At 64.3% G+C, this 55,607-nt stretch carries 54 protein-coding genes; 26 read left to right on the top strand and 28 right to left on the bottom strand.

The features are described from left to right. Window positions 1-42: 42 nt before the first annotated feature. Window positions 43-681, top strand: a complete 639-nt coding sequence (locus BKY27_RS07110) for a ribonuclease T2 family protein (protein ID WP_084667888.1) — start codon at window positions 43-45, stop codon at window positions 679-681. A 240-nt stretch (window positions 682-921) separates the two neighbouring features. Here the strand turns inward: BKY27_RS07110 and BKY27_RS07105 are convergent, their stop codons facing one another. The 8 genes from BKY27_RS07105 to BKY27_RS07070 form a co-directional block, all read right to left on the bottom strand. Then, a complete protein-coding gene (locus BKY27_RS07105) occupies window positions 922-1,380 on the bottom strand; it encodes a molybdenum cofactor biosynthesis protein MoaE (RefSeq protein WP_071673765.1) in 459 nt (152 codons plus the stop codon). Window position 1,381: 1 nt separating this feature from the next. Then, window positions 1,382-1,630 (bottom strand): molybdopterin converting factor subunit 1, encoded by a 249-nt coding sequence (moaD, locus tag BKY27_RS07100; RefSeq protein WP_071673764.1) that lies wholly within the window; start codon window positions 1,628-1,630, stop codon window positions 1,382-1,384. Then, a complete protein-coding gene (gene pgsA, locus BKY27_RS07095; protein ID WP_071673763.1) occupies window positions 1,623-2,294 on the bottom strand; it encodes a CDP-diacylglycerol--glycerol-3-phosphate 3-phosphatidyltransferase in 672 nt (223 codons plus the stop codon). The genes moaD and pgsA overlap by 8 nt, the downstream gene beginning before the upstream one ends. Window positions 2,295-2,371: 77 nt before the next feature. Further along, window positions 2,372-4,240: an excinuclease ABC subunit UvrC gene (gene uvrC, locus BKY27_RS07090; RefSeq protein ID WP_071673762.1), complete on the bottom strand. Its 1,869-nt coding sequence runs from the start codon at window positions 4,238-4,240 to the stop codon at window positions 2,372-2,374. Window positions 4,241-4,551: 311 nt separating this feature from the next. After that, the gene (locus BKY27_RS07085) at window positions 4,552-5,328 is read right to left on the bottom strand and encodes an SDR family oxidoreductase (RefSeq protein WP_071673761.1); all 777 of its coding nucleotides are present in this window, start codon (window positions 5,326-5,328) and stop codon (window positions 4,552-4,554) included. A 17-nt stretch (window positions 5,329-5,345) separates the two neighbouring features. After that, window positions 5,346-6,305: a calcium/sodium antiporter gene (locus BKY27_RS07080; RefSeq protein WP_071673935.1), complete on the bottom strand. Its 960-nt coding sequence runs from the start codon at window positions 6,303-6,305 to the stop codon at window positions 5,346-5,348. A 3-nt stretch (window positions 6,306-6,308) separates the two neighbouring features. Continuing rightward, window positions 6,309-6,524, bottom strand: coding sequence for a hypothetical protein (locus tag BKY27_RS07075; RefSeq protein WP_071673760.1), 216 nt, complete (start codon window positions 6,522-6,524; stop codon window positions 6,309-6,311). Between the two features lies 1 nt (window position 6,525). After that, window positions 6,526-7,326 (bottom strand): S49 family peptidase, encoded by an 801-nt coding sequence (locus BKY27_RS07070; RefSeq protein ID WP_071673759.1) that lies wholly within the window; start codon window positions 7,324-7,326, stop codon window positions 6,526-6,528. 191 nt (window positions 7,327-7,517) lie between these two features. Here BKY27_RS07070 and BKY27_RS07065 point away from each other — a divergent pair, with 191 nt between their 5' ends. Then, window positions 7,518-8,150 (top strand): NYN domain-containing protein, encoded by a 633-nt coding sequence (locus tag BKY27_RS07065; protein ID WP_071673758.1) that lies wholly within the window; start codon window positions 7,518-7,520, stop codon window positions 8,148-8,150. Window positions 8,151-8,199: 49 nt separating this feature from the next. Here BKY27_RS07065 and BKY27_RS07060 read toward each other — a convergent pair whose 3' ends face one another. Next, window positions 8,200-10,137, bottom strand: a complete 1,938-nt coding sequence (locus BKY27_RS07060) for a lytic transglycosylase domain-containing protein (protein ID WP_071673757.1) — start codon at window positions 10,135-10,137, stop codon at window positions 8,200-8,202. A gap of 144 nt (window positions 10,138-10,281) precedes the next feature. Between BKY27_RS07060 and dapA the strand changes: the two genes are divergently transcribed. The 9 genes from dapA (at window position 10,282) to BKY27_RS07015 (ending at window position 16,726) form a co-directional block, all read left to right on the top strand. Further along, a complete protein-coding gene (gene dapA / locus BKY27_RS07055; protein ID WP_071673756.1) occupies window positions 10,282-11,154 on the top strand; it encodes a 4-hydroxy-tetrahydrodipicolinate synthase in 873 nt (290 codons plus the stop codon). A gap of 1 nt (window position 11,155) precedes the next feature. Further along, window positions 11,156-11,644, top strand: a complete 489-nt coding sequence (locus tag BKY27_RS07050; protein ID WP_071673755.1) for an SAM-dependent methyltransferase — start codon at window positions 11,156-11,158, stop codon at window positions 11,642-11,644. Window positions 11,645-11,663: 19 nt separating this feature from the next. Beyond that, entirely contained in the window at window positions 11,664-12,143 is a 480-nt protein-coding gene (gene smpB / locus BKY27_RS07045) for an SsrA-binding protein SmpB (RefSeq protein ID WP_071673754.1), read from the top strand. 78 nt (window positions 12,144-12,221) lie between these two features. Further along, on the top strand, window positions 12,222-13,073 hold the full coding sequence (sseA, locus tag BKY27_RS07040; RefSeq protein ID WP_071673753.1) for a 3-mercaptopyruvate sulfurtransferase: 852 nt from the start codon (window positions 12,222-12,224) through the stop codon (window positions 13,071-13,073). Beyond that, window positions 13,070-13,630 (top strand): GNAT family N-acetyltransferase, encoded by a 561-nt coding sequence (locus BKY27_RS07035; protein ID WP_071673752.1) that lies wholly within the window; start codon window positions 13,070-13,072, stop codon window positions 13,628-13,630. Before sseA ends, BKY27_RS07035 begins: the two co-directional genes overlap by 4 nt. A 12-nt stretch (window positions 13,631-13,642) precedes the next feature. Further along, window positions 13,643-14,827 (top strand): amino acid aminotransferase, encoded by a 1,185-nt coding sequence (locus BKY27_RS07030; RefSeq protein ID WP_071673751.1) that lies wholly within the window; start codon window positions 13,643-13,645, stop codon window positions 14,825-14,827. A gap of 107 nt (window positions 14,828-14,934) precedes the next feature. Further along, window positions 14,935-15,570, top strand: a complete 636-nt coding sequence (locus tag BKY27_RS07025) for a queuosine precursor transporter (protein WP_071673750.1) — start codon at window positions 14,935-14,937, stop codon at window positions 15,568-15,570. A 304-nt stretch (window positions 15,571-15,874) separates the two neighbouring features. Beyond that, window positions 15,875-16,291, top strand: a complete 417-nt coding sequence (arfB, locus tag BKY27_RS07020; RefSeq protein WP_071673749.1) for an alternative ribosome rescue aminoacyl-tRNA hydrolase ArfB — start codon at window positions 15,875-15,877, stop codon at window positions 16,289-16,291. 57 nt (window positions 16,292-16,348) lie between these two features. Beyond that, window positions 16,349-16,726, top strand: coding sequence for a hypothetical protein (locus BKY27_RS07015; protein ID WP_071673748.1), 378 nt, complete (start codon window positions 16,349-16,351; stop codon window positions 16,724-16,726). 12 nt (window positions 16,727-16,738) lie between these two features. On the opposite strand, the gene BKY27_RS07010 is transcribed toward BKY27_RS07015, so the two are convergent. After that, the gene (locus tag BKY27_RS07010; protein ID WP_071673747.1) at window positions 16,739-17,830 is read right to left on the bottom strand and encodes an IS630 family transposase; all 1,092 of its coding nucleotides are present in this window, start codon (window positions 17,828-17,830) and stop codon (window positions 16,739-16,741) included. 72 nt (window positions 17,831-17,902) lie between these two features. Here BKY27_RS07010 and BKY27_RS07005 point away from each other — a divergent pair, with 72 nt between their 5' ends. Both BKY27_RS07005 and BKY27_RS07000 read left to right on the top strand, forming a co-directional pair. Next, the gene (locus tag BKY27_RS07005) at window positions 17,903-18,514 is read left to right on the top strand and encodes an ImmA/IrrE family metallo-endopeptidase (RefSeq protein WP_233491790.1); all 612 of its coding nucleotides are present in this window, start codon (window positions 17,903-17,905) and stop codon (window positions 18,512-18,514) included. Window positions 18,515-18,517: 3 nt separating this feature from the next. Beyond that, a complete protein-coding gene (locus BKY27_RS07000) occupies window positions 18,518-19,585 on the top strand; it encodes a beta family protein (RefSeq protein ID WP_084667886.1) in 1,068 nt (355 codons plus the stop codon). Here BKY27_RS07000 and pncB read toward each other — a convergent pair. Further along, the gene (pncB, locus tag BKY27_RS06995; RefSeq protein ID WP_071673744.1) at window positions 19,582-20,874 is read right to left on the bottom strand and encodes a nicotinate phosphoribosyltransferase; all 1,293 of its coding nucleotides are present in this window, start codon (window positions 20,872-20,874) and stop codon (window positions 19,582-19,584) included. The genes BKY27_RS07000 and pncB overlap by 4 nt on opposite strands. 114 nt (window positions 20,875-20,988) lie before the next feature. Between pncB and BKY27_RS06990 the strand changes: the two genes are divergently transcribed. After that, window positions 20,989-22,098 carry a THUMP domain-containing class I SAM-dependent RNA methyltransferase gene (locus BKY27_RS06990; RefSeq protein WP_071673743.1) on the top strand — a complete coding sequence of 370 codons (1,110 nt, stop codon included), beginning with the start codon at window positions 20,989-20,991 and terminating at the stop codon, window positions 22,096-22,098. A gap of 124 nt (window positions 22,099-22,222) precedes the next feature. Beyond that, window positions 22,223-22,369: a DUF2256 domain-containing protein gene (locus BKY27_RS06985; RefSeq protein WP_071673742.1), complete on the top strand. Its 147-nt coding sequence runs from the start codon at window positions 22,223-22,225 to the stop codon at window positions 22,367-22,369. 18 nt (window positions 22,370-22,387) lie between these two features. Here the strand turns inward: BKY27_RS06985 and BKY27_RS06980 are convergent, their stop codons facing one another. From BKY27_RS06980 to BKY27_RS06950, 7 genes are all read right to left on the bottom strand, one after another. Then, window positions 22,388-23,350 carry an FAD:protein FMN transferase gene (locus tag BKY27_RS06980; protein WP_071673741.1) on the bottom strand — a complete coding sequence of 321 codons (963 nt, stop codon included), beginning with the start codon at window positions 23,348-23,350 and terminating at the stop codon, window positions 22,388-22,390. After that, window positions 23,331-25,538, bottom strand: a complete 2,208-nt coding sequence (locus BKY27_RS06975; protein ID WP_071673740.1) for a PepSY domain-containing protein — start codon at window positions 25,536-25,538, stop codon at window positions 23,331-23,333. Before BKY27_RS06975 ends, BKY27_RS06980 begins: the two co-directional genes overlap by 20 nt. 17 nt (window positions 25,539-25,555) lie before the next feature. After that, window positions 25,556-26,026 carry a DUF2271 domain-containing protein gene (locus tag BKY27_RS06970; protein ID WP_071673739.1) on the bottom strand — a complete coding sequence of 157 codons (471 nt, stop codon included), beginning with the start codon at window positions 26,024-26,026 and terminating at the stop codon, window positions 25,556-25,558. Between the two features lie 95 nt (window positions 26,027-26,121). After that, complete coding sequence (locus BKY27_RS06965; RefSeq protein WP_071673738.1) at window positions 26,122-26,592, bottom strand: DUF2271 domain-containing protein; 471 nt, start codon at window positions 26,590-26,592, stop codon at window positions 26,122-26,124. A gap of 65 nt (window positions 26,593-26,657) precedes the next feature. After that, entirely contained in the window at window positions 26,658-27,050 is a 393-nt protein-coding gene (locus tag BKY27_RS06960) for a hypothetical protein (protein ID WP_071673934.1), read from the bottom strand. Between the two features lie 197 nt (window positions 27,051-27,247). Further along, window positions 27,248-27,868 carry a cytochrome b/b6 domain-containing protein gene (locus tag BKY27_RS06955; RefSeq protein ID WP_084667885.1) on the bottom strand — a complete coding sequence of 207 codons (621 nt, stop codon included), beginning with the start codon at window positions 27,866-27,868 and terminating at the stop codon, window positions 27,248-27,250. Beyond that, window positions 27,861-28,196, bottom strand: a complete 336-nt coding sequence (locus tag BKY27_RS06950; RefSeq protein WP_071673736.1) for a PepSY domain-containing protein — start codon at window positions 28,194-28,196, stop codon at window positions 27,861-27,863. Before BKY27_RS06950 ends, BKY27_RS06955 begins: the two co-directional genes overlap by 8 nt. Before the next feature lie 148 nt (window positions 28,197-28,344). Between BKY27_RS06950 and BKY27_RS06945 the strand changes: the two genes are divergently transcribed. Both BKY27_RS06945 and BKY27_RS06940 read left to right on the top strand, forming a co-directional pair. Further along, a complete protein-coding gene (locus BKY27_RS06945; RefSeq protein ID WP_071673735.1) occupies window positions 28,345-29,004 on the top strand; it encodes a response regulator transcription factor in 660 nt (219 codons plus the stop codon). Beyond that, window positions 29,001-30,344 carry an ATP-binding protein gene (locus BKY27_RS06940; protein WP_071673734.1) on the top strand — a complete coding sequence of 448 codons (1,344 nt, stop codon included), beginning with the start codon at window positions 29,001-29,003 and terminating at the stop codon, window positions 30,342-30,344. Before BKY27_RS06945 ends, BKY27_RS06940 begins: the two co-directional genes overlap by 4 nt. On the opposite strand, the gene BKY27_RS06935 is transcribed toward BKY27_RS06940, so the two are convergent. From BKY27_RS06935 to BKY27_RS06915, 5 genes are all read right to left on the bottom strand, one after another. Beyond that, a complete protein-coding gene (locus BKY27_RS06935; protein ID WP_071673733.1) occupies window positions 30,341-31,270 on the bottom strand; it encodes a carbohydrate kinase family protein in 930 nt (309 codons plus the stop codon). The genes BKY27_RS06940 and BKY27_RS06935 overlap by 4 nt on opposite strands. A gap of 14 nt (window positions 31,271-31,284) precedes the next feature. Continuing rightward, window positions 31,285-31,911: a nucleoside/nucleotide kinase family protein gene (locus BKY27_RS06930; RefSeq protein WP_071673732.1), complete on the bottom strand. Its 627-nt coding sequence runs from the start codon at window positions 31,909-31,911 to the stop codon at window positions 31,285-31,287. Continuing rightward, entirely contained in the window at window positions 31,895-32,698 is an 804-nt protein-coding gene (locus BKY27_RS06925) for an ATP-binding cassette domain-containing protein (protein WP_071673731.1), read from the bottom strand. Before BKY27_RS06925 ends, BKY27_RS06930 begins: the two co-directional genes overlap by 17 nt. Beyond that, window positions 32,674-33,762: an ABC transporter permease gene (locus BKY27_RS06920; protein ID WP_071673933.1), complete on the bottom strand. Its 1,089-nt coding sequence runs from the start codon at window positions 33,760-33,762 to the stop codon at window positions 32,674-32,676. The genes BKY27_RS06925 and BKY27_RS06920 overlap by 25 nt, the downstream gene beginning before the upstream one ends. Before the next feature lie 117 nt (window positions 33,763-33,879). Beyond that, window positions 33,880-34,902 (bottom strand): sugar ABC transporter substrate-binding protein, encoded by a 1,023-nt coding sequence (locus BKY27_RS06915; RefSeq protein ID WP_071673932.1) that lies wholly within the window; start codon window positions 34,900-34,902, stop codon window positions 33,880-33,882. A 150-nt stretch (window positions 34,903-35,052) separates the two neighbouring features. Between BKY27_RS06915 and BKY27_RS06910 the strand changes: the two genes are divergently transcribed. Next, the gene (locus BKY27_RS06910) at window positions 35,053-36,258 is read left to right on the top strand and encodes an ROK family transcriptional regulator (protein WP_071673730.1); all 1,206 of its coding nucleotides are present in this window, start codon (window positions 35,053-35,055) and stop codon (window positions 36,256-36,258) included. A gap of 3 nt (window positions 36,259-36,261) precedes the next feature. Here the strand turns inward: BKY27_RS06910 and BKY27_RS06905 are convergent, their stop codons facing one another. From BKY27_RS06905 to nhaA, 3 genes are all read right to left on the bottom strand, one after another. Beyond that, window positions 36,262-37,227 carry a KpsF/GutQ family sugar-phosphate isomerase gene (locus tag BKY27_RS06905; protein WP_071673931.1) on the bottom strand — a complete coding sequence of 322 codons (966 nt, stop codon included), beginning with the start codon at window positions 37,225-37,227 and terminating at the stop codon, window positions 36,262-36,264. Between the two features lie 652 nt (window positions 37,228-37,879). Next, window positions 37,880-39,562, bottom strand: coding sequence for a choline dehydrogenase (gene betA / locus BKY27_RS06900; RefSeq protein ID WP_071673729.1), 1,683 nt, complete (start codon window positions 39,560-39,562; stop codon window positions 37,880-37,882). Between the two features lie 79 nt (window positions 39,563-39,641). Further along, entirely contained in the window at window positions 39,642-41,453 is a 1,812-nt protein-coding gene (gene nhaA, locus BKY27_RS06895; protein ID WP_084667884.1) for a Na+/H+ antiporter NhaA, read from the bottom strand. 79 nt (window positions 41,454-41,532) lie between these two features. On the opposite strand from nhaA, the gene BKY27_RS06890 reads away from it, so the two are divergent. The 5 genes from BKY27_RS06890 to BKY27_RS06870 all read left to right on the top strand — a co-directional run bounded on the left by BKY27_RS06890 (window position 41,533) and on the right by BKY27_RS06870 (window position 48,586). Then, window positions 41,533-42,018, top strand: a complete 486-nt coding sequence (locus tag BKY27_RS06890; RefSeq protein ID WP_071673929.1) for a MarR family winged helix-turn-helix transcriptional regulator — start codon at window positions 41,533-41,535, stop codon at window positions 42,016-42,018. Then, entirely contained in the window at window positions 42,018-43,061 is a 1,044-nt protein-coding gene (locus BKY27_RS06885; RefSeq protein ID WP_071673728.1) for an efflux RND transporter periplasmic adaptor subunit, read from the top strand. The genes BKY27_RS06890 and BKY27_RS06885 overlap by 1 nt, the downstream gene beginning before the upstream one ends. A 10-nt stretch (window positions 43,062-43,071) precedes the next feature. Further along, window positions 43,072-46,125 (top strand): efflux RND transporter permease subunit, encoded by a 3,054-nt coding sequence (locus tag BKY27_RS06880; RefSeq protein WP_071673727.1) that lies wholly within the window; start codon window positions 43,072-43,074, stop codon window positions 46,123-46,125. 102 nt (window positions 46,126-46,227) lie between these two features. Beyond that, window positions 46,228-46,860 (top strand): TetR/AcrR family transcriptional regulator, encoded by a 633-nt coding sequence (locus BKY27_RS06875; RefSeq protein WP_071673726.1) that lies wholly within the window; start codon window positions 46,228-46,230, stop codon window positions 46,858-46,860. 43 nt (window positions 46,861-46,903) lie between these two features. Further along, window positions 46,904-48,586 carry an ABC transporter permease gene (locus BKY27_RS06870; protein ID WP_233491789.1) on the top strand — a complete coding sequence of 561 codons (1,683 nt, stop codon included), beginning with the start codon at window positions 46,904-46,906 and terminating at the stop codon, window positions 48,584-48,586. 61 nt (window positions 48,587-48,647) lie between these two features. Here the strand turns inward: BKY27_RS06870 and BKY27_RS06865 are convergent, their stop codons facing one another. Continuing rightward, the gene (locus tag BKY27_RS06865; protein ID WP_071673724.1) at window positions 48,648-49,664 is read right to left on the bottom strand and encodes an extracellular solute-binding protein; all 1,017 of its coding nucleotides are present in this window, start codon (window positions 49,662-49,664) and stop codon (window positions 48,648-48,650) included. Window positions 49,665-49,838: 174 nt separating this feature from the next. Between BKY27_RS06865 and BKY27_RS06860 the strand changes: the two genes are divergently transcribed. The 3 genes from BKY27_RS06860 (at window position 49,839) to BKY27_RS06850 (ending at window position 53,488) form a co-directional block, all read left to right on the top strand. Further along, window positions 49,839-51,014, top strand: a complete 1,176-nt coding sequence (locus BKY27_RS06860) for an MFS transporter (protein WP_146636203.1) — start codon at window positions 49,839-49,841, stop codon at window positions 51,012-51,014. Between the two features lie 120 nt (window positions 51,015-51,134). Then, window positions 51,135-52,625, top strand: coding sequence for a SulP family inorganic anion transporter (locus BKY27_RS06855; RefSeq protein ID WP_084667882.1), 1,491 nt, complete (start codon window positions 51,135-51,137; stop codon window positions 52,623-52,625). Window positions 52,626-52,636: 11 nt separating this feature from the next. Continuing rightward, window positions 52,637-53,488, top strand: coding sequence for a universal stress protein (locus tag BKY27_RS06850; RefSeq protein ID WP_071673722.1), 852 nt, complete (start codon window positions 52,637-52,639; stop codon window positions 53,486-53,488). 67 nt (window positions 53,489-53,555) lie between these two features. Here BKY27_RS06850 and BKY27_RS06845 read toward each other — a convergent pair whose 3' ends face one another. Further along, a complete protein-coding gene (locus BKY27_RS06845) occupies window positions 53,556-55,232 on the bottom strand; it encodes a Y-family DNA polymerase (RefSeq protein ID WP_071673721.1) in 1,677 nt (558 codons plus the stop codon). Between the last annotated feature and the right edge of the window lie 375 nt (window positions 55,233-55,607).

Below are 55,607 nucleotides of genomic sequence, written 5' to 3'. Positions count from 1 at the left end.
TGCGGCGTATATAAGGGGATCGTTCAAAAAGGGGAAGGGCAAATGATGCGTGCGGTTCTGGTAGGCTTCTTGCTGCTGGCAACGGGCATGGCCCATGCCGACGGCGAACAGGCGGGCGACTTCGATTACTATGTGATGAGCCTGAGCTGGACACCCACCTGGTGCGCGCTGGAAGGCGACGACCGCGACTCGCCGCAATGCGATGCGGGGCAAGGGTTCGGCTTCACGCTGCACGGTCTCTGGCCGCAATACGAACGGGGCTGGCCCGCTTTCTGCCCCACGACCGAGCGCAATCCCTCCCGCCAGATGACGGGTGAGATGGCCGATATTTTCGGCACCTCCGGCCTCGCTTGGTACCAGTGGACCAAGCACGGCGTTTGCTCGGGCCTGTCTGCGTCCGACTACTACGCGACCGCGCGGCTGGCCTATGGCCGGGTCAATCGCCCCACCGTGCTGCGCCATCTGGACCGAGAGGTGCGCCTGCCCGCCGCGCTGGTCGAACAGGCATTCCTTGAGGCCAACCCAGAGCTTACCGCCGAGATGCTGACCGTCACCTGCGAGGCGGGCCGGGTGCAAGAGGTTCGCATCTGCCTGACCCGTGACCTTGAGCCGCGCGCCTGCGCCCCGGACACTGCCCGCGACTGCCCCCTGTCCGAGGCGCTCTTCTCGCCCATGCGGTGAGAAAACGCGCCCGGTTTTAGGAAAATCTTAAAGGTTTTCTGGTTCCTTGGGGATCAGGCGCCTACCGGGGCACGACCTGCCCCGGACCCAGCAATAGGGCATCTTTTCGGGATCTGCTGAAGACAGCCTTTGACACAGGCCAAGGCAGACCGGTCCCCCGCCGCCCGCATACATTGCGGCGCCGCAATCCTTGCACGTATCAGACTGCCATACCGCAGACCCGAGCCACCGCCGAGGGGCCTACCCCCCGGATTGCCAGCGGGAGAGCGCGTCTTCGTCCTCGTCGCGGGCCTCGACCCATGCCGCGCCGTCGGACGTGAGTTCCTTCTTCCAAAAGGGCGCGCGGGATTTCAGATAATCCATCAGGAATTCCGCCGCCGCAAAGGCATCGGCCCGGTGGCGCGACGCCGTGGCGACCATCATGATGGTCTCGCCCGGTCCCATCCGGCCATGGCGGTGCAGAATGAACGCATCGGCCAGCGACCAGCGGTCCATCGCCTCGTCCGCGATCTTTGCCAACGCCCTTTCGGTCATGCCCGGATAATGCTCGATCTCCATGGCGTTCAGGTCACCTGTAGCGACATCCCGAACGATCCCCGAAAAGCTGACCACCGCGCCCGCGTTGACCTGCCGCCCCGCAAAACGGTTCAGCATCGCGCCCATGTCGAAAGTTTCGGCCTGAACGATGATCTCGGGCATCTCAGCCCCCGGTCATGGGCGGGAAGAACGCCACCTCGCGCGCGCCGGCCAGCGGCGCGTCGAACGCCACCAGCTCCTGGTCCACGGCGGCGCGAATCGCGCCCGTGTCGGAAAAGGCAAAGGCATAGCCCTCGTCCCGCGCTTTCAGTTCCTCGATCAGATCGGCGACCGTGGCGGCCTCGGTCTCGACCGTTTCGTGCCCCGTGCCGACTCGTTCGCGCAGCCAGGCGAAATAACGCAGCTCAATCATGGGGGTCCTCTTTCAGATGCGGCATCGCCTTGACCAGATAGTCCACCCCCGTGGCCACGGTAAGGGCGGCGGCCAGCCACAACAGGACCAGCCCGGCGCGGTAGGCGATGATCGCCCCCTCACTCAGCAGGATCAGGTTGAACTCGTCCTCGATCTCGCCCGACATGATCTGCCGCACGATCTCGGGGCTCATGCCGATCACGTTCATGCCGAAATGATGCTCGAAGATACCGTAGGAAAACAGCACCGCGATGGCGATCATCTGGACTGTCGTCTTCCACTTGGCCAGCTTGGTCACCTGTAGCGACCCCGCCTTGTTGCCCAGAAATTCCCGCAGGCCCGAGACGAAAACCTCTCGAAACAGGATCGCGGCCACCGGCAGGATCAACAGCGTCGTGAACCCGTAAAGCCCCATCAGCGTCGCCAGGGCGATGATCACCATGGCCTTGTCGGCAATCGGGTCCAGCATGGCGCCAAAGCGGCTGTGCTGTTTCCATAGCCGCGCCAGATAGCCGTCAAGCCAATCGGTGACCGCTGCCGTGACGAACAGGATCAGGGCGGCCCAATCGGCAAAGGGACGCGGCAGGATCAGGAAGATGATCGCAACGCCTGGGGCCGCCGCAAGGCGCGCCACTGTCAGGATATTTGGCAAGGTCCATCGCATGGGCAAGCATTAGCGCGGTTGCCGGGATTGGGCCAGCCCCGCCTGCGACCGACAGGCAGGTAATCGCGTCGCGCCCGTCAGCCTTTTTCGTGGAAATAGTCGTAGATCGTCTCGGCCAGCGTGTCCGAGATTCCGTCTACCGCCTTGAGGTCGGCCAGGTCCGCGCGGGCCACGGCCTTGGCGCTGCCAAAATGAGTCAGCAGCGCGCGCTTGCGGGTCGCCCCCACGCCGGGCACATCGTCGAGCGGCGTCGCCCCGACGGCCTTGGCCCGCTTGGCGCGGTGTGTGCCGATGGCAAAGCGGTGCGCTTCGTCCCGCAGACGTTGCACGAAATAGAGCACCGGGTCATTGCGCTTCAACGCAAAGGGCCGCTGGCCCGGGCGGTGAAATTCCTCTTTACCCGCATCGCGGTCGATCCCCTTGGCGACACCGATAAAGGGCACGTCATCCACCCCCAGATCGGCCATGATCTCGGCCACGGCACTGACCTGCCCGGCGCCACCGTCGATCAGCAGCAGGTCGGGCCACGCATCGGTTTCGCGGTCGGGGTCTTCCTTCAGCAGGCGTTTGAAGCGGCGGTTCAACACCTCTTTCATCATCCCGAAATCGTCGCCCGGCGTCAGGCTCTCATCTTTGATGTTGAACTTGCGATACTGGCTTTTCAGGAATCCTTCCCGTCCCGCCACGATCATGCCGCCCACGGCGTTGGTGCCCTGGATGTGAGAGTTGTCGTAAACCTCGATCCGTTCCGGCGGCGTCTCCAGTCCGAACGCCTCGGCCAGACCGTCCAGCAGGCGCGCTTGTGTCGCCGCCTCGCTCATCTTGCGGGCAAGGCTTTCGCGGGCGTTGCGTGCCGCGCCCGCGACCAGTTCGGCCTTTTCCCCGCGCAACGGCACCAGAAGCTCGACCTTGCGGCCCTTCTTGTCGCTCAGCGCCTGCGCCATCAGGTCGGGGTTCTCGATCGGGTGGGACAGCAGGATTTGCCGGGGCGGCTCCTTGGTGTCGTAGAACTGGCCCATGAACGCCTCCAGCACCTCGGGCTCTTCCGCCCCCGACCCGGTGCGGGGGTAGAAGTCGCGGTTGCCCCAGTTCTGGTTCGCGCGGATGAAGAAGACCTGCACGCAGGCTTGCCCGCCCTCCATGTGCAGCGCGATCACATCCGCCTCGGCCACGCCGCGCGGGTTGATGCCCTGACTGCCCTGCACCGTGGTCAGCGCGCGGATGCGGTCGCGCAGGGCCGCTGCACGCTCGAACTCCATCGCGTCGGACGCCGCCTGCATTTCCGCTGCAAGCGTTTCCTGTATGTCGGTGCTGCCGCCCGACAGGAACCGCTCGGCATCCTTCACCGATTGCGCATAGTCAGCCTCGGAAATCAGCCCGACGCAGGGCCCGGAACAGCGCTTGATCTGGTAAAGCAGGCAAGGACGCGTGCGGCTTTCGAAATTGGCGTCGGTGCAATTGCGCAGCAAAAACACCTTTTGCAACTGGTTCAGCGTCCGGTTCACCGCGTCGGCGCTGGCGAAGGGGCCATAATAGTGACCCTTCTCCTTGCGGGCACCGCGATGCTTCTTGATCTGCGGAAACGCATGTGACCGGCTGACGAGGATGTTGGGAAAGCTCTTGTCATCGCGCAGCAGCACGTTGTAGCGCGGCTTGAGCTGCTTGATCAGGTTCTGTTCCAAAAGCAGCGCTTCGGTTTCCGTGCGCGTGGTCAGGAACATCATCTCGGTCGTTTCGCGGATCATCCGCGCAATGCGCGCACTATGGCCCGTGGGCTTGGCGTAATTTGCCACCCGCCGCTTGAGATTGCGCGCCTTGCCGACATACAGCACCCGCGACTGTGCATCCAGCATCCGGTAGACACCCGGCGAGCTGTCCAGCAGGCGCAACTGGGACGCGATCAGCCTGTGGCCCGAAAGCGGCGTTTCAGAGGGGGACTCGGACATGATTCAGACGCTGGCTCGATTCCATTGTGGGCTGCAACGAGATGACAGGATGTTCAAGGAAAACCTTGTCCACGGTTTCTGTGGATAACCTTCTGGAAAAAACTTGGGGAACCCAGATTTTTCCTTGTTTTCTTGCAGGTTCCCCCATTTGATTAATTTTTAGGCATTTCTGTAAGTATCTGGTTTAGAACGGTTTTTTTCTTCACGCTGGTCAACAGAGCGTGGCAGACATGAAACTGTAACACGCCTGTTACCCTAACGTTACCAGTGGAAAACTGTTTGTCGAAGGCAGATTAGCCACTCGAAAAGCGCTATTCCACACCTAGGATATCGGGGGTCTGCCATGCCAGATGCTGGCCCCCATCGACACAGATCAACTGCCCTGTCACACCGCGCGCGCGCAGGAAATAGAGCAGTGCTTCGCAGATGCCATCGGGGTCAGAGCCACGTTGCAGGATCGTCGCCTTGCGTTGCCGGGTGAAATGATCGGGGCTCTGGCGTTCGCCTTGCAGGGTCGGCCCCGGCCCGATGGCGTTGACGCGCACATGCGGCGCCAGCGCCTGCGCCGCCGTCCGGGTAAAGGCCCACAGGCCCATTTTGGCGATTGTGTAACTCATGAAATCCGGGGTCAGCTTGTTGACCCGCTGATCCACCATGTTGATGACCAGCCCCCGCGCCTGCGGCTCGCCGTTTTCATCGGGGGTGGCGGCTGGCATCTGCGCGGCCAAAGCTTGCGTCAGCGCCACGGGCGCGCGCAGGTTCGACTCGATATGCCTGTCCCAACTGGTGCGGGTCATACTGTCGATAGTGTCATATTCAAAGATCGAGGCGTTGTTGATCAGCACGGTCACCGGCTGGCCAAGGGCCTCGGTCGCTCGGGGGATCAGGGATTGGGTGGCCGCCTCGTCCAGCAGGTCGGCCTGCAAGGTTACGGCGCGGCGTCCCATGGCGCGGATGTCGTCGGCCGTCGCCTCGGCCGCGTCGGCGGACCCGGCATAGTGGATCGCCACATCATGCCCCTCGCCCGCCAGGGCCAGGGCCATCGCCCGCCCAAGACGCTTTGCGCCGCCTGTCACCAGTGCCGTCATGCTCGCTTGCCCTCCGATCAGCTCAGAACTTGAACCACATAAAGGACATAGAGCGCGATAAAGGCCAGCCCAACGATGCGCCCGAAAACCCATCGAAAATAGACGAAGGGAATCAGCAAAAGAGAACAGGCCAGCATGATCCACAGATCGAAGGTCAGGAATTCCGGATCGACCGGGATCGGCCCAATCAGCGAGGCCACCCCGATGATCCCCAGAAGGTTGAAGATGTTGGACCCGACCACGTTGCCAAGCGCCACAGCGCCGTGGCGGCGTAGTGCGGCCATCACCGTCGTGGCCAGTTCTGGCAGAGACGTGCCAACCGCCACCAGGGTCAGGCCGATCGCGGTTTCGCTGACCCCGTAGGCGCGGGCGATCACGACCGAGCTTTCGACCAGCAGGTCGGCGCCAAGCGGCAGCCCGATCAGGCCGAGGACCAGAAAGACGATGATCTGCCACCACGGCATCGAGGGATCGGCCCCCTCGACCTCGTCGGGATCGTCCGCGATGTCATTGACGGTGTCCCGGCGATGACATCGGGCGGCCCAAGCGCTTTCGCCCAGCATCAGGGCCAGCCCGGTCAGCAGGATCAGCCCGTGCCACCAGCGGAATGGCCCCATGAACGCCAGCGCAACAAACAGCAGGCTCGCCCCGATCATGATCAGGAAATTGCGGCGGCTGTCGACATCGCGCGTGTCCAGCCCCGAAAGCACCGCCGGAATACCCAGAACCATCAGGATATTGGCGGTGTTCGACCCCACCACGTTGCCCAATGCCAGCCCCGGCACCCCATCCGAAATGGCACTGACCGAGATCAGCAACTCGGGCGCCGAGGTGCCGAACGCAACGATGGTCAGGCTGACGATCAGCGCGGGAATCCCCAACCGCAGGCTGAGATTGACTGCGCCACGCACCAGCGTGTCCCCGGCCAACAGCAGGATCACAAGGCCCAGCCCCGCGAGCAGAAAGTCGTCGATCAGCACCTAGCGGCTCCTTTTGGTGCAAGTCGGGCAGTTGTCCCCGGTCACGCTGATATGCCCGCATTTGGGGCAGGTCCGGGGCTTGGGCAAGCTGCCGGATGAGCGGCCGCGCAGGTTACGGGGTTTGCGGCGGGCCGCGCCACCGGGCCAGCGGAGCCGTCCGAACATGGCCATGACCGCCATGCCGATCAGGAAAAAGGTGACGATCTTGACGATCATGTCAAAGCCCCATCCGCGCCCAAAGCGCCCGGTCCTCGATCTGGCCGATGGTTTCGGCCACGACGCTGGCCCCGAGCCGCTGGAACAGCCCGCGCTTGGGGCCGTAGACGGCAAAGCGGGTCTTGTCGCCGAAGTGCTCTTTCATCTTGGGCACCAGGTGGCCGATGCCATCGGCCAACCCGACCTCCACCGCCTTGCGGCCCACCCAGAACTCGCCGGTGAACAAGTCGTCATTCTCGGCCAGACGCGACCCACGGCGGGTTTTGACATGGTCGATGAAGCTTTGGTGCACCTGTTCCTGAATCGCGGTCAGCCGGGCCACGTCCTCGGCGCGTTCGGGCCGGAACGGGTCCAGCATCGACTTGTCCTTGCCAGAGGTATGCACCCGCCGCTCGATCCCGTGCCGCGCGATCAGGTCGTGCAGGCCGAAGCCCGCCGAAATCACCCCGATGGACCCGGCGATCGAGGTCTGGTCGAGCCAGATCTGGTCCGCCGCGCAGGCCAGCCAATAGCCGCCCGAGGCCGCCACATCCTCGACAAAGGCGTGCACCGGAACCTGTTTCTCGTCGGCCAGCCGCCGGATGCGCGCCGCGATGAGCGACGATTGCGCAGGCGAGCCGCCCGGCGAGTTGATCAGCAAGGCCACCGCCTTGGGTTTGCCCCGGCGAAAAGCCTTCTCGATCAACGGGGCCACCGCCTGATCGTTGAGCAGCCCGGCGCGCGCGCCGGAGGCAATCGGCCCGCTCAGCCGGATAACGGCAACCAGCGGATCGGATTTCAGGAAAGGAATGAAGCGCTTCATGGAAGCCCATGTAGACATGCCCCTCCCGCGCGGCAAGGGACCGGACCGAGGAAACACGCCCCTGTGTCCGGCTGGCCGCAAAGGGCGCAACACCGCGTGTCCGGAACGGGGATGGGGGGCGCGCCGTCATGGTTTTGCCCAAAACGCGGCTTATCCGGCGGGCAGCCTGCCGCCCCCGGATAAGCCGTATCATGATCCTGCCTGCCTCCCTGTTTGCCCTGTCCCTTATTGGCACCCTCGCCTCTGCCCTGATCCCCGGCCAATCCGATTGGCTGCTGCTGGCCACCCCCTGCGCCATCGCCAGCCTGATCCTTGTACTGCGGGCATGGCGGCCCAAACCACGATCCGGTCCGGACTGGGTCATTGTTGACGGGTCCAATGTCATGCATTGGCACGAGGGGCGCCCAGACCTGCGCCCGGTGCGCGACGTAATCCGCGCCCTGACCGAGGCAGGCCTGACTCCGGGTCTCGTTTTTGACGCCAATGCGGGCTACAAGCTGGAGGGCCGCTACCTGCATGACGGCCCGCTCAGCCGTCGGCTCAAACTCCCAAGGGACAGGGTCATGGTCGTCCCCAAGAACGCCCCGGCCGACCCAATGATCCTGACCGCTGCCCGCGACTTCGGCGCGCGTGTCGTGACCCGCGATCTCTTCCGCGACTGGACCGAGGACTTCCCCGAGATCCGCCAACCCGGCTTCCTGATCAAGGGACGGTACGAGGGCGACCGCCTGACCCTCGATCTGCCGCACTGCCCCCGCCCCCTTCTACTCCGGGGTTTGGGGCTGGCCCCAAGCGGGTCGGCGAGGCCCCCTTCAGGGGGCTGAGGCGACCCGCCCCCGGATCGACGCCAAAGGCGGCGACACCGGATCGGGATCAGCGCTGTTGCAACAGGTCGCTCAGGCTCTGGTCCGGCAGCCGCCCGGTCAGCATGGCGTCGTAGATGCGCATGCTTTCCGTGACCCGCATCACGTAGTTCCGGGTTTCGCGGAAGGGGATGCTCTCGATCCAGTCCACCACGTCCACCTCGCTGTCGCGCGGGTCGCCGAACAGCTCCATCCAGCGCTCGGCCCGGCTGGGGCCCGCGTTATAGGCCACGGCGATCAGCACCGGGTTGGGGCCGAATTCTTCGATCAGGAAATCGAGATAGCCCGCGCCGAGCGTCGCGTTGAAGGCCGGGTCGTCGCGCAGGCGGGATTCGCTGAAGGACACGCCCACGCGGCTGGCCATCTCCCGGCCGGTACGGGGCATGACCTGCATCAGCCCGACCGCGCCCGCGTGGCTGATCACCGTTGGGTCGAACTCGGATTCCCGCCGCGCGATGGAATGCACCAACCGGTCCGAGACCGGCAGATCGAACTCCAGCAGGTCCGGCACCACAGGGTAGTAGGCGCGCATGATCTCGTTGCCATCCTGCGCGGTGCGCTTGGCGATCATCAGGGCGATGTGATGTTCGTTCAGCTCCAGTGCCATGTCGGCCAGTTGCCCGGCCTCGGTCCGCGACAAGCTCTCTGTCAGGTGGGTCCAGAACCGTTCGGCCAGCGGGATATTTCCCGCCTCCAGCAGCAGCCCCGCCGCGTGAAAAACCGAAGAATTCACGAAATCCGCCTGCCGCCAGTCGCCGAACGCTTCCTGTCCCAGAAAGGCGGGGTCGGTCGGCAGGCCACCGCGTTCCGCCGCCAGCTGGCCGTAAAAACTGGATTGGTAGCGCGCCCCCAATGCGTAGGCTTCGGCCGCCGCCTCGCTGTTGCCCTGCGCCTCGTAGGCACGGCCCAGCCAATAGCCCGCGCGACCCATCGAGATGGGCGACTCCACGGCCCGCTGGAAGCGCAGGAAATGCGACACCGCCAGATCGGCATCGCCCATCCGCAGCGCGGTATACCCCGCGATCCATTCCAGATCGGAGAAATCGACATAGTCCTCATCCGGGTCGACGAAGTGATTGGCCGCCAAGGAATAGGCCAGCTCGAACTGCCCGTCCCGCATGAACTGCCGCGCCAGAATGCGGCGTTGGTTGGCCCATTCCGCCGGACGGCCAAGCGCCTCTGCCGAGGTGGAGGTCTCGCGAATCAGGCTGACGGCGCTGTCGGTCAGTCCTTCGCGCAGGCGCCAGACGAAGCGGTCGTAGTTGAGCCCGCCAGTGTCACGCAGGTCGGCGGGCACGGCGGCCACGGCATCGTCCACGCCCGGACGCCGGTCGCGCAGACGCAGGCGGGCCTCGGCCAGACGCTGCCAGCCATCGCTGACCAGCGGATACATCCGCTCGGCCTGATCTTCCGCGCCCTGCCACAACAGGTGATCGAGCCGCGCCTCGTGATAGCGGCGCAGGGTCAGCGGCCAGTCGATCATGAACTGGTCATGCTCGTCCCGGCTGAGCGACATGGTGGTCCACGCCCGGATCGCCTCGGCCATCGCGTCATCGCGTCGATCCACCGCCCAGAAGGCCGCCGCCAGACGCAGTGACCCCCAGCCGGTGCGCGGCGATTGTCCTTGGAAATAAGCGATGACGCTGGCGGGCGAGGCCGTTTCCGGGATGTTCTGCTCGCCCATCTGGATAAGATAGGGCAGCCCCGGCCAATCGCCGTTGCGGGCCAGAAAAGCGGTATAGTCCTGCATCTCTCCGTAGCCCTGCCGCAGACGTATCCATTCCACGACATCGGCGGCCACCGGGTCGGTAATGGCGGCCTCTGCCTCGGATGCAGCCTCGTAGTCGCGTCCACCAAGCGCCTCTATCGCCGTTGCAAGGGCCTCGGGCGTGGCCGAGACAGGGCCAGAGGACAGCCCGAGGAAAAGACAAAAAAGAATCCGTCGCATCGTGTCACCTGCTTAAATCATGCCAAGAGGATAGGGCCTCGGCCCTTGCTTGCAACTGTGGAACTTGGCAATAGGCGGTCGGCAGCCAAGTTGCCGCGATCAACCGCCGACCCCGGCGATCTACGACAAGAAAGGAAGCGTGTGATGTTCAAAGGCTCGATGCCCGCATTGGTCACGCCGTTCAAGGACGGCGCTGTGGATTTCGACACGCTCAAGAAACTTGTCGATTGGCAGATCGCCGAAGGCTCGAACGGGTTGGTGCCGGTCGGGACCACGGGCGAAAGCCCGACACTGACGCATGAAGAGCATGAACAGGTGGTCGAGGCGGTGGTGCAGGCCGCTGCGGGACGGGTGCCGGTTATGGCCGGGGCCGGGTCCAACAACACGATTGAGGCGGTCCGCTTCGTGCAGCACGCCAAGGATGTTGGCGCCGATGCGGCACTGGTTGTCACGCCCTACTACAACAAGCCCACGCAACGCGGCCTGATCGCGCATTACAGCGCATTGAATGCCATTGGATTGCCGATCTACATCTATAATATCCCGCCGCGCTCGGTCATCGACATGACCCCGGAAACCATGGGGCACCTGGCGAAGCTGCCCCATATCGTCGGGGTCAAGGACGCCACCGCCGACATGGCGCGGGTCAGCAAGCAACGGCGCACCTGCGGCCCGGATTTCATTCAGCTTTCGGCAGAGGATGCCAGCGCGCTCGGCTTCAACGCCCATGGTGGCGTCGGCTGTATCAGCGTAACCGCCAATGTCGCGCCGCGTCTGTGTGCCGAATTTCAGGCCGCGATGGCGGCGGGCGACTGGCCGAAGGCGTTGGAGTATCAGGACCGGCTGATGCCGCTGCACGAGGCGATCTTCATGGAACCGGGGTTGTGTGGCGTCAAATTCGCCATGTCGGTTCTGGGCCTGTGTTCGGACGAGGTGCGCCTGCCGCTGGTTCCGGTCGAAGATGCGACCCGGGCCGCGATCAAGGCCGCCATGCAACATGCGGGGCTGATCGACTGAGATGACCGTGATCCGCGACGGTGAGGTGACGCTGCCCTTCGACCCCGCCGACCGGGCCGAGGCCGGGGTCACCTTCATCGGGCGTATCCGCAGCCCGTGGGCCAAGGGCGACAGCCCTCGCAACTTGCGCCAAGCCCGCGAGAGCGGCAAGGCGGCGCGGATCGAACTGGACCTGGCCTATATTCCGGCGCTTGAAGGGCTGGACCCCGGACGACAGGTGATCCTGCTCTATTGGATGGACAAAAGCCCCCGCACGCTGGCGGTGCAGCGCCCCCGCCACAGCACCGGTCCGCGCGGCACGTTTTCGCTGCGCTCGCCTGCGCGGCCCAACCCGATTGCGCTGTCGGTCGTGCGGCTGACCAGTATCGACCGGGATACCGGCGTTGTGGGGATCGACGCCATCGACTGCTACGATGGGACGCCGCTTTTGGACATAAAGCCGTGGATGCCGTCGATTGATGTGCCTCCGGGCTGGCAACCAGACGCCTGACCGCCTATATCCGCCCCCCATGGCAAAGAAACCCGTCACAGACCCCAACTACAAGGTAATCGCCGAAAACCGGCGGGCCCGCTACGATTACGCCATCGAGGATGACCTCGAATGCGGGATCGTTCTGCACGGGTCCGAGGTGAAGTCGCTGCGCCAAGGCGGCTCGAACATCGCCGAAAGTTATGCCGCCGTGGACGAGGGTGAACTGTGGCTGGTCAACAGCTACATCGCCCCCTATGCGCAAGCCAAGACGTGGGGTCACGAGGAACGCCGCCGCCGCAAGCTGCTGGTCAGCAAGAAAGAGATGTCGCGGCTGTGGAACGCCACGCAGCGGCAGGGCATGACGCTGGTTCCACTGGTCATGTATTTCAATCATCGCGGGATGGTGAAACTCAAGATCGGCATCGCCAAGGGTAAGAAAAACCAGGACAAACGCGCCACCGAGGCCAAGCGCGACTGGCAGCGCCAGAAGGCCCGCCTTCTGCGCGACCGGGGGTAACACCCGGCAAAGCTTGCAAGCCGGGAACGGGCAAAGTAGGGATTTCCCCTGAAAACTTCGCCTATACGGAGCTTGCCGATGTCCGCCGACGACCCCAAGACGCTCGTATCCACGCAATGGCTGGCCGACCACCTGAAAGACCCCGACCTGCGGGTGATCGACGCCTCGTGGTATCTGCCGGACATGAACCGTGATCCGAAGGCCGAATATGACGCCGCCCACATTCCCGGTGCGCGGTTCTTCGACATCGACGACATCAGCGACACGCTGAGCGATCTGCCCCACATGGCCCCCTCGCCCGAGAAATTCATGAGCCGCCTGCGCGCCATGGGGATCGGCGACGGGCATCAGGTGGTCGTCTATGACGGCAACGGCATCTTTTCTGCGGCGCGGGTCTGGTGGCTGTTCCGGCTGATGGGCAAGACTGACATCGCGGTACTGGATGGCGGCTTCGGCAAATGGCAGGCCGAGGGGCGCGAGATCGAAGATATGCCGCCGATCCTGCGCGACCGCCACATGACGGCGAGCCGGCAGGCGCATCTGGTCAAGGACGTGACGCAGGTCGCCGCGGCGGCGAAACTTGGCGATTGGCAGATCGTGGATGCCCGCGGCGCCGCACGCTTTCGGGGAGACGAGCCGGAACCGCGCGAAGGGCTGCGCGCAGGCCGTATTCCCGGCTCGAAAAACGTACATTACGCAACCCTTCTGAACGAGGACGGCACGATGAAGCGCGGTGACGCCCTGAAGGCTGCCTTTACGCAGGCGGGCGTCGATCTGGACAAGCGGATCATCACCACCTGCGGCTCCGGCGTGACGGCGGCGATCCTGTCGCTTGGGCTGGAGATGCTGGGCCACCGCGATTGGGCGCTCTATGACGGCTCTTGGGCGGAATGGGGCCAGTTCGAACAGCTCAAGGTCGAAACCGGATGAGCGTGATCCCCGCTGGCACCGAGATTCCCTTTACGATCACCTATCTGGAGATGACAGAGCAGCCCGAGGCCCCTGCCCCGGCCCTGCCCGAAGGCACGCGGCTGGAGCGCTGCGCCGCACCGCCGGTCTGGTTTTTCCTGTCGCTCTACGATGCCGTCGGGCAGATGTATGAATGGGTCGACAAGCACACCGAGGCCACCGAGGCCGTGCGCGCCTATATCCAAGACCCGGATGTGGCGCTGTTCGTGGCCTATCGCGATGGCTGGCCCAACGGGTTCTTTCAACTCGACTGGCGCACGCCGGGCACCTGCGAACTGGCCTATTTCGGGCTTGTGCCCGAGGCGATCGGCGGCGGGCTTGGCGGGCGCCTGCTGCGCACGGCCATTGCCACGGGATGGGCGCCTGACGGCGTGACCCGCATGACCGTCAACACCTGCACGCTGGACCACCCCCGCGCGCTGGACCTTTACAAACGGGTGGGATTTCGCCCCTATCGGACCGAGGATCATGCCCGCGTCCTGACCCGCGACCGGGACCCCTCGCAATTCCCCGCCTGAGGAGGACGGCCCTTGTTCGAAACCCTGACCCCGCCGCAGCCCGACAAGATCATCCAGCTGATGCAGATGTTCCGGGACGATCCGCGCAAGGACAAGGTCGATCTGGGCGTCGGCGTCTACAAGACGCCCGAAGGCAAGACCCCGGTGATGAAGGCGGTCAAGGCAGCGGAAGAGCTCGTCTGGAAGATGCAGGACAGCAAGGGGTATGTCGCGCTGGCAGGCGATGCGGGCTATCTGGCGGAGATGAAAACGCTGATTTTTGGCGATGCTGTGCCCCATGCGCGTCTGGCCGCCGCAGGCACCCCCGGCGGCACTGGCGCGGTGCGGCAAATCCTGGAAATGGTCAAAAGCCTGACGCCTGGCGCCACGGTCTGGATCAGCGCCCCGACCTGGCCCAATCATCCGGCGATTATCAGCTATCTGGACCTGCCCTTGCGGGAATACCGCTATTACGACGCCCAGACCGGCGGGCTGGACCGCGCCGGCATGATGGCGGATCTGGCGGACGTCCGGGCGGGGGATCTGATCCTCGTGCACGGTTGCTGCCACAACCCCACCGGCGTCGACCTGACGCTGGACGACTGGCGCGCACTTGGCGAGTTGTGTCTTGCGACCGGTGCGATCCCCTTTGTGGACATGGCCTATCTGGGCTTTGGCCACGGGATCGAAGAAGACGCGGCAGGCACGCGGCTGTTGGCGGGGATGGTGCCCGAGATGCTGCTGGCCGGGTCATGTTCCAAGAATTTCGGGCTCTACCGTGACCGGGTGGGGATTGCCATGGCGCTGTGCGGGGACGACGCCGCCGCGACGGCCACCGGCGGGATGCTGGCCTGGCTCAACCGCCAGAACTTTGCCTTCCCGCCCGATCACGGCGCGCGGGCGGTGCAGACGATCCTCGGCGATGCCGGGTTGACCGACCTGTGGCGCGCGGAACTGCGCGAGATGCGCGAGGGGATGCAGGCCAACCGCGAGGCGTTGGCGGCGGAATTGCAACGGATCACCGGATCGGACCGGTTCGCCTTTCTTGCCGCGCACAAGGGCATGTTCTCGCTACTTGGGGCCACCCCCGAACAGGTAGAGCGCCTGCGGGAAGACCATGGCATCTACCTTGTCTTTGACAGCCGCATGAACGTGGCCGGGTTAACGCCGGACACGATCCCCGTTGTGGCGAAGGCCGTGGCCGAGGTGATGGGCTGACGGCGCGGCGGGGCTTGCCAAGCCCCGTCTGCCTGGGGTAGAGCGCCCCGTCCCTGCCCACGCGGCAGGGCCAAGTCTCCGCTACCTTGTCAAAACGGATCAAAGATATGAAACGCTCTTACCTGCCCGGCATTCTTGCCATGGCGGCGGTTGTCGTCGCTTCCAACATCCTCGTCCAGTTCCTGTTCGGCCAATGGCTGACCTGGGGCGCCTTTACGTACCCCATCGCTTTCCTCGTCACCGATGTGATGAACCGCGTCTATGGCGTGGCCGCTGCGCGCAAGGTGGTGATCGCCGGTTTTGTCGTCGGTGTCATCTGCTCGCTCATCGGCACGCAGATCATGCTGCAAGGCGACGGCTTCACCTATCCCGCCGTGACCCTGCGCATCGCCATGGGCTCTGGCCTTGCGTTCCTGACCGCGCAACTGCTTGATGTCGCTGTCTTTAATCGCCTGCGCGAGGGGGCTTGGTGGCGGGCGCCCTTGGCGTCTACGCTTGTAGGGTCTTCTGTGGATACGGCGATTTTCTTTACGATCGCGTTTTCCGGGGCGCTCGGGTTCCTTGAGCCGCTGAACGATGTGTCCTGGGCGGGCGAGGTTTTGCCGCTGCTCGGCGCCGGGCCGCTGGTGCCGCTTTGGGTCTCTCTGGCCGTCGCCGACTGGCTGGTCAAACTGTCGCTTGCCTTGGTGGCGCTCGTGCCCTTCCGGGTCATCACCGCCAAACTCACGGCACAGGTTGCATAAAAAGTTTTGACAAACACAAAATCTATGGCACCCTTCTAGGTGAAATAACCAGCAGAAAGGAGGTGCCCAGTGTCGAGAGAGATATTGGAGAAGTGCGTCGGGACAGTCTGGGAGGCGCGTGACTAGGCAGCCCTGGTGGCGTTGACCATCCCAGGTGGGCCCACGGTCTAACCGACCCCACCTCCTGAATTTCTCGGAAAGGGTCGCCTGCGGGCGGCCCTTTTCTGTGTCAAAATGGGGTGTCACCCTGCGTGCACCCCCTGTACACCCCCCGTACACCCCCCGTGCAGACAAATGGCCGATCATGCTGAGGATCACCGACCAGATCACCATCGAGGACTGGGAACTGACGGAGCAGTTCACCCGCGCCTCCGGCCCCGGCGGGCAGAACGTGAACAAGGTGTCCACGGCGGTGGAACTGCGGTTCGAGGCGGAGCGGTCCCCGAACCTGCCCGACCCGGTGAAACGGCGGCTACGGCGACTGGCCGGTCAACGCTGGACCAAGGATGGCGCGGTGGTGATCTTCGTGCAGGAGACGCGGAGCCAGGCCCGCAACCGGGAGATCGCGCGGGAACGGCTGGCGGAGCTCATTGGGCGGGCAACGGTGGCGCCGAAAAAACGCCGCCCGACCCGGCCCACCAAGGGCAGTATAGAGCGGCGCCTCAAGGCCAAGAAGGTGCGGGGGGAGGTGAAGCGGTTGAGGGGAGAGACGGGGGAGTGATCTTTCTTGTTGTGCGACAAGTTTCGGAGTGGTAATTGGTAGAACAGAAGAGGAACAATGCAAAATTTTCTTAGCACTCTCGCAGCGATCATCGTGACGCTCATCGTGATCTACGTTTTGAGCAGCTACGACCTGATTTTAGGACCTAGCCAAGACGGACAACTCACCAGAGTCGAGTTTTCTTATTCGGACTTTGTCTCAGTGTTGCTTACGGCACCGACAATACTACTTGGTTGCTTGGGCTTAGGTATTGCGATCATAGCATTCCGTACAAAGAATGAAATCATGGAAGATGCCAGGAATACGGCGGAAAATGTGGCGAAAGAAGAAGCGCAAAAAAAGCTCAAGTCGCTACCAGAGCAAGCCTCCGAGGCAATAAATGAAGCAGTAAGAAACGACTTGCCGCGCGCTTTGGAGGACAAGCTAATGTTCTGAGTCTGACACTTGCTACCGGTTTCCGCGGATTTCATCGAGGGCGTTCAGGGCGCGCCGTTCCCGGGCGAGGATATCCTGAGCCGTTTTGGTCCAGGTGAAGGACTTTGGCTTGGCGTTGTGCTGCAGCAGGTAGTCGTAGATGGCGGTCTCCAGGTCGTCGACGCTGGTGTAACTGCCGCGCCGGATGCGCTTCGTGGTGATTTCAGCAAAAAACCGTTCGACGAGGTTGAGCCAGGACGCGCTGGTTGGCGTGAAGTGCAGCTTGAAGCGCGGGTGTTTCTCCAGCCAGGCCTTCACCTCGGGCGTCTTGTGCGTTGCGTAGTTGTCGAGCACCAGGTGCACCGCGCGCGTCCCCGGCACGGCCCGGTCGATGCGGCGCAGAAACCTCAGGAACTCCTTGGCCCGGTGGCGTGGAAGGCATTCGCCAATCACTATGCCGGATTTGACATCAAGTGCCGCGAACAGCGTGGTCGTTCCATGACGCTTGTAATCGTGGGTCATCGTGGCCGCGCGACCCTTCTTGAGCGGCAATCCCGGCTGGGTCCGGTCGAGCGCCTGGATCTGCGATTTCTCATCGACGCACAGCACGACGGCCCGCTCCGGCGGATCGAGATAAAGCCCGACGATATCGGTGACTTTCTCCTCGAACATCGGGTCGTTCGAGACCTTGAAGCCATGCGTCAGATGCGGTTTCAACCCCGCCTCAGCCCAAATGCGGCCCACGCTCGAGGGCGAGATGCCGACCGCCTCGGCCATCAACGCGCGGCTCCAGTGGGTAGCGTTGGGCGGGCTATCCTGCACCGTCTTGGCGATCACCTTCAGACGCGTTTCCCGCGGCAGCGGCGGCACCCTTGATGGCCTGGTCTTGTCTCGCATGAGCCCGACCAAGCCCTCGTCAAGGTAGCGCTCCTGCCAGCGCCAGACGGTGGGCTTCGAGGTACTCGCACGTCGCATGATTCCGTTGGTGCCATGGCCATCAGCCGTCGCCAGCACGATCTCAGCCCGCCAGACCAGTTTGCGCGGAGTGTTGCGGTCGATGACAAGAGCTTGAAGCTGCGCACGGTCATCGGGGTTCAGGTACAGGCAAATGTCATCGCGTCTCATAGCCCGACAATGACACACTCGAACCTAACAGGGAATCCTATGTCAGACGGGGAACACTAACACAGTTTCTGAGTGACCCTGCGTACCAAGATCGACTTGATGCAGCGCTCGAGCGGGCGTTTCAGCGGCAGGCGATGGGCCAAACCGGAGATGAGGAGGACTTCTGAAATGGCAAGTATTGAGTTTCGTCATCTTTCCAAAAATGTGCGCGATCTAATCGCTCCGTTTCTTTCGCAAAAACCTGTGCCACTCGGTGCTCTTGCGCGCAGTTTAGGTTTGAGGGTAAAGGTTGCGCCACTTGATCGTGGAGTATCTGGTTCAATCAGGAAGGCGGAAGACGGGGTATATGAAATAAGAGTAAACAAGTTTGAAACACGTAGTAGGCAGCGATTCACGATCGCGCATGAAATATCTCACTTCTTGCTACATAAAAGCATAATTGACGAGCAGGATGGGATAAAGGATAATATTCTGCTAAGGTCTGGCCTGCCTCAAAAAATAGAGTATGAGGCAAACAGACTAGCGGCAGATTTAATTATGCCAGATGACTTTATTGAGAGAGATGCGCGTCGGTATTTTTCAGATGGCGCGATCACCGAAGAGGTAGTCGAGCAGCTCTCGGATGAGTGGGGTGTTTCAAAAGCTGCAATGGAAATAAAGCTTGGAAATTTCGTTGCGGGGTAGGCTATGCCATTAGGTCCGGAAATTTATGTTCCTACTTTATGTATGCGTCCCGCAGAATTGCGGGGTCTAGAGTTTTTGCCGAGTGTGGCAAAAGATAGGATGATGCCATGCTTTCTTTTTTCGCCATGGACCACTGCTCGAACACTTGAAAGAGGTATGGAACGGATAGACGATGCTTTCCCAAATCGTCCATTTTTGTTAGATCTTGACCGTGACTACGATGGAGGTGACTGGCAAAGGCCGGTGCAACAAGACTTTCTATCACTGTTAAACGCAGACGACGCTTATGCAGCTTGGTGGGAGCATTGGATCCAGTACGACCATGCGATACCGTGTCTTCAACTAGTGTCAGCAAGTAGGGAAAATATTGAGGGGCAAGTTTCAAACCTTCAAGCGGTTGGGCGAGAATTTTGCCTCCGGTTACGGCTTGATAGGCTTCCTAGAAATCTAGATGACATAATCGACCTTCTTGTTGAATTTGGAACAGCAGAGTACTCTGTTTTAGTGGAAGGTGGGTGGACCAGTGATCCATTGACGCTGAGCGCCCAGGTTTCGGGCTTAATTAATAACACTCTTGGAAGATTGGATGGCCGTGTTCCCATTGTTATCTCGTGCACTTCGGCACCTCGAGATTATACTGCTTTTCTAGGGGTGACAGAGGTGCCGTTTGCAAACAGAGAGCTTCTTTCTCTCGTTAGACAGAACGCTCAAAGAGAGGTGCTGATCTATGGTGACTGGGGGAGCACGAAACCAAGAGAAAATGGGTTTGGGAGAACTCCGCTCCCAAGGATAGACTACCCCACAGCAAATAGCTGGATTATTGCCCGCAACCGTGAAGAGGATTGGGGATTTGATGATGCAGCTCGTGCAATTGTCGAAAGCGGGTACTGGACAGGGGGGTTGGGGATTTGGGGAGAAGAAATGATCTTGGAAACAGCAGGCAGTAGGGGAGTGGGGATTAACTCGCCTCAAAAAAACGTTTCAGCAAGAGTTAATATTCATATGTACCATCAAGCAATGTATGGAGATGACTTGGTTGGTCTAGATTTGGAGGAAGACTGGGAGGACTAAACCACAACCTCCACCCGTTCCTGCTCGCCCACGCCGAACACCCGTTTATACCGGGCGATCTCGTCCGCTGGCCCCATGGCCTTCTCGGGGTTGTCCGAGAGCTTCACCGTGGGCCGCCCGTTGGCTGCCACAGCCTTGCACACCAGCGAAAACGGCGCCAGCGCGTCATTCGGGACCAGCCCGCGGAAATCGTTGGTCAGCAGCGTGCCCCAGCCAAACGAAACCCGCACGCGGCCGGCGAACTGGGCCTGAAGCTCCTCTATCTTTTCCACGTCCAGCCCGTCGGAGAAGATGACAAGTTTCTGGCGCGGGTCCTCGCCGCGCGACCGCCACCAGTCGATGGCGATCTCGGCCCCCGTCGCGGGGTCGCCTGAATCGATGCGGATGCCGGTCCAGCCCGCCAGCCAGTCGGGCGCGTTTTTCAGGAAGCCTTCCGTCCCGTAGGTGTCGGGCAGGATGATGCGCAGGTTGCCGGAATGCTCCTCGTGCCAGTCGGCCAGCACGTCATAGGGCGCGCGGGCCAGCGCGGCGTCATCTTCGGCCAGCGCGGCATAGACCATGGGCAGTTCGTGGGCGTTGGTGCCGATGGCCTCGATATCGCGTTTCATGGCGATCAGGCAGTTGGAGGTGCCGACGAATTTCTCGCCCAGCCCCTCCATCATCGCCTGCACGGCCCAATCCTGCCACAGGTAGGAATGGCGGCGGCGGGTGCCGAAATCAGCCAGCCGCAGACCCGGCAGGCGTTGCAGACGTTCGACCTTTTCCCACAGATGCGTCATGGCGCGGGCGTAAAGGACTTGCAGCTCGAATTTGCCCATATGTTGCAGGACGGCGCGGCCGCGCAGCTCCATCAGCACGGCGAGGGCGGGGATTTCCCACAGCATGACCTCGGGCCACGATCCTTCGAAAGTCAGCTCATACTGGCCGTCGCGCTTTTCGAGGTGGTAGGCGGGCAGACGCAGGGTTTCGAACCAATCCATGAAGTCGGGGCGGAACATCTGGCGCTTGCCGTAAAACATGTTGCCGCGCATCCACGTGCTTTCCCCGCGCGAGAGCGAGAGCGAGCGGATGTGGTCAAGCTGTTCACGCAATTCGCCCTCGTCGATCAGCTCGGCCAGCGGAATGCGGGTGGTCCGATTGATCAGGCTGAAAGAGACCTGCGTGTCGGGCTTGTTGCGAAAGACCGACTGGCACATCAGCAGCTTGTAGAAATCGGTGTCGATGAGCGACCGGACAATCGGGTCGATCTTCCACTTGTGGTTGTAGACGCGGGTGGCGATGTCGACCATGGGGGACTCTCGTGTTGTTCGACTTACAGGTAGAGCAAAGCCGGACAGGGGAGGGCAAGGGCGCGCCGCATGTTTTCACTGGGAGAGGCGCCTGAAAGCCGGTAGTCAGGCCAGATGAGCGCACCGTTCGACATTTTTCTGGTGGCCCCGCCGGGGTTGGAGGCCGTTCTGGCCGAAGAGGCGCGGGACAAGGGCTTTGCGGATCCGCGCCCCGTGGCGGGCGGGGTCGAGACGCGGGGCGACTGGCCCGAGGTCTGGCGGGCCAACCTGGCTCTGCGCGGCGCGGCGCGAGTGCTGGTGCGGGTGGCGGAGTTCCGGGCGATGCATCTGGCGCAGTTGGACAAGCGGGCGCGCAAGGTGGATTGGGCGGCGGTGCTGCGGGCAGATGAGCCGGTGAAGGTCGAGGCGTCCTGCCGGAAATCAAGGATCTATCACGCGGGCGCAGCGGCGCAGCGGATCAGCCGGGCGATCGGCGAAACGCTCGGCTGCCCGATCAGCGACGAGGCGAAGGTGGTGGTCAAGGCACGGATCGACGATGACCTGTGCACGATCAGCCTGGACGCAACGGGCGAGGCATTACACAAACGCGGGCACAAGCCTGCGGTCGGCAAGGCCCCGATGCGCGAAAACCTTGCCGCGCTCTTGCTGCGGCAATGCGGGTATGACGGCACCGGGCCGGTGGTGGACCCGATGTGCGGTTCGGGGACGTTCCCCATCGAGGCGGCCGAGATCGCGGCGGGGCTGTACCCCGGACGGACGCGCGACTTTGCGTTCGAGCATCTGGCAGGGTTCGACCCGGCCCGGTGGCAGGGGATGCGGGCGGGCGCGCAGGTGACGATGCCCGAGGCGCGGTTTTACGGCTATGACCGGGATGCAGGAGCGATCAGGAGCGCGACCGAGAATGCCGAGCGGGCGGGCGTGGGCGCGGCCTGCATCTTTGCCCGGCAGGCGGTCAGCGACCTGGAACCGCCCGAGGGACCGCCAGGTCTGGTCATCGTGAACCCGCCTTATGGCGAGCGGATCGGCAACCGAAAGCTGCTGTTCTCGGTCTATGGCGCGCTTGGCAAGACGCTGTTGGACCGGTTCCGGGGCTGGCGCGTCGGGCTGGTGACCAGCGATGGCGGATTGGCAAAGGCGACCGGGCTGCCGTGGCTGCCGACCGAGCCTCCGGTGGCGCATGGCGGGCTGAAAATCACGCTCTGGCGGACGGACGAGTTGCGGTGAAGACGGGGTAATTCCCAACCCCGAGCCTCGGCTGGACCTGGACCGTGGATTGGCTCCGCCGCCACGTCAGTGCCGCTTCCCCAGAGGAATTGGCAAGCCGTCATCCCGCCCTATCTGCCCCGTCATGGCCCACAAGAAACCCCACCTGCCGACCAAGACCTGCGCCACCTGTGGCCGCCCGTTCGCGTGGCGCAAGAAATGGGAGAAGGTCTGGGACGAGGTCCGCTATTGCTCGGACCGGTGCCGCAGACAGAGACCGCGACCACGGTGACTGGCCAGGCGTCATGCTTCAGGCAGGGGCGCCCTCTTCAAACAACGCGCCGATGCCGATCTGTTGCAGGCCCGATGGCGTGCGCATCAGGAAGAGTGCGTCCAGTTTCATCTGCCGCGCCAGATCGGCGCCGCGATCTGGACCAAGCACCATCAGCGCGGTTGCCCATGCATCGGCTTCGGCGCAGGTGCGGGCCACCACGGTGACCGAGGCCGGAGAGGCCGCCAGCGGGGCCCCCTTGGCCGGGTCCATCGTGTGCGACAAGCGGTGGCCCTGCACCTCGACCCAATGGCGATAGTCGCCGGATGTGGCGACCGCCGCGTCTTGCAGGCCGAGGATGGATAGCGCCTCGCGCCGCTCGGGGTTGGGGTTTTCCACGGCGATGGTCCATGGCTCGCCATCCGGGCGCAGGCCAAGGGCGCGCATTTCGCCGTCGATGCCCACGAGGGCATCGGTGATGCCGTGATCGGTCAGCACCTCGGCCAGTCGATCCACGCCAAAGCCCTTGGCGATCCCGTTGAGATCAAGGGCGACGGGCGCGGTCTTGCGGATGCGGTGGGCGGGCAGGTCAACGTCGATCACCTGAGGCGCGGCGGCGCGATCCGAGGACAGGGCGTTCTGAATGCGCGCGCCATCTGCGGTTTCCGGGCCAAAGCCCCACGCGGTCACGGCATCGCCCATGGCGATATCGAAGGCCCCGCCCGAGACGCGCCCGATGTTCAACCCAATCTCCACGACCTTCATCAGGGCGGCAGGCACCTTGATCCATTCATCCAGCGGGCTGGCGTTCAGGCGCATCAGGTCGCTGTCGGGTTTCCAGGTCGACATCTGCGCGTCCACCGCGTCCACGGCCGCTTGCAGATCGGCCTGGATCGGGGCCGGGTCGGCGCCTTGGGGCGCGAAGAACAGGGCGGACCAGCGGGTGCCCATTGTGGCGCCGTTCAGCGCGTGGCGGGTCAGTTCAGTAGACATCTTCGACATACCGTCCTTGTGCTTTCAGGCTGGCCGGAGTCAACCCGGCGGGGGCGAGAATATCGGCGAGTGCCTCTGAGACGCCCTCGGCCATGCCCCGCCCGCCACAGACCATGATGCGGGCCCCTTGGCGGATCAACCGGGCCACGTCGGTGGCTTCTGTGCGCAGCGCGTCCTGCACGTAGCTGGGGGCCTGGCTGCGCGAGACGGCAGTGACCATCCGGGTCAGGTGACCGTCCTGCTTCCAGCCGGTCAGATCCTCGCCATAGAGGAAATCGCTGTCGGGGTGGCGCATCCCGAAGAACAGGTGCACCGGGCGGCCCCGCGTGTTGCCACGAACAAAGCCCGCAAGCGGCCCGATGCCAGTGCCCGCGCCGATCAGGATCAGCGGCGCCTTGCTGCGGTCAGGACGGAAACCGGGGTTGCGGCGCACGAAGGCGTGGACAGTATCGCCCGGCTCCAGCGCCATCAGCTGGCCAGAGCACAGCCCGCCGGGGTGTTTCTTGACCGCGATCTCGACGAAACCGTCGCGGCGACCGGAGGCCAGCGAATAGAAGCGCGGCAGGGTGGACCCTTCGGGCACCACGCCAAGGATATCACCCGCCGCGAAACGGCCGAGGCCACGACCGGTCAGGCGCTGCCACAGGCTGCGGCGCGGCAGGGCAAAGCGCAGGATGGCCGTCGGCGACTGCACTTCGGCGCCATAGTCGCGGCGCGAGACAAGGGTGATGTCCTGCGAGGCGGGCACCACCGGCTGGTGGGTCAGTTCAAGGTCCAGCCCCATGGCCTGACCCAGGGCGCGGCCCCAGCGGGCGAAGTCCTGCGGCGACTGGCGGTCGACGGTGTCGAAATCCGTCAACTGGTGCCAGCCCAGGGCCTCGGCGCGGGTCTGCACCTGCTCGGCGAAGGCGCAGTAATGGGCAAAGCTGCGGTCGCCGAAGCCAAGCACGGACAGCGGCAGGCCGGGGGCCGGCTGCGCCTGTTCAAGACGGTCGAGGAAGGATTTGGCAGAGGCCGGGGCGTCGCCATCGCCGTAGGTGGCGGCCATCACGATCAGGCGCTTGGCATGGGAATAGCGCGCCGGGTTGAAGCTGCTCATCGGTTCGACCCGCACGGCTTGGCCGGTCTTGGTCAGCTCGGCGTGAAGGGTCGCGGCAAAGCCCCAGGTGGTGCCGCCTTCGCTGCCCACCAGAACCACGGTTTCCGCCCGGCCAGCGGCCACGTTTCCGCGAATCCGCGGACGACCCCGGCGGCCCACCAGCCAGACGATGGTGCCGGTCACGGCCATCAGCGGCACGCAGAGCGCCATCAGACCGAGGATCACGCCCAGAAGGGCCGCGCCTTGGCCGGTGTGCAGCATGTAGATGGTTTCCGACACGCGCGCCCAACCGCTCAGGTCGGCCCAGGCAAGCATCTCGCCAGTGCCCTGGTCGATATAGCCGGTGCCGGTGTCGGTCTCGATGGTGACCACATCGGTCGCGTCGTCGGGATAGGGATAGGTCAGGTTGCGCAGGGCCGAAACCGGCGTCGAGGCAAGGGTCGGCACGTCGGCCATGGCAAAGCCGGTCTCGCCGCTGACCTGAGATGGGAAGTTAGGGGGCATGGCTTCATCGGGAAGCAGGCTGAAGGTCGAGGCGGTCATCCACAGCGCGGTGACCGAGGACAGCATCAACCCCGCAACCGCGATCCGCGCAAATTCGACATGCAGACGCCCGGACATCGGCCCGCGCACCCGCGAGAACCAACGCCGCCAGCCACCTGTGCGCCGCGCCACGAGGAAGATGCCCGAGACCGCAAGGATCAGCATCGCGCCCGCGCCGACGGCCATGACGATGCGGCCATTGTCACCAAGAAACAGCGAGCGGTGAAATTCGGTCAGCCAGCGTTCAATCTGGTTGGGGTCGGAATTGGCGACGCCCTGCCCCGTGGTCGGGTCGATGACCGCAGCACCCGGCACGCCGTTGTCAAACCAATAGGCGGTGATTTCGCCCGAGGGCGCGCGGCGAATCTGTCCGACCGTGGGATAGACCGCTTCGATCCTTTGGGCGAGCGTGGCCACGGTCAGGCCAGACGCGGCCTGCGGTGCGGCGACGCGGTACGCCGCAGGGAAGATCGACAACGCCGCGCCACTCAGTGCAAGCGTCATCAGAAGGAGGGCGGCCAGAAGGCCAGGCCAACGGTGCAGGGCGCGTGTCATGGATCTTCCCCCAGGTTTCAGAAATTGTAGACGAAGGCAGAGATGTAACTGCGACCACGCACCGCCGTTCCGGCGCCTGCCGTGGTCAACGGTATGACGATCTCGCTCGGGCTTTCCCGGCGGTGCTCGGCGACCGCATCAATGTGCAGCGAATAGCCCGCATCGAAGAGCGAGTCTGCCAGATCCGCCGTCACGGTCAGGCTGCGACCGGCGCCAACGCTGGCGCCGGTGATCCCGTTGATTTGGGACCGGCTGCCGTTGGTCATGCGGAACCAGTCGGACAAGTGCCGATAGTAGCGCGACCGACGGCCTGCCAACCACAAGCTGCCAGCATAGTTGCCACTGGAATCGGTGACGTAAAGGGCAAGGTAGATGCCGGACCCACCATAGTTGCTGAGGTTGGTGGTCAACGTCACAGGACGGGCAGAAGCCACTCCCGGAACGGTCAATGCGGTTGTCATCGCGAACAATGCGAGAAGCGGTTTCATCGGCCCTATGCCTTTCGGAACGTTTTGGATGGAAAGCGAAGCTATTTGCCGGAATCGGGTGACTCGGGCGCGTGTCGTGGAACCTTCACCAGATCTCAGAAGCTGTAGTCGAATGCCGCGATGTAGCGGCGACCGCGCACCGGGGTGCCCGCACCAGCGGTGGTCAGCGGCACGACGATCTCGCTCGGGCTTTCCCGGTAGTTTTCGACAGCCGCGTCGATATGCAGGGAATAGCCTGCGTCGAAGAGCGCGTCGGACAGGTCGAGCGACACGGTCAGGCTGCGGCCCGAACCGACGCTGGCGCCGGTGATGCCGTTCACTTCCGCCGTGTTGCCGCCGGTAAAGCGATACCAATCGGACAGGTGCCGGTAGTAGCGCGACCGCCCGCCCGCCATCCAGAGGCTGCCGACATAGTTCCCGCCGGAATCGGTTACGTAGAGCGCCAGATAGGCGCCGGGACCGCCGTAGTTGTTGAGGTTGGTCGTCAGGGTCACGGGCCGGGCCGACGCCAGTCCGGGGGCTGTCAAAGCAGTCGTCACGGCGAGGGTTGCGAGAAGCGGTTTCATCGGTCTGGTGCCTTTCGGAATATCATTGGGAAGAAGGAAAGGGGGGCACAGCCCCCCCCGCGGTATCAGTTGGTTTGGGCCTGCGGCGCCGCGCCGTTGTTGAACAGGCCGTTGTTCGGGGGGGCGACCGAACCTGCGGGGGCCGGGTTGTTGCCGCCGCCGACGCAACCGCGACCGTTGTCGTCGTCATCGTCGCAGCCTTCACCATCGTCGTCGCCGTAGCGGCCATGGTCGTCATCGTCGCCACCGCGACCGAACAGCCAGCCGCCTTCACCGCGATCGTCGTCGCCGTCATCATCGGCCAGCAGCATCGGCTGCATCCCGTCCTGTGCGGACAGCGTGCCCGCGCCGGTCGGCTGCATGGTGGAGATGGCGTCGGTGCCAAGGGCGAGGGCGGGAAGCGCGACTGCGGCGGTCAGGGCGCCGGTGGCGAGCAGAAGGGCAAATTTCCTGGTCATTGAGTAGGTCTCCTGTGTTTCGATGATCCACATTTGGCCCCCGGGCCTGAGCGTTGCCTGACAGAGCTTAACTTTTCGCTTCAGCTTGCTGTCAGGAACGCACCAGCCGCCGGGCGGCGCCCATAAAAAGAGCCCCGTGCTTGGGCAACACGGGGCTCAGTCAAGGGCGAGGGACGAAGCAAGCCCTTGGGGACATGTCAGGCGATATCGCCCGGCTCGGCGGCACGCTTGCGGCCAGTGACCATGGCGCGCGCCAGATTTTCCTTGTGACGGATCGAGGCGAGGACAACGCCGCCGACATGCAAGGCGACCAGCAGCAGGGTGAGATTCGCAAAGACTTCGTGCAGGTCGCCGGCCGATCCGCCGCCGGATTCGCCGTATTCCCGGTATTCGCCGTATTCGCCGTCTTCATCCGCATGGGCCATCGTGACGATCTGCGGCACAAGGGCGATCCGGGTTTGATCGGCCATCAACCAGCCTGTGTAGGCGGTCGCCGAGAGCGACAGGACCAACGCCACGATCATCGCGGCACCTGCCGGGTTATGGCCGATATGGCGCTTTTCGCGGCCTGTCACCATGTCGCGCAGATACGCCAGCGTCGTGACCGGGCCGCGCAGGAACTGCGAAAACCGGGCATAGCGCCCGCCGACCAGACCCCAGACAAGGCGGAAGGCCAGCAGCCCGGCCACCACGTAGCCCGCCAGTTCATGCAGGCCTTGCGACTCTTCAGAGCTCAGCCATGCGACGGCAAAGCTGATCACAAGCGCCCAATGGAACAGGCGCAGCAGCGGATCCCAGACGCGCACGGTCTCAGTCATGGGTGTCGCCTTCACCATCGTGAGAGCTGCCGTGAGACTGGTCATCGTCGTCGTGGTGATCTTCGTACTCGAAATCGAGGATTTCCAGTGTCGCCGGGTTCAGCGTGATCTCGATCTGGCGGCCCTCGGCATCGACGGCCTGAATTTCATAACAGCCATCGTCGATCTTGATCCGGTGCACGAGCCAACCGGCGTCCATCGCGAAATCGGCAACCGCGCCGCGCGGTTGCCAATTGGCCATCGGTTCGTAGCAATCGTCACTCGCCAGCGCCGCCCCACCCGATATCATCGCGGTGAGGAAGGTTGCGATTGTCAGCGTTTTCGTCATGGGCCACACTCCGCTTTAGGCCAGCTTGACCCTGTAGATGCCCTGCGAATCTGACAGGAGACTGAAGCCAGTGCAATTCGCCCGTCAGCTTGTCGTCAGGCGGGCAGCGCAAAAGATAGCGTGAACAGGAAAGAGGACGACCCGATACATGCGCATTCTGCTTGTAGAAGACGATACCGTCCTGGGTGCCGCCGTGCGTGACCAGATCGCGGGCGATGGCCATTCAGTGGACTGGGTCACGCGGCTGGATGCGGCAGGCGATGCCGTGGCGGGCGCGGCCTATGACCTGATCTTGCTGGATCTCATGCTGCCGGACGGACGCGGGATCGGCTTTCTCAAATCGCTGCGGGGGCGGGGCAGTGTCACGCCGGTCATTGTCCTGACCGCGCTGGACCAGATTTCCGACCGGATCGAGGGGTTGAATGCAGGCGCGGACGACTATCTGGTGAAACCCTTCGACCTGGCCGAATTGTCGGCGCGGATCGGATCGGTCGCCCGGCGTTACGCGGGCAACCCCAACCCGATCATCACCCATGGCCCGCTGGAAATCGACCTCGCCGCCCGCAGTATCCTGCACAATGGCAAGCCGGTGCAGCTGACCGCACGGGAATGGGCGCTGTTCGAAGCCTTCCTCGGGCGACCGGGGCAATTGCTGTCCAAGGCACAGCTGGAAGACAAGCTTTATGCCTTCGGGGCGGAGATCGAGAGCAATACCATCGAGGTGCATGTCAGCCGGTTGCGCAAGAAGCTGGGGTCCGCCGTGATCCAGACCGAGCGCGGAATGGGCTATCGGCTGGGCACCGCATGAGGCCCGGTGCCAGCCTGCAACTGCGGCTTGGGCTGGGGATCGGCATCCTGATGACGGTCCTTTGGATCACGGCGGCGTCGGTCACCGCGCTGGTGCTGCGCAACGAGATGGACGAGGTCTTCGATTCGGCCCTGCGTGAAACGGCGCAGCGCATTCTGCCGCTCGCGGTGGTGGACCTGCTGGGGCGCGAGGACCTGACCAGCCCACAACATATCGGCGACGTGCGCCAGCATGACGAACTGTTCACCTATGTGGTGCGCGATGTGGGAGGGCGTGTGCTGATGCAATCCCACAATGCCGACCCGATGGTCTTCCCGCCCTATGAAGGGGCCGGATTCAGCCAGAATGACGCGTTCCGCTTCTACAACCAGGACGCTGTGCAAGGCACGATCCGCATCACCGTGGCCGAGCCGCTGGCCCACCGTCACGCGGCGGCGCGCGAAATGCGCATGGCGCTTGGGCTGCCGCTGTTCCTGGTGATCCCCATCGCGCTGATCGCGGTCATCCTTGCGGTGCGCACCAGCCTTGGCCCGTTGCGCCGGTTCCGCGATGCGCTGGCGGACCGAACCGCGCGCGACATGTCGCCGGTTCCCGCCCCTGGCCTGCCGTCCGAAATCGCGCCGGTGGCCGAGACGCTGAACGCCCTGCTCGACCGGCTGCGGGCCGCCTTCGATGCAGAGCGCAGCTTTGCCGCCAATGCCGCGCATGAATTGCGGACACCGCTGGCGGGGGCGATCGCTCAGGCGCAGAGACTGCGCGCCGAGACCCAAGACCCTGCCGCCGGACAACGGGCCGCTGATATCGAGTCAACGCTGAAACGGCTGACCCGGCTGGCGGAACGGCTGATGCAACTGGCCCGCGCCGAGGGCGGACGGCTGCGGATGGACGGGTCCAGCGACCTGCGCCCGGTGGCGCAAATCGTGGTGGAGGATATCGAACGCTCGGGCGGTGGCGCGGGCCGCATCGAGTTGAGCCTGCCCGACCGCCCGGTTCTGTCCGACCTTGACCCCGACGCCTTCGGCATTCTGTGCCGCAATCTGGTGGAAAACGCCCTGCGCCATGGACGAGACGGCACGCCGGTCCTGGTCAGCTTGTCGGAGACGGGGTTTTTCTCGGTCGCAAACGACTCGCCCCTGATGACGCCCGAGGCCTTGGCCAGCCTGACCGGGCGGTTCGAACGGGCCGGGTCCGAGGCCGATGGCAGCGGGTTGGGACTGGCGATCGTGGACGCCATCGCAGAACGCAGCGGCAGCCACCTTGAACTGCGCTCGCCGCGCCCCGGCGCCGTCGATGGGTTCGAGGTTCGGCTGCGGCTGTCTGGCCCGTCGGATTCGGTCTAAATCTCTTCCCGCCACGGCGGGTTGGCGCCCGCGCGGGTGACGGTCACGGCGGCCGCGCGCGCGGCAAGGTCCAGCGCCGCGCGGATCTGCGGTTCGGTCAGGGCGGCGATGCCATCCTTGGTCAGGCAACCCTGTTCCGACAGGCTTGCCAGAACGCCCGCGTTAAACGTGTCCCCTGCCCCGACTGTATCCACGGTTTGCACCTTTGGCGCCGCAACCGCGACGGCGCGGCCATCGGCAAGGTAGCCGGTCGCGCCCTCGCCCCCACGGGTCAAAAGGACCACCTTGGGGCCGGTCGCGCGCATCTGGTCGAGCTTGTCGGCCAGCGATTCCGGGCCGGGGAAGATCCAGTTCAGATCTTCGTCCGAGACCTTGACGATATCGGTTCCGGCCAGCATCGCCGCCAGCCGCGCGCGGTAGCGGTCCACATCCTTGATGAAGCCGGGGCGAATATTCGGGTCCAGCATGACCGCGCGCGATGCTCCCTCACGGTCCAGCAGCGTGGCGTAGGTGTCGGCGCAGGGGTCCACGGCAAGGCTGATGCCGCCGAAAAAGAGCGCGCTCACATCCCCGGACAGGCTTGGCAGATCGTCGGGCGCGATCAACCGCCCGGCGGTATTTTCGTCGAAAAAGAAGTAGGTGGCATGGCCGTCGGTCAGCTTGACAAAGGCCAGCGTGGTTGGCCGATCCGACCGGATCACGCGGCTGGTATCGACATGGCTGGCCTGAAGCGCGGAGGTCAGTTGCTGGCCAAACATGTCTGACGACAGCCCCGTGACCATGCCGACCTGCGTGCCGAGACGGCCAAGCGCGATGGCCGTGTTGAACACGGCACCGCCGGAATGTGGCACGAACCCCTCTTGCCCGCCTTCGACGGTGGGTTTCGGGATCATGTCGATAAGCGCTTCGCCACAGCACAGGATCATTGGGGCATCCTTTGTCAGTTGGAAATCGTCAGGTCGGCGTCCCGGCTATTCGACAGGACCAGTTCGGCATTTGGCAAGTCATTTGCGTCGCGGCGGGCGCAGGCATCGGACTCGCTCAGGCCCTGCTCGACCCAGCGGTCGCGCAGGCGGCCCTTGAGCCTGTCGAGCGGGGTATCGACCTTGAGCGTAAAGGACCACAGCGGCGACAGGCCGGACCAAGGCGCGCGGTCGAGCAGCAGGTAATTGCCCTCGACCAGAACGAATTCCACCTCGGGCGGCAAGTGGCCAGCCCCCGCGATGGCGATGTCGCGGTCCCGGTCGAAGAGGGGATAGATCACGTCACGCCCCGAGCCGATCCGGCGGATGAGCTGCACGAACCCGTCGGCGTCGAAGCTGTCAGGGCTGCCCTTGCGGGATTGCAAGCCACGCGGACCCAGCAGCCGGTTATCGAGGTGAAACCCGTCCATCGGCACCACGGCGGCAGAGCGCCCGGCGCCGGTGAGCGCATCGCAAAGCGCCGCCGAGATCGTGGATTTCCCCGACCCCGGCGGCCCCGCCACGGCGATGATCTTGCGCTCGCCCCCAAGCGAGAGAAGTCGCGGCAGCGTGGTTTGGGCGATGTCCTCAGGCTGCGACGGCATCGGGCTGCATTGCCCCTGTCATCAGGGCCACGGCGTCGGACATGGTCACCTGTTTCGGATCGACGATGCACAGACGCTTTCCAAGGCGGTGAATGTGGATGCGGTCAGCCACTTCGAAGACATGCGGCATGTTGTGGCTGATCAGGATGATCGGAATCCCGCGTGCCCGGACATCCTTGATCAGTTCCAGCACCCGGCGGCTTTCCTTGACGCCAAGGGCGGCGGTCGGCTCGTCCATGATGATGAACTTGGTCGCAAAGGCGGCGGCACGGGCCACGGCCACGCCCTGACGCTGACCACCCGAGAGGGTCTCCACCGCCTGGTTGATCGACTGGACAGTCATCAGCCCAAGCTCTGACAGTTTCTCGCGGGCGAAGCGTTCCATCTCTTTCTTGTCGAGCATACGGAACCAGTTACCGACGAAACCCGGTTTGCGGATTTCACGACCGGCGAACATGTTCTCGGCGATCGACAGCGCGGGCGACAGGGCGAGGTTTTGATAGACTATCTCGATCCCCATATCACGCGCCTCGATGGGCGAGTTGAAATGGACCGGCTTGCCTTCGATCAGCAATTCGCCCTCATCGGGGGTGACGGCCCCGCAGATCGACTTGACGATCGAGGATTTTCCCGCCCCGTTGTCGCCGATCACAGCAAGGATTTCACCGGGTAAGAGTTCAAAGTCAGCGTGGTCGATAGCGGTCACGTGGCCATAGCGCTTCACGAGACCGCGGCCTTCGACGACAGGAGTTACAGCAGACATTATGCAGACACCTTTCTGATCCATTGGTCGATGGCGACCGCGATGATGATAAGCCAGCCGATCGAGAAGATCTGCCATTGCACGTCGAGCCCGGCCAACCGCAGCCCGCTTTCCACGGTGCCCACGATCAGCGCCCCGAAAAGCGGCCCAAGGATGGACCCACGCCCCCCGAAAAGCGAGATGCCCCCGATTACGACGGCGGTGATGGATTGCAGGTTCGCCTCGGCAAACCCGTTGGGAGAGATCGCGCCGACCCGACCGATAGAGGCCCAGGCCGCGATGGCGGCGACGCCCCCGGCCAGCATGTAGACCGACAAAAGCACGCGCTTTGTGCGGATGCCCGACAGTTCGGCGGCCTCGATATCATCGCCGACGGCGTAGACGTGACGGCCCCATGCGGTCTTGTTCAGCACATACCAAAGCACCCCGAATACGGCGAACATCAGCAGGACGCCAAAGGTGATCCGGGCCCCCGCGGGCGGGGTGCCGATGTCGATATGATGGCCAAAGAACTTGAGCAGTGGCGCGGTGGCGTCAATATCCTGCGAGCGGATCGACTGCGAGCCGGTCAGAAGGCGCAGGACAGAGAGGAACACGCTCCACGTGCCGAGGGTGACGATGAAGGGCGGCAGGCGCAGCTTGGTGACGAAGAAGCCGTTGAGCATGCCGCCCGTGACCCCCAAACCGACCCCCAGAAGGATCGCAATGCCGGACGGCAGGCCAAGGTTCACACCGAGCATCCCCATGACGACCGAGGCGAAAACCATCAGCGCGCCAACCGACAGGTCGATGCCCGCCGTGATGATCACGAGGCTCTGCGCAGCAGCCAGAATGCCGATGATCGACACCTGCTGCATGATCAGGCCAAGGTTGAAAGGCCGGTAGAACCGCTCGCCGGCAATAATCGAAAACGCAACGCAGGCCATCATCAGAACGATGACCGGAACCATGGTGGGATTGGAATGAAGAATGTGCTGCACCCGTTGCAAGGGGGTGTGCCGTCTCTTCTCGAACTCAGCGACACGCGCGTCGCTTTGGCCCAGAGACTTCTCGTACTCTTGGCCGGATGCGGTAGGTTGCTCCGCCATCATTTCCTCCATTAACGGCTGCGTGCGGACTCGGGCGCGCGGGTGGCACCGGTCATATCACGACTTGGTGGGGACGGGCGAAACCTTCCGCCCTGTCCCGTCTTGTCCGTTAGGGGATCAGCCCCAGCACAGGTCCAGCGCTTCTTCCGAAGAGATCGACTCGATGCCTTCGACCGGGTGGTCGGTGACCAGTTGAACGCCGGTGTTGAAGAAGTCGAGACCGGGGCTGTTTTCCGGCAGGGTGCCGTCCGCAGCGTACTGGACGATCGCGTCGATGCCGAGCGAGGCCATCAGCAGCGGGAACTGCATCGAGGTCGCGCCAATCACACCTTCGGCGACGTTCTGAACGCCGGGGCAACCACCATCGACCGAAACGATCAGCGCCTGATCTTCCAGACCGAAGGCACGCAGCGCCTCGTAAGCACCGGCAGCGGCAGGTTCGTTGATGGTGTAGACGACGTTCACGCTCGGATCGACCTGGAGAAGGTTCTCCATCGCGGTGCGGCCGCCCTCTTCGTTGCCGTTGGTCACATCATTGCCGACGATACGCGGGTCGGTTTCGTCGCCGATGTCGGTCGGGTCCATGATGTCGATGCCGAAGCCCTGCAGGAAGCCGTTATCGCGCAGGTAGTCGACCGACACTTCCGAGGCGTTCAGGTCAAGCAGCGCGATGCGGGCGTTGGCGGCTTCTTCGCCAAGGGTCGCGGCAGCCCATTCACCGATCAGCTCGCCAGCGCGGAAGTTGTCCGTGGCAAAGGTCGCGTCGGCGGTGTCGGCGGGTTCGAACGGGGTGTCGAGGGCGATCACCAGAATGCCGGCCTCACGCGCCTGACCGATGACCGGCGCCAAAGCGCGGGAATCGGAGGGCGTGATCAGGATGCCCGATGCGCCGGCGGCGATGCAGGTTTCCACGGCTGCGACCTGGCTTTCGACATCGCCGTCGATGGTGCCGGCATAGGTTTGCAGGGTGATGCCCGCAGCCTCGGCCGCGGCTGACGCGCCTTCGCGCATCTTCACGAAGAACGGGTTGGTGTCGGTTTTTGTGATCAGGCAGGCGGTGGTGTCTTGTGCCTGTGCGGCGGTGCCAAGGGCGAGCGCAGCGGCGCCCCCAAGCAGAACGGCCTTGAATGTGTTGGTCATGATGTCCTCCCAGAGAATTGCATAGGGCGCCTCATCGCCCAGTGACATCTTAATGGGCCGACTCATGGTGCCCTGTCAATAAATAAATCACTCTTATTTAGTTATTGACGACTTGCCTTGCCGCACGCATTATTCCAAAGGGAGGCCATCATGAGCACAGCGCAGGACAAGACAGCGGCGACCGCTGCCATCAAGGAAACCCGCGGCACCAACCAGACCGGGATGCGGGCGCAGAACGAGCGGCTGGTCCTGACTCTGATCCGGCGTCACGGGGCCTTGGCCAAGGCCGAGATCGCCCGCCTGACGGGATTGTCGGCGCAGACGGTTTCGGTGATCATGCGCAGCCTCGAAGAGGAAGGTCTGCTGCTGAAGGGCGAGCCACAGCGCGGCAAGGTGGGGCAACCCTCGGTGCCGATGCGGCTGAACCCGGAAGGCGCGTTTTTCCTTGGCCTGAAGGTCGGCCGGAGATCAACCGAGATGATCCTGACCGATTTCCTCGGCACAATCCTGTCCCGGCGCAAGCGCATTCACCCCTATCCCGATGTGGAAGAGGTGCTGGCCTTTGCCACCCAATCCGTCGAGTCGCTGCGGCAGGAGTTGCCCGTTGGAAAGCGCGCCCGCATCGGCGGGCTTGGCATTGCGATTCCGTTCCAGCTCTGGGATTGGCCGCGCATGATCGGGGTCGAGCCGCAAACCATGGCCGCTTGGCGACACCGCGACATTCAACAGGAACTGTCCGACGCGCTGGACCTTCAGGTCTTCCTTCAGAACGACGCGACTTCGGCCTGTAGTGCCGAACTGGTCTTTGGCACCGGCGACCAGCCGTTGAATTTCCTGCATTTCTTCGTCGCCTTCTTCATCGGCGGCGGTGTCGTGCTGAACGGCACCCTGTTCAGCGGCCCGACCGGAAACGCCGGGGCCATCGGGCCGATGCCGGTAACGGACCTGCACGGCAACCGCTGCCAGCTGATGGACTGCGCCTCGCTTGTCGGGTTGGAACACCAGATGGAAGAGGCCGGGCTGGACAGCATGACCCTGTGGGAAAACCCCGAAGCCTGGGATGTGCCCGGCAGCCTGACCGACGCTTGGGCCGCCGAGGCCGGGAACGCCATCGCGCACGCGGCCCACGCGGCAATGGCCGTGATAGATTTCGAGGCGATCAAGGTGGATGGCTGGATGCCGCAGGCGCTGCGGGAACACCTTGTCGCGCAGGTCCGAACCCGCATGGACGGACTGGATTTCACCGGTCTGGAACGCCCTGCGGTCGAACTGGGCACCGTTGGCCCCGACGCCCGCTCGCTCGGCGCGGCGAGCCAGCCGTTGCTGGCGCGGTTCCTTGTGGGCTTTACCGTCTGACGCTCAGGCGACGCCGGCGCGCAGGCAGTCGTGCAGGTGCAGCAGGCCGACGGGTCTGCCGTCTTCATCCAGCACGAACAGCGCGGTGATGCGGCCGGACATCATCGCCAGTGCTTCGGCGGCGAAGGTATGGGGCCGGGTGACGCGTGGTTCGCGGGTGGCGACGTCGCCGGCGGTCTTGTCCATCAGCCCGTCCATGCTGCGCCGCAGGTCGCCGTCGGTGACGACTCCGGTCAGCATGCCATCATCGGTCACGCCCGCGATGCCAAAGCCCTTTTCGGTCATGACCAGCAGCACCTCGGGCATCGGCGTTTCTTCGGTGACCAGCGGCAGGGCCGCGCCGGAATGCATCAGCTGAGCGACCTTGGCCAGTTGCGCGCCAAGCTTGCCGCCCGGGTGGAAGGTGCGGAAATTCTCGGGCAGGAAGCCGCGCCGCTCCATCACCGCAACGGCCAGCGCATCGCCAAGCGCGAGCGTCAGCGTGGTCGACGTCGTGGGCGCCATTCCGATGATACAGGCCTCGGGCTCATCCGGCAAAACCAGTTTCAAATCAGCGGCTTGCATGAGCGTGCTCTTGGGATTTTTGGAGACGCCGATCATTGGAATCGAGAAGCGGGCGACGTGGGCGACGATGTCGCCAAGCTCCGAGGTTTCGCCGGAATTCGAGATCAGGATGCACAGGTCATTGGGGGTGATCATCCCCAGATCGCCATGGCTCGCCTCGGCCGGATGAACGAAAGTCGAGGGGGTGCCGGTCGAGGCCAGCGTGGCGCTGATCTTGCGCGCGATATGGCCGGATTTGCCCATGCCGGACAGGATCACACGGCCTGTTTTTATTGACAAAATCGCCTCAACCGCAGCCTCGAAATCCTCGGGCAGGGCATCGGCCATGCGGGTCACGGCGGCCCCTTCGGTGCGCAGGACATGGGCGGCGGTCTGGCGGATCATATCGGTGGAATCTTGGGTCATGAGCCTCCCATAGCGCATGGACGCGCGGAACGGCAGGGGAAAAAGACGGAGCGAAAACAGCCGTCGCCGGGCGTGCACCCCCCGTACACCCCCTGTACACCCCCCGTACACCGGTTTGGCCGATTTTGGAGGAGATGCCTCGGGGCCCGCACGGGGATGTGTTCCGTCCCCATGGGAGTGAAACCGCGTTCACAGTGGGGGCCGCGATGGCCACAGGGCGCGCGTGTCTGAACCGTGCGCGGGAGTGGATGCGGGGCAGGAGGGCGCCATCGGTGCAGAGAGCATGGAGTTCCGCCCTGCGGACCAAGCTGCCGTTCCCTTGGCGGACAATTCGATCATCTTCACCGCCCGGCGTTTACGCCGGGCAGCGCCCGCCCGCCCCCAAGGCGGGCGCTTTCGCGCCCACCACGGGCGGCCGCTGCCCTCATCGCTGACATTCCGGCCAAGCCCCGCAATGGGCGCGAAACCGTCATCCGCCGCGTCATCCGCCACGGTGGGCTCAGGGCCGTTCTTTTTCATTTCCCAAAACCCGATTCCCACGTCGCGCGCCGCAGGGGCGGTCGTTTTCGCGGGCGCAGAGGGGGGATGCCTCCGGCGGGAGTATTTTGGCCAAGAAGAAGACCGGGCGTTTCCGGGAAGGGATGGGGATGAGTCAGCCCGCGTGGCCCACAGCCTTCACGCTGCTTTGCCAGTCGGGGTGAATCCAGGGTGTCCGGTTCGAGCGGGGCAGCATCCCCTTGCCAAGGATGTGGTCGGCGGCCTTTTCGCCGGTCATGATCGAGGGGCCATTGAGGTTGCCGTTGGTGATGCGCGGGAAGATCGAACTGTCGGCGACGCGCAGGCCATCGACCCCGATCACGCGGGTTTCGGGGTCGACCACGGCCAGCGGATCGTCCGCCGCGCCGATGCGGCAGGTGCCACAGGGGTGGTAGGCGCTTTCGACTTCGGCCCGGATGAAATCGTCCAGCTCGTCATCGCTTTGCACGTCGGGGCCGGGCTGGATTTCGGGGCCGCGATAGTCGTCGAAGGCGGCTTGGGCGAAGATCTCGCGGGTCAGGCGGATGCAATGGCGGAAGTCTTCCCAATCCTGGGGGTGGGACATGTAGTTGAACAGGATGTTCGGAGCGTCGTTGGGGTCGGAAGAGGCCAGCGTGACCGCGCCGCGCGAGGGCGAGCGCATCGGGCCGACATGGGCCTGAAAGCCATGCCCCTCGGCGGCGGCTGTGCCGTCATAGCGCACGGCCATGGGCAGGAAGTGATACTGGATATCGGGATAGTCCACGCCGGGGCGCGAGCGCAGGAAAGCGGCGCTTTCGAACTGGTTGGACGCGCCAAGCCCGGTGCGCGTGGTCATCCACTGGGTGCCGATGGCGCCCTTGTATATCAGGTTCCAGTATTTGTAGAGCGTGATCGGCTGGGTGCAGGCCTGCTGGATGTAAAGCTCCAGATGGTCTTGCAGGTTCTGGCCGACGCCGGGCCGGTCGGCGATGACGGGAATGCCATGTTCGATCAGATGAGCGGCAGGGCCGATGCCCGACAGCATCAGGATCTTGGGCGAGTTGATGGAGGAGGCCGCGACGATGACCTCGCGGTTGGCGCGAACGGTCTCGATCTGGCCGCCGCGCTCGACCTCGACGCCAACGGCGCGGCCGTCTTCGATGATGACCCGGCGCACGAAACACCGCAGCATGTCGCAGTTCGGGCGTTGCAGGGCGGGGCGTAGATAGGCGTTGGCCGCCGACCAGCGGGTGCCCTGCCAGACGGTCATTTCCATCGGGCCGAAGCCCTCTTGCTTTTCGCCGTTATAATCGTCGGTCCCCTCGTAGCCCGCCTGCTGCCCGGCCTCAACAAAGGCCTGAAACAGCGGATTGGTGCGGGGACCGCGGGTGACATGCAAGGGGCCGTCGGTGCCGCGCCAGCCGGGATCGCCGCCATGGCCGCCGTCGTGCCATGTCTCCATTCGCATGAAATAGGGCAGCACGTCGGCATAGCCCCACCCCGCCGCGCCGCTGGCCTGCCAATGGTCGTAGTCCCCTGCATGGCCACGCACATAGACCATGCCGTTGATCGAGGAGGAGCCGCCGATCACCTTTCCGCGCGGACAGGCAAGGCGACGGCCACCCAGATGCGGTTCGGGTTGGGATTGGAAGCCCCAGTCATACATCGGCATGTTCATCGGGTAGCTGAGTGCCGCGGGCATCTGGATGAAGGGGCCCATGTCGCTGCCGCCATATTCCAGCACCAGCACCGTGTGCGCCCCGTCTTCCGACAGGCGGTAGGCCATGGCCGACCCGGCGGAGCCGGACCCTATGATGACAAAATCGGCGGATTGCATGGCGGTGGCTCCGTTATGACCCTGCGGATATGCGGCTGGTTCCCGATACACCCAAACAGGGCGATTGGGCCAGAGTGGCTTACCCTGACGCCGCGGCGGGCCGGGCGGCGGCGATCAGCACGATGGACCCGATCAGGGCGGACATCGACGACGCGATCAGGATGGCCAGCTTGACCGAGGCCAGTTGCACACCCCCGAACGAGGCGGCGCCGATGAAGATCGACATGGTGAAGCCCACCCCCGCAAGGCAGCCCGCGCCCAGAAGCTGCGTCCAACTGATTTCAGAGGACAGGCGCGCAAGGCGCAGTTTGACGGCAACGAAGACGAACAGGAAAATCCCCAGCGGTTTGCCGATGACCAGACCGGCGATGACGCCAAGCGCCTCGGGGTGGAGCGGCGAGAACTGGGCGCCCAGGATGGCAATGCCGGTGTTGAAGAAGGCAAAGAGGGGCAGGATCAGGAAGTTCGACCAGTTTTCCAGTGCGTTTTGCAAGTGGAAGCCGGGTTCGCGCAGCCGCTCGACCGCGGCTTGCAGGCGGTTGAGGTTGCCATGCTGCATCGGCGTGTCGGGGTCGCGCATCTCTTCGTCGAAGATCGCGGCAGCCTGTGCGGCCACGCCCCGGATATTGGCCGAGCGGCGCGACGGAATGGCGGCGGCGGTCAGGACACCGGCGAGGGTCGCGTGCAGCCCGCTTTCGTGGATGAAGAACCACAGCGCCACGCCCAAAAGCAGATAGGGAACGCGGGAATAGATGCGGCCCCGGTTGAGACCCATCATGAGGGTGAAAATGGCCAGCGCGACCAGGAAGGCGTGCAGGTCGAACCCTTCACCGTAGAAGAGCGCGATGACGACGATGGCGCCAAGGTCGTCGGCGATGGCGAGCGCCGAGACGAAAACCTTGAGCGAGGTCGGCACCCGGTCGCCCAGAAGCGCGAGGATACCGAGGGTAAAGGCGATGTCGGTGGCCATGGGCACGCCCCAGCCATGCACGGTGGGGCTGCCCCAGTTGATGCCGGCATAGATCAAGGCGGGCGCGACCATGCCGCCAAGTGCTGCTATGATCGGCAGGGCGGCGCTGGCGGGGTCGGACAGTTCGCCGTTCACGATCTCTCGTTTGATCTCGATCCCCACCAACAGGAAGAACAGCGCCATCAGGCCGTCGTTGACCCATGTTTCGAGCGGCAGGGAAAAGGTGCTTTCGCCAAAGGATAGGGCAACGGCGAGGTTGCGCAGGTGTTCGTAGCCCTCGTGCCAGCCGACATTGACGACCAAGAGCGCCAGCACCGTGGCGAGGATCAGGACAAAACCCGCCGAGGCCGCCCAGTGGAAAAAGTCGAGGCTGGCGATACGAATCTGCACGCCGATGGGTTTTTGCACCTCTTCGATCAGCGAGGTTTCGTCCCACGCGCCGTCGTAAAGCCGCCCGTCAATGAACAGCGCAGGCGTATCGCGGACCCCTGCCCCATGCGCGGCGAGGCGATCTTCGGTCAGGCGCTGGTCGGTTTCTTCCGACCACATGTCTTGGTTCAGTTGGTCCAGGTCGAGGTCCAGAACCTCGGCGATCGAACGCACCAGTGCCTCGGTATAGCGCGGCGGGCGAGAGAAGAGGGCGCGGTGAATGTCCCAGAACGCGCCTTGTTTCGCTGCGGCGATGGCGCCGCGCGCCGCGATCTCGGCCCCGGCGCTTTCGGGGCCAGTGGGCAGGAAGCGCACCGCCATCGACACGTTGGTCGGCCCGAAGCGATCCGCCGAGCGTTGCAGCACGTCACGGATGCGGCGCGTGTGCATCGAGGTGAAGTCGAGATACCAGACCAGCCGCGCGCGTCCGCCGCCCTCGGTCACCAGAATATCCCGCGTTGGGTCGAGATCGGTTGTCAGCCCGCGTTGCATCAGTTCTGCCTCTGAATAAATCTCTTCTTGAATAATTCACAATATGAAGCATATTGCCGGGAAGCAAGAGGCCAAACGCATGAATCACACAGACCCCCATCCAACCACCCCGGCACCGTTTCGCGACCTTGATCCGCGCACGCAGGCCATTTTGGGAACCTTTACCCTGTTCACGAAACTGGAGGCCCGTCTGGAAACGATCCACGCGGAACCGGAGATGACCAAGACCGAGCGGCATCTGCTCATCGTTTTGTCGGAACCGATGCGCATGGGGGCCATTGCACAAGAGTTGCAGACCGTGCCCTCGGCGATCACCGCGGTTGTGGATTCACTGGAAGCAAAGGGTTTTGTCGGGCGCGAACGCGACACCGAGGACCGCCGCGCGTGGAAAGTGCATCTGACCGAGACCGGGCAGACCATGCGCCAGGTCATGGCCAACCGCGCCGCCCTGCTGTTTTCGGAGGCCGCCGGCCTGCCCGATGACAAGACCATTCAACTGGCCCGGCTATTGGCCGAGGTCGCCGAAACCGATTACCTCAAAAGCGCCTGCTCTGGAGAGATTTGATGAAAGCCCTTGCCCTTGGCGCCGTTCTGGCGCTGCTTGCCCTTCCCGTTGCCGCCCAGGACGCCGACCCGGTGATCCGGCCCGTCAAGCTGATGACCGTGGATGCCGACAGCCTTGGCATCACCCGGCAGTTCTTTGGCCAGATCGTCGCGCGGCAGACAGTGGACCTTGCCTTTCAGGTCAGTGGCCGGATCATCGCCTTTCCGGTTCTGGAGGGGCAAGAGATCGCAAATGGCGGGCTGATCGCGCAGCTCGACACGGAATCGTTTGAAATCAGCCTCGATCAGGCGCGGGTGCAACTGGACCAGGCCCAGCGCACGCTGGACCGCCTGAACGCGTTGTCGGAAAACACCGTGTCGCAGGTCAGCGTGGACGACGCCGAAACGCAGGTCAGCCTTGCCGAGATCGCCGTGCGCAACGCCCAGTTCGCGCTGGACCACACCACGCTGACCGCCCCTTTCGACGGGCTGGTCGCGGCGCGCAACGTGGCCAATTTCACGACGATCAGCGCCGGCAGCCCGGTCGTGCGCCTGCATGACATGTCAGAGTTGCGGATCGAAATCGACGTGCCCGAGGTGCTGTTCGAGCAAGCGGGTGAAAACCCGGATGTCGCGCTTTGGGCGCAGTTCCCCTATAGCGACCAGACTTATCCGCTGATGATCCGCGAGTTCACCGCCGAGGCGTCTGCCGTGGGGCAGACCTTTCAGTTGACGCTGGCCATGCCCCGGCCCGAGAACCGCTCGATCCTGCCCGGAGCCTCGGTCACGGTGTTTGCCCGGCTGGCCCCCGATCACGCCAGTCTGACCATTCCCGCATCGGCCATCGCCACCGGCAATGACGGTTCGGTCAGTGTCATGCGGTTCGTCGAGGATGCGGACGGTATGGGCACCATTGACGAGGTTGCCGTCGAGATCGAGCCATCGCGCACGGGGGGCTTTGACGTGCTGTCGGGGCTGGCTGATGGCGACGAGATCGTGATGACCGGGGTGAACGCGCTGGAGGACGGCATGACCGTGCGGCGCTTTACCGGTTTCGCGAACTGAGGGGCAGGTCATGAACATCGCGCGCGCCTCGATCGACAAACCGATCCTGACATGGATCGTCATTCTTATCAGCCTCTTCGGCGGCATCTGGGGCTTTGCCACGCTGGGGCGGCTGGAAGACCCGGCCTTTACCATCAAGACCGCCGTCATCGTCACCCAGTATCCCGGCGCCTCGGCCGAGCAGGTCAGCAGCGAAGTGACCGAACCGCTCGAATCCGCCATTCAACGGATGGGCGAGGTGGATCGCATCACCTCGGTCAACCGACCCGGCCTGTCGCGGATCGAGGTCGAGATCATGTCCACCTATGACGGCAACGAACTGCCCGCGATCTGGACCGACCTGCGCCAACGGGTGACCGATGCGGCCCGAAACCTGCCCGACGGGGTGGGAACGCCGCAGGTCAATGACGGGTTCGGCGACGTGTTCGGCATTTTCTTCGCGGTCACGGCCGAGGGTTATTCCGACGCGGAACGCCATGAACTGGCGCGGTTCCTGCGACGGGAAATTCTGGCCGTCGATGGCGTCGCGGATGTGGACGTGCAGGGCCTGCCCGACGAGGCGATCTTTGTCGAGCCGAACCTTGCGCTGACCGTGCACCAGAACATTTCGCCGCAATTGATCCTTCAGGCGCTGGCCAATGCCAACTCGGTCGCACCCGCGGGATCGCTCGATTCGGAAAATACGCGAACCGTGATCCAGACCCCGGAAGGGTCTGAGAGCGTGTCGGAAATCGCAGGTCTGACGGTGGGGGTCGGCGGCGATGTGCTGAACCTTGCCGATTTCGCACAGGTCAGCCGGGGGCGGCAGGACCACCCCTCGCAGATCATCCGGTTCAACGGTCACGAAGCCTTCACGCTGGGCGTGGCGGGGCTGTCGGCGGAAAACATCGTTGACGTCGGCAACCGGGTCGATGCGCGGCTGGCCGAGTTGCAGCCGGAACTGCCCTACGGGGTGGACCTGCACCCGATCTACCAGCAACACGTGGTGGTGGACGAGGCATCGAGTGCGTTTCTTGTCAACCTCGCCATGTCGGTGGCCATCGTGGTCGCGGTTCTGGCGATCTTCATGGGCTGGCGCGCGGCCATCGTGGTGGGCACGACCCTGCTGCTGACGGTGGTGGGCACGCTCTTTTTCATGGGGATATTCTCGATCGAGATGGAGCGCATTTCGCTGGGCGCGCTGATCATCGCCATGGGGATGCTGGTCGATAACGCCATCGTGGTGGCGGAAGGCATGCAGATATCCATGCTGCATGGCAAATCCTCGCGCGAGGGCGCGGATGAAGCGGCGGGCAAGACGCAGATTCCGCTTTTGGGTGCAACCGTGATCGGGATCATGGCCTTCGCGGGGATCGGGCTGAGCCCCGACGCGACCGGGGAATTCCTGTTTTCACTGTTTGCCGTGATCGGCATTTCGCTGATGCTGTCATGGATTCTGGCGCTGACCGTGACGCCGCTGCTAGGGCACTATTTCTTCAAGCGAGTCGCGGCGGGTGGGGCCGACGCCTATTCGGGGCCTATCTTCCGGGCCTATGGCGCGGTGCTGCGCGGGGCCTTGCGGTTCCGCTGGTTGGTGGTCGTGGCGCTGCTGGCGGTGACGGTGGCCTGCTATTGGGGCTTCGGGCAGGTCAAACAGCAATTCTTCCCCGACTCGAACACGCCGATCTTTTTCGTTCACTACAAGCTGCCACAGGGCACGCCGATCGAAACCACGTCCGAACATATGGCCGATTTCGAGGCGTGGCTGGAAGGCCGCGACGAGGTGGTGTCGGTCTCGACCTTTGTCGGTCAGGGCGCGACGCGGTTCATGCTGACCTATGCGGCGGAATCCCCGAACCCCAGCTATGGCCACCTGATCATCCGCACCGAACGGCTGGACCAGATACCGCAATTGCAGGCCGATCTGGATGCCTTCGGCGAAGCGGCCCATCCCGAGGGCGAGTTCCGCACCGCGCGGCTGGTCTTCGGCCCCGGCGGCGGCAACCCGATTGCAGTGCGCTTTTCGGGCAGCGACCCGGCGGTGTTGCGCGATCTGGCGGATGAGGCCGAGCGCGTGATGCAGGCGGCGTCGCCCAACATACTGGCCCCGCGCACCAACTGGCGCGAGCAGGAACTGGTGATCCGCCCGCTTTACGCCACCGACCGCGCGCAGGCGGCGGGCATCACGCGGGATGACATCGCCACCTCGATGAGATTGGCGACCACGGGGATCACGGCGGGCACCTACCGCGAAGGCGAGCGGCTGATCCCGATCATCGTGCGGGTGCCCCGTGACGAGGGGCTGACCATCCTCGACCAGGTCGTGTATTCGCCCGTCGATGGCAGCCCGATCCCGATGGAGCAGGTGGTGGACGGCCTGAGCTACGAGGTTCAGAACACGCTTGTCCACCGGCGCAACCGGGTGCCGACGATCACGGTCGGGGCCTCGATCCCGCCGGATGTGACGGCGGCACAGGTGCATGGCGAAATCCGCGATGCGGTCGAGGCGATAGAGCTGCCGCTTGGCTATTCGATGGAATGGGGCGGTGAATTCGAAAGCTCGAACGAAGCCAATGCCAGCCTTGGCCAGCAATTGCCCGTGACGCTGCTGATCATGGTCTTGATCTCGGTCCTGCTGTTCAACGCGCTGCGCCAACCGCTGATCATCTGGTTGTTGGTGCCGATGGCGGTGAACGGGGTCACGCTGGGGCTGCTTGGCACCGGGTTGCCGTTCTCGTTCACCGCGCTTCTGGGGCTGCTCAGCCTGTCGGGGATGCTGATCAAGAACGGCATCGTGCTGGTGGAAGAGATCGACCTTGTGCGGGCCGAGGGTGTGGCGCTGCGCGAGGCGATCGTGCGCGCCAGCACCTCTCGTATTCGGCCCGTCGTGCTGGCGGCCGCGACAACCATCCTTGGCATGGCACCGCTGTTGTCGGATGCGTTCTTCGTGTCGATGTCGGTCACCATCATGGGTGGGCTGGCCTTTGCGTCGGTCCTGACGCTGGTGGCGGCCCCGGTGTTCTACGACATCTTCTTTTCCCGAGAGGAGAAGCGCCGCCTGCGGGCCGAGGCGACGCCTGCCTGATCCCCGTTGGGCGGGGCCAGCCATTGGCTTGGCCCCGCCTGTCGATCCAGCGCGCGACGGTGTCAATTGCGGGGCGTGGCACCGGTGTGCTACCTGCCGCAAATGACAATCCAGAAACCCGACAAGACCCATGGCTGGCGCGGATCGGCCGACCTGTGGATCGACGCCGCCTACGAGGTGTTGATCGACGGCGGGGTCGAGGCGGTCAAGGTCATGCCGCTGGCCAAGGCGCTTGGCCTGTCGCGCACCAGCTTCTATTGGCATTTCACGGATCGTGAGGCGCTGCTGGCGGCCATCATCGACCGCTGGGAGGCCAAGAACACCGGCAATCTGGTGGCCCGCTGCACGGCCCCGGCGGGGTCGATCTGCGCCGCGATCTTCAACCTGTTCGACTGCTGGATCGACGAAGACCTGTTCGACTCGCGGCTCGATCTGGCGATCCGCAACTGGGCGTTGACCGACGCCGGTCTACGGGCGCGGGTCAATGCCGCCGATGCCACCCGTCTGGCGGCGATGCGCGACATGTTCGACCGGCACGGGCAGGATGGCCGTCTGGCGATGATCCGGGCGCATACCATGATCTTCACGCAGGTGGGCTATTACACCATGCAACTGGGGGAATCGATCACCGAGCGGCTGGACCGGATGCCGCTTTATGTCGAGGCGTTTACCGGTCAGGCCCCGAGCAAGGCGGAAATCGCGGAATTCTACGCCCGCCACGGGCATGACGCCTGACCGGCGCTTGTGGACCGGGGCAGGATTGCCCTAGATGCGGACCATGACCCGTCGCCGTCTTTCATTGCCCGGAAACTGGATGGCCGTGCTGGCCTGGATCGCCGCCAGCCTGTGCCTGTTGCCGATTGCCGCCGTGGCGCTGGCCGCCCTGACCGGGGGCTGGGAAACGGTGGGCAGCCTCGCCCAGACCGTTCTGCCGCGCTATACCCGCGCCACGCTGAGCCTCGTTCTGATCGTGGCTGTCGGCACCGGCGTGATCGGCACCGGCACCGCGTGGCTGGTGACGATGACCCGCTTTCCCGGCCGCCGCCTGCTGGAAATCGCGCTGGCGCTGCCGCTGGCCTTCCCGGCCTATGTGCTGGCTTATGCCTATACCGATTTTCTCGACTTCCCCGGCTGGGTGCAGACGAGCTTGCGCGAGTTGATCGGCTGGGGGCCACGCGATTACTGGTTCCCCGAAATCCGGTCCCTGCCCGGCGCGGCCATGATGCTGGTGCTGGTGCTGTATCCTTACGTTTACCTGCTGGCGCGGGCCGCCTTTCTTCAGCAAAGCGCCACCGCCTATCTGGCCGCGCGGACCCTTGGCCGGGGGCCATGGGCCGCGTTCTTCCGGGTGAGCCTGCCAATCGCCCGACCGGCCATCGCAGGGGGTGTCCTGCTGGCCATCATGGAAACCATCGCCGATTTCGGCACCGTCAGCTATTTCAACGTGCAGACCTTTGCCACCGGTATCTACCAAAGCTGGTTTTCCTTTGCCGACCGGGGCGCGGCGGCGCAATTGGCGCTGTGCCTGCTGATCGCCGCGCTGGTGCTGGCGGGGCTGGAGCGGCGGCAGCGCATGGGCCAGCGCCACCACGCGGCGGGGCGGCGGTTCGAAGTGCTGGACCCGGCGCAGTTGCACGGTGCCCGCGCCCTTCTGGCGGCGCTGTTCTGCACGCTGCCGGTGGTGCTGGGGTTCCTGTTGCCCGCTGGCCTGCTGATCTGGATGGGGCATGACAGCTTTCCCATCATCCTGACCGAGCGTTATGTCGGCTTCCTGCAAAACTCGCTGACCCTTGCCGCGGTGGCGGCGGTCTTTACCGTGACGGCGGCGATCTTCCTCGGCTTCAACGCGCGGCTGCACCCGAACCGGGCCAACAAGACAGCCATCGGGATTGCCGGTCTTGGCTATGCCGTCCCCGGCGGCGTGATCGCCGTGGGGCTGATCGTGCCCTTTGCCGCCTTCGACAACGCGCTGGATGCGTGGATGCGGGACACGTTCGACATATCGACCGGCCTGCTGATTACCGGCTCGATCTGGCTGTTGGTGATGGCCTACATGGTGCGCTTCATGGCCGCCGCGCTGTCGGCCTATGACGCGGGCCTGTCCACCATCAATCCCAATATCGACGCGGTGGCGCGGACCTTGGGGCGGACGCCCTCGACCATGCTGCGCGGGGTGCATCTGCCGATCCTGCGGCCCAGCCTGCTGACGGCATTGCTGATCGTCTTCGTCGACGTGATGAAGGAATTGCCCGCGACGCTGATCATGCGGCCCTTCAACTTCGACACGCTGGCGGTGCAAGCGCATCGGCTGGCCGCCGACGAACGGCTGTCCGAGGCTGCGGTGCCGAGCCTTGTCATTGCCGCTGTCGGCCTGCTGCCGGTGATCGTGCTGTGCTGGGGTCTTGGGCGCGAGGACCGGACCGAGCGCGATTTCGTGCCCGATCTCGATCCTGCGGAGTAACCCCCAGCCAAACAAAAAGGGCGCCCCCGAAAGGACGCCCCGATCGCGGTGTTCGACCGGTTTACGGCCAGCCGACCTGGTTGAATATGCGCTGCGCGGTGGCGAGGTTGTTGGCCACGTCAGTCAGGTCGATGTCATCGGCGACAAAATCGCCCAGACCTGCCAGTTCCTCGACCATCGGCACGCCTTCGACCGCCGGGTATTCGTTGTTTCCGGACGAGAAGTAGACCTGCGCGCTATCCGAGGCAAGGTATTCAAGGAAGGCCACGGCCGCATCCGGATGCGGCGCATAAGCGGCCATGCCTGCGCCCGACACGTTCATATGCGCGCCGTTGCCGTCCTGATCGGGGAAGACATGGCCGATCACGTCGAGATGTTCGGTCACACCGTCCACCTCTTCGCGCAAGGCGCGCACGAAATAATAGGTGTTGGACACCGCCACGCCGCATTCGCCCGAGGCCAGACCGGCAAGCTGGTCGGTATCGCCGCCCTGCGGTGAGCGGGCGAAGTTGCGCACGACGCCAGCGGCCCAGTCCCGCGCCTCCGCTTCGCCTTCATGGGCGATGATCGAGGCCAGCAGGGTCTGGTTGTAGGTGTTGGTCGAGGACCGGATACACACCATGCCTTCATAGGCGGGATCGGCCAGATCGGCATAGGTCATGGGCGGGGTATCGACCAGTTCGGTATTGTAGAAGATGATCCGCGAGCGCTGCGAAAAGCCGAACCAGCGGTTCTCGGCCTCTTGCAGATGCTGCGGGATGCGCGCTTCCAGAATGGCACTGTCGACCGGTTGCAGCACCCCGGCCTCGACCGCACGGTTCAGGCGCGACACATCGACGGTCAGGAAGATATCGGCGGGCGAATTGCGGCCCTCGGCCTGCATCCGGGCCATCAACTCGTCGGCATTGCCTTCGATGCGGTTGATGGTGATGCCGGTCTGTTCTTCAAACTCGGAATAGAGCCGCTCGTCAGTGTCGTAGTGGCGCGAGGAGTAGATGTTCAGCTCTTGCGCCGTGGCCATGGCGGCGGTGCCAGCAAGAAGGCTTGTCGCCAAAAGAGCGGAAAGTGCGCGGGTCATTCGGTTCAGTCCTTTTCCTTCTTCCCTGGCACAAAGCTCGGGAAATCCCGCACCGGATATCATGCTGGCCATGCGAGTCAAGCATTCCCAAGTAAAACACTCGGATTAATTTGGCGCTGGACGGCCCCTGCCCCGCGATGCAGGGTGGCGCGGCTTTCAGCGAGGGAGGAAAGCGTGACCCCCGGCATGATCTTTCTGGTGCTGGCCTATGTGCTCAGCCAGTTTTACCGCGCCTTTCTGGCGGTTTTATCGCCGGTGCTGGACGCCGATATCGGCGCGACGCCCGAAGACCTCGCCATGGCGTCGGGGCTGTGGTTCGCCGTCTTCGCGGCGATGCAGATTCCGGTAGGGTGGGCGCTCGATCGGATCGGGCCGCGCCTGACGTCGTGTGTTCTGCTGGCCCTTGGCGGCGCGGGCGGCGCGGCGGTCATGGCGATGGCGCAGGGGCCGGGCGCGGTGTCGGCGGCGATGGTCCTGATCGGGATCGGCTGTTCGCCCGTTCTGATGGCCAGCTACTACATCCTTGCGCGCGATTTTTCCCCCGCCGTGTTCGCCACCGGCGCGGGCATCATTCTGGGCACCGGGTCGCTTGGCAATATCGGCGCCGCGCTGCCGCTGGCCTGGGCGGTGGAAACCCTTGGCTGGCGCGAAACCATGTGGGGCCTGGCCGCTGTCACGCTGGCCGTGGCGGCGGTGCTGGCCCTGACCGTCCATAACCCCAAGACGCCCGAAGGCGGGCACAAAGGGTCGGTGCTGGACCTGCTGAAGATCCGCGAGATGTGGGCGATCTGCGCCATCATGTTCGTGAACTACGCCCCGGCGGCGGGCATCCGGGGCCTGTGGATCGCACCCTATCTGGGCGATATCTTCGGCGCAGGGATCGGGCAGATCGGCACAGCCTCGCTGATCATGGGGCTGGCGATGATCGCGGGCAATTTCTGTTACGGACCGCTCGACCGGGTGTTCGGCACCCGAAAATGGGTGATCTTGACCGGCAACCTGATCGCCGCCGTCGCCTGCCTGACCCTCTGGGCCCTGCCGAACCAAAGCGCCGCCTTTTCCATAGCGGCAATGGCTGCGATCGGGTTTTTCGGAGCGACCTTTCCCGTCATCATCGCCCATGGTCGCAGCTTTTGCCCGCCACATCTGGTGGGCCGGGGCGTGACGCTGCTCAACCTGTTCGGGATCGGCGGCGCGGGCCTGATGCAGTTTTCCAGCGGCCCGGTCTTTTCCCGCCTGTCCGAGACCGCCCCGCCTGCAATGGCCTATGGGCAGCTTTTTGGCCTGTTCGGTGTCCTGATCCTTGCGGGCTGCGTCGTCTACCTGTTCAGCAGGGACCGCCTGGGATGACCCCCGCTGTTGCCGCATAACCGGTTTCCGCCGCATTGCAGCGGAAAAAGGGTGGCCGCGAAGCGCGCGGGCAGGTAAGGCGACCCGAACGCGAACAATCCCTGACGGAGACCTATTCCCATGTCCCCGGACTTCCTTCCCCGGATGCGGGCCGAATGGCTTGGCAACATCCGTGCCGACCTGCTTTCCGGCCTTGTCGTGGCGCTGGCCCTGATCCCCGAGGCCATCGCCTTTTCCATCATCGCGGGCGTCGACCCCAAGATCGGGCTTTATGCCTCTTTCTCCATCGCCGTGATCACCGCCATCGTCGGCGGACGTCCCGGCATGATTTCCGCCGCCACCGCCGCGACGGCGGTGCTGATGGTGACGCTGGTGCGCGACCACGGGCTGCAATATCTGCTGGCCGCGACGATCCTTGCGGGCGCGTTGCAGGTGGCGGCTGGCCTTCTGAAACTGGGCAGCGTCATGCGTTTTGTCTCACGCTCGGTGATGACGGGCTTTGTCAATGCGCTGGCGATCCTGATCTTCATGGCGCAACTGCCGGAGCTGATCGGCGTGCCGTGGCTGACCTATGTGATGGTCGCTGCCGGTCTCGCCATCATTTACCTCTTTCCCTATGTCACCACGGCGATCCCCTCACCGCTGGTCTGCATCGTCGCGCTGACCGCCGTGGCGCTGACCTTCGGGATGGACCTGCGCACCGTAGGCGATATGGGCGACCTGCCCGACACGCTGCCGGTTTTCCTGCTGCCGGACATTCCGCTGAACATGGAAACGCTGATGATCATCCTGCCCTATTCGGCGGCAGTTGCTGCCGTGGGCCTGCTGGAATCGCTGATGACGGCACAGATCGTCGATGACCTGACCGACACGGGCAGCGACAAGAACCAGGAATGCATCGGCCAGGGCGTGGCCAATTTCTGCACCGGGTTCATCGGCGGCATGGCGGGCTGCGCGATGATCGGCCAATCCATGATCAACGTGAAATCCGGCGGGCGCGGGCGGCTGTCCTGCTTCGTGGCCGGGGTGGTGCTGCTGCTGCTTGTGGTGCCGTTTGATTTCATCGTCTCGGTCATCCCGATGGCCGCGCTGGTGGCGATCATGATCATGGTCTCGATCGGCACGTTCAGTTGGTCGTCGATCAAGGATCTGCGCACCCATCCGCGCAGTTCGTCCATCGTGATGCTGGCGACCGTGGTGGTGACGATCTACACCCACAACCTTGCGATTGGCGTGCTGACCGGCGTGCTGCTGTCGGGCATCTTCTTTGCCGGCAAGATCGCACAGCTTTTCGCCGTCACCTCCGACCTGTCCGAGGACGGCAAGACCCGGACCTATCACGTTCACGGCCAGTTGTTCTTTGCCTCGGCCGAGCAATTCGCCGCCGCCTTCGACTTTGGCGAGGTGCTGGACAAGGTCGTGATCGACGTGACCCGCGCCCATATCTGGGACATTTCGTCGGTTGCCGCGCTGGACATGGCCGTGCTCAAATTCCGCCGTGAAGGGGCAGAAGTCGAGTTGCAGGGCATGAACGAAGCTTCCAGCACGATCGTCGACCGTCTGGCCGAACATGACAAACCGGGCGCGATGGATCGCCTGATGAGCCACTGAGGAGAGCAGCAATGGGCAAGATCATCGCATTGGTGGATGGCTCCATCTACTCGCAAAGCGTCTGCGATCACGCCGCCTGGGTGGCCAAGGGCAAGGGCTGGTCGGTCGAGGTGATTCACGTTCTGGGCCGCCGCGACGAAAGCGCCGACCCCCGCAACCTGAGCGGCAATATCGGGCTGGGCGCGCGCACGGCGCTGCTGAACGAACTGGCCGATCTGGACGCGCAAAAGGCCAAGCTGGCGCGCAAGCGCGGGCAGGCGATCATCGAGGACGCCTCGGAACGGATCAGCGCCGAGGGGGTTGAGGTCACCGGGCGGCTGCGCCTTGGAGATCTGGTCGAAACCCTGCGCGACGCCGAGGAGGGGGCCGATCTGGTCATCGTCGGCAAACGTGGCGAGGGGGCGGATTTCGCCTCGATGCATCTGGGCAGCAACCTCGAACGCGCGGTGCGCTCTTCGATCAAGCCGGTTCTGGTCGCCTCGCGCGCCTTTCAACCGGTGAAAAAGCTGCTGGTGGCCTTTGACGGCGGCAGTTCGGCCCTGAAAGCGGTGGATCACATCGCCCGGTCGGACCTGTTCGCGGGGCTCGACATCCACCTTTTGACGGTTGGGTCCGAGACGACCGAGGCCAAACGCGCCATCGAGGGTGCCGCCGCGCTGCTGAAGGGCGCGGGCTATGACGTGACCGCCGAGATCGCGCCGGGCCAGCCGGAGCAGGTGATCGCGGATCGGGCCGAGGCGCATGATTTCGATCTGCTGATCATGGGCGCCTATGGCCACAGCCGCATTCGCAACCTCTTCATCGGGTCCACCACGACCGAGATGATCCGCGCCTGCAAGGTGCCGGTCCTGCTGTTTCGCTGATCTCGTCGGGTTTCGCCGCCTGACGACGACCCGCTCGGGGTATTTTTGCGAAGAAGACGGGGGAGCGTCACCCGAAATCGCCATGGCAGAACCAGCCGCCCGAGAGGCTGCCGCCATGGGCGTAGAACAGCCATAACCGCTCGCCACCCGCCGTTTCGACGCGCCAGTAATCGCGCACGCCGCTACGCCACTCGGGGTCGTCCAGCCACCATTCCGGCGCGATACGCTCGGGGCCAAGGCCGCTTTGCGTGGTGAAGTTTCGTCCACGCCAGCGGAAGCGGTCGGGCAGGTCCGCGCCATCACGGGCCTGCACCGGTTCGGGGCGAAACAGCGTCAACGGGCGCGGGCGCGGTTGGCCGGGCCAATCGGGGGCCGGACCTGACCACGCGGCGGCGACGCGATGCGCGGTCTTTTCCGGGATGTGGCTGTCGGCGGGGTGCTGTCTCGTGATCGCCTCCAGCCCCACGCGGGTGCCGATCCGGGCCATCAGGTCTTCGAGGGCCGTGTCGCGCCCCTGCCGCATGCTTGCCTCTGTGGCGGCGTCCATGCCGCCCTTGACCTGGCGGGCATGGACCGCCTCGGTCACATGGGCCTCCAATCGCAGGATGTCGATGCCGAAGCCCGGGTCCACATCCTTGAGCTTCATCGCCAGCAGCGGGCGAATGCGATGCGGATCGGCGGTCGCGCGGGCCAGCCCCAGCTCGACGCTTTCGGTCCTGCCCTCGGCGAGGGACAGATGCAGCCGCAGACGCCGCGCCCCCTGCCCTTTCGCCGCGAGCTTTGAACACAGCACCGGCAGCATCCGGTCGATCCCGGCAAGGATATCTTCTTCCAGTCCGATCGGGTCCGGCAGGCTGAAGCGCACGGCGAAGCGGGTGTCGGGGGCGAGCGGGGTGATCGGCTCCGGCTCCAGCCCGAGGGCCTGATCGAGCCGCCGCACCAGCCCACGCCCAAAGCGCCGGGCCAGCGTGGCCCGCGGCGGGCCGAAGAGATCGCGGATGCGCGACAGGCCAAGACGGCTCAGGGCGGCCAGGGTGTCGGCCTCCAGCCGCAAGGCCGCAACCGGCAGGTCGCCGATGGCCTGCCGGGTCTGGCCCGGGGCCGCAATGCGATGCGCGGCGGCGGGCGTGGCCTGCGGCGGCGCCGCGCCCCCCTTGGTCCAGTGCCGCTTGCCCGCGCGCGACCGGGTGGCGCGCGCTTCTTGGTCGATGGCATCACCGCTGCGCGCCGCCATACCGCCCTGCCCCGCGTGCCGTGCCAGCGCCCAGGCCGCCCCTGCGGTGTCGGCCAGCCCGACCTGCACCGTCAGCCCCAGACCCGCGCAATCGCCTTCGACCTGCGCGACGAGGCCGTCTTCACCGCCAAAGAGATGCGCCACCCCGGTGATGTCGATCAGCAACCCCGCCACCCCCTCGGGCGCAACAAGGGGCGAGACCTTGCCCGCCCACCGGGCCAGCCGGGCCAGGAAGGCCCGCTCGCGCAGGGGATCGGCGGGGCGGGTCAGCAGATCGGGGCAAAGCGCGCGCGCCTCGGCCAGCGGCTGGCCCACCCGCGCGCCCTGCTCGGCCGCCGCCTGAGACACCGACCGCAGCACACGGGCGGCACCGACCTCCTCGACGATGACAAGCGGACGATCCCCCATCCCCCGGTCCAGCCGCAACACATGCTCAGCCGCAAGCCGGGAAAACCAGAGCGACAGGATCCGGCGCTGCGGATCCGGGGAGGGAGCACGGAAGGCGGTCATGTGGCAGCATGAATGTTCCTGTTATGTTCTTTTCATTTAGCGCGAACGGCCGCACGAGTCGAGTCATGCCCTGCGCAGGAACATTGCGGCGGGCAGGCCGAGGGATGCGGAAAAACAGGGGCACGCGTCTCGAAAACGGCTTCCAGGCGCAAGTCTGACGGGGCCGGGGGCACCCAATTGATATCGCAAATCCGAAAAGTGCGCCGAGGGCTGGGGCAGGCCCACCGGCCTGCCCCTTGTCGCGTCAGATGGCAAAGTCGCGCAGCCTCCGGCCAGAGGCGGCCTGCAAAACAGCGCCCCTCAAAACACGAACTCATCCACGAACTGGCCCTGCACGTCCCAGTCCAGCCCGGCTTGGCCGATGGTCTGCCACGC

Origin of the sequence: Nioella nitratireducens, assembly GCF_001879715.1 — a bacterium.
Lineage (GTDB): Bacteria > Pseudomonadota > Alphaproteobacteria > Rhodobacterales > Rhodobacteraceae > Nioella > Nioella nitratireducens.
The sequence above is the reverse complement of the archived record's forward strand: the minus strand, read 5'-3'. Positions and strand labels throughout refer to the sequence as shown.

Excerpts from the sequence above, each read along its gene's own strand:
- BKY27_RS06985 (WP_071673742.1), top strand. The coding sequence starts at position 22,223 with ATGGCCCACAAGAAACCCCACCTGCCGACCAAGACCTGCGCCACCTGT.
- BKY27_RS07015 (WP_071673748.1), top strand. The coding sequence starts at position 16,349 with ATGCAAAATTTTCTTAGCACTCTCGCAGCGATCATCGTGACGCTCATC.
- BKY27_RS06915 (WP_071673932.1), bottom strand. The coding sequence starts at position 34,902 with ATGACCAACACATTCAAGGCCGTTCTGCTTGGGGGCGCCGCTGCGCTC.
- BKY27_RS06965 (WP_071673738.1), bottom strand. The coding sequence starts at position 26,592 with ATGAAACCGCTTCTCGCAACCCTCGCCGTGACGACTGCTTTGACAGCC.
- BKY27_RS06890 (WP_071673929.1), top strand. The coding sequence starts at position 41,533 with ATGAATCACACAGACCCCCATCCAACCACCCCGGCACCGTTTCGCGAC.
- uvrC (WP_071673762.1), bottom strand. The coding sequence starts at position 4,240 with ATGTCCGAGTCCCCCTCTGAAACGCCGCTTTCGGGCCACAGGCTGATC.
- BKY27_RS06850 (WP_071673722.1), top strand. The coding sequence starts at position 52,637 with ATGGGCAAGATCATCGCATTGGTGGATGGCTCCATCTACTCGCAAAGC.
- BKY27_RS06955 (WP_084667885.1), bottom strand. The coding sequence starts at position 27,868 with ATGACTGAGACCGTGCGCGTCTGGGATCCGCTGCTGCGCCTGTTCCAT.
- BKY27_RS06970 (WP_071673739.1), bottom strand. The coding sequence starts at position 26,026 with ATGAAACCGCTTCTCGCATTGTTCGCGATGACAACCGCATTGACCGTT.
- BKY27_RS06885 (WP_071673728.1), top strand. The coding sequence starts at position 42,018 with ATGAAAGCCCTTGCCCTTGGCGCCGTTCTGGCGCTGCTTGCCCTTCCC.
- BKY27_RS06910 (WP_071673730.1), top strand. The coding sequence starts at position 35,053 with ATGAGCACAGCGCAGGACAAGACAGCGGCGACCGCTGCCATCAAGGAA.
- nhaA (WP_084667884.1), bottom strand. The coding sequence starts at position 41,453 with ATGCAACGCGGGCTGACAACCGATCTCGACCCAACGCGGGATATTCTG.
- BKY27_RS07065 (WP_071673758.1), top strand. The coding sequence starts at position 7,518 with ATGATCCTGCCTGCCTCCCTGTTTGCCCTGTCCCTTATTGGCACCCTC.
- BKY27_RS06845 (WP_071673721.1), bottom strand. The coding sequence starts at position 55,232 with ATGACCGCCTTCCGTGCTCCCTCCCCGGATCCGCAGCGCCGGATCCTG.
- BKY27_RS07070 (WP_071673759.1), bottom strand. The coding sequence starts at position 7,326 with ATGAAGCGCTTCATTCCTTTCCTGAAATCCGATCCGCTGGTTGCCGTT.
- BKY27_RS06950 (WP_071673736.1), bottom strand. The coding sequence starts at position 28,196 with ATGACGAAAACGCTGACAATCGCAACCTTCCTCACCGCGATGATATCG.
- moaD (WP_071673764.1), bottom strand. The coding sequence starts at position 1,630 with ATGATTGAGCTGCGTTATTTCGCCTGGCTGCGCGAACGAGTCGGCACG.
- BKY27_RS06945 (WP_071673735.1), top strand. The coding sequence starts at position 28,345 with ATGCGCATTCTGCTTGTAGAAGACGATACCGTCCTGGGTGCCGCCGTG.
- BKY27_RS06920 (WP_071673933.1), bottom strand. The coding sequence starts at position 33,762 with ATGGCGGAGCAACCTACCGCATCCGGCCAAGAGTACGAGAAGTCTCTG.
- BKY27_RS06930 (WP_071673732.1), bottom strand. The coding sequence starts at position 31,911 with ATGCCGTCGCAGCCTGAGGACATCGCCCAAACCACGCTGCCGCGACTT.
- BKY27_RS07110 (WP_084667888.1), top strand. The coding sequence starts at position 43 with ATGATGCGTGCGGTTCTGGTAGGCTTCTTGCTGCTGGCAACGGGCATG.
- BKY27_RS06875 (WP_071673726.1), top strand. The coding sequence starts at position 46,228 with ATGACAATCCAGAAACCCGACAAGACCCATGGCTGGCGCGGATCGGCC.
- BKY27_RS06905 (WP_071673931.1), bottom strand. The coding sequence starts at position 37,227 with ATGACCCAAGATTCCACCGATATGATCCGCCAGACCGCCGCCCATGTC.
- BKY27_RS06865 (WP_071673724.1), bottom strand. The coding sequence starts at position 49,664 with ATGACCCGCGCACTTTCCGCTCTTTTGGCGACAAGCCTTCTTGCTGGC.
- pncB (WP_071673744.1), bottom strand. The coding sequence starts at position 20,874 with ATGGTCGACATCGCCACCCGCGTCTACAACCACAAGTGGAAGATCGAC.
- BKY27_RS07035 (WP_071673752.1), top strand. The coding sequence starts at position 13,070 with ATGAGCGTGATCCCCGCTGGCACCGAGATTCCCTTTACGATCACCTAT.
- BKY27_RS07085 (WP_071673761.1), bottom strand. The coding sequence starts at position 5,328 with ATGACGGCACTGGTGACAGGCGGCGCAAAGCGTCTTGGGCGGGCGATG.
- BKY27_RS06880 (WP_071673727.1), top strand. The coding sequence starts at position 43,072 with ATGAACATCGCGCGCGCCTCGATCGACAAACCGATCCTGACATGGATC.
- BKY27_RS07025 (WP_071673750.1), top strand. The coding sequence starts at position 14,935 with ATGAAACGCTCTTACCTGCCCGGCATTCTTGCCATGGCGGCGGTTGTC.
- BKY27_RS07105 (WP_071673765.1), bottom strand. The coding sequence starts at position 1,380 with ATGCCCGAGATCATCGTTCAGGCCGAAACTTTCGACATGGGCGCGATG.
- BKY27_RS06940 (WP_071673734.1), top strand. The coding sequence starts at position 29,001 with ATGAGGCCCGGTGCCAGCCTGCAACTGCGGCTTGGGCTGGGGATCGGC.
- sseA (WP_071673753.1), top strand. The coding sequence starts at position 12,222 with ATGTCCGCCGACGACCCCAAGACGCTCGTATCCACGCAATGGCTGGCC.
- BKY27_RS07000 (WP_084667886.1), top strand. The coding sequence starts at position 18,518 with ATGCCATTAGGTCCGGAAATTTATGTTCCTACTTTATGTATGCGTCCC.
- BKY27_RS07060 (WP_071673757.1), bottom strand. The coding sequence starts at position 10,137 with ATGCGACGGATTCTTTTTTGTCTTTTCCTCGGGCTGTCCTCTGGCCCT.
- BKY27_RS07010 (WP_071673747.1), bottom strand. The coding sequence starts at position 17,830 with ATGAGACGCGATGACATTTGCCTGTACCTGAACCCCGATGACCGTGCG.
- BKY27_RS06870 (WP_233491789.1), top strand. The coding sequence starts at position 46,904 with ATGACCCGTCGCCGTCTTTCATTGCCCGGAAACTGGATGGCCGTGCTG.
- dapA (WP_071673756.1), top strand. The coding sequence starts at position 10,282 with ATGTTCAAAGGCTCGATGCCCGCATTGGTCACGCCGTTCAAGGACGGC.
- BKY27_RS06960 (WP_071673934.1), bottom strand. The coding sequence starts at position 27,050 with ATGACCAGGAAATTTGCCCTTCTGCTCGCCACCGGCGCCCTGACCGCC.
- betA (WP_071673729.1), bottom strand. The coding sequence starts at position 39,562 with ATGCAATCCGCCGATTTTGTCATCATAGGGTCCGGCTCCGCCGGGTCG.
- BKY27_RS07050 (WP_071673755.1), top strand. The coding sequence starts at position 11,156 with ATGACCGTGATCCGCGACGGTGAGGTGACGCTGCCCTTCGACCCCGCC.
- arfB (WP_071673749.1), top strand. The coding sequence starts at position 15,875 with ATGCTGAGGATCACCGACCAGATCACCATCGAGGACTGGGAACTGACG.
- BKY27_RS06935 (WP_071673733.1), bottom strand. The coding sequence starts at position 31,270 with ATGATCCTGTGCTGTGGCGAAGCGCTTATCGACATGATCCCGAAACCC.
- BKY27_RS07075 (WP_071673760.1), bottom strand. The coding sequence starts at position 6,524 with ATGATCGTCAAGATCGTCACCTTTTTCCTGATCGGCATGGCGGTCATG.
- BKY27_RS06990 (WP_071673743.1), top strand. The coding sequence starts at position 20,989 with ATGAGCGCACCGTTCGACATTTTTCTGGTGGCCCCGCCGGGGTTGGAG.
- pgsA (WP_071673763.1), bottom strand. The coding sequence starts at position 2,294 with ATGCGATGGACCTTGCCAAATATCCTGACAGTGGCGCGCCTTGCGGCG.
- BKY27_RS06925 (WP_071673731.1), bottom strand. The coding sequence starts at position 32,698 with ATGGATCAGAAAGGTGTCTGCATAATGTCTGCTGTAACTCCTGTCGTC.
- smpB (WP_071673754.1), top strand. The coding sequence starts at position 11,664 with ATGGCAAAGAAACCCGTCACAGACCCCAACTACAAGGTAATCGCCGAA.
- BKY27_RS06980 (WP_071673741.1), bottom strand. The coding sequence starts at position 23,350 with ATGTCGAAGATGTCTACTGAACTGACCCGCCACGCGCTGAACGGCGCC.
- BKY27_RS06855 (WP_084667882.1), top strand. The coding sequence starts at position 51,135 with ATGTCCCCGGACTTCCTTCCCCGGATGCGGGCCGAATGGCTTGGCAAC.
- BKY27_RS06975 (WP_071673740.1), bottom strand. The coding sequence starts at position 25,538 with ATGACACGCGCCCTGCACCGTTGGCCTGGCCTTCTGGCCGCCCTCCTT.